The following is a 57,671-nucleotide window of genomic DNA, read 5'->3' as shown; positions in this document are numbered from 1 at the left end:
GATGCTTTGGCATACATGGAATGTGAAATACAGACCAGCATGGAATGCAGCGACCACTGGATTTTATACTGCACCGTCCAAGAAGGTCGTGTCTCCAAAAACGATGGATTGACAGCCGTTCGCCATCGCAAAGTAGGTAATTACTACTAAAGATTGGGCATGGGGAATGGGGCATGGGGCATGGGGCATGGGTTATTTTCGCTGTCTCCCTCATCCCCCTCATTCCCCTCATCTTCCCCAATGCCCAATGCCCAATGCCCAATTCCCAATGCCCAATGCCCAATGCCCAATTCCCCAACTTTTAACAGCTATGACCAATTCCAAGCCACGCGACGTACAAGTTCTACCAATTGCTACAAATACTAAGGCGATCAGAGCACGTAGTTGGTCACGTCTGCGGTTTGAAATTGAATACGCACTTGAAAGAGGTACTACCTCCAATTGCTATTTAATTGAAGCTGATAAAACCGCACTTATCGATCCACCGCCAGAAAGCTTTACCGAAATTTATTTAGAGGCATTGCGGCAGACTTTAGATTTACAACATTTGGATTATATAATCCTGGGCCATTTTAGTCCCAATCGAGTTGCAACCCTCAAAGCAATTTTAGAACTGGCACCACAGGTAACTTTTGTCTGTTCTCTTCCCGGTGCCAACAATTTGCGTGCTGCTTTTCTAGAGCATGATCTCAAAGTCTTGGTGATGCGGGGGAAAGAAACTCTGGATTTAGGTAAGGGTCATGTTTTGAAATTCTTGCCCACTCCCAGTCCGCGTTGGCCGGAAGGACTTTGTACCTACGATCAGCAAACCCAAATCCTCTACACAGATAAGTTATTTGCAACTCATCTCTGTGGTGATGAAGTGTTTGATGATAACTGGGAAGCGCTTAAAGAAGACCAGCGTTACTACTTTAATTGCCTGATGGCTCCCCAAACTCCTCATGTGCAAGCAGCTTTGGAGAAAATATCAGATTTGCAGGTGAGAATGTATGCTGTGGGTCATGGGCCCTTGGTACGCACCAGCTTAATCGAACTCACCAAAGCTTATGCAGAGTGGAGCCGTTCTCATAACGATCGCGAAATTTCCGTTGCCCTACTTTACGCTTCAGCTTACGGAAATACAGCGACTTTAGCACAAGCGATCGCTCTGGGACTAACTAAAGGTGGAGTTGCGGTCAAATCGATTAACTGCGAATTTGCTACTCCTGATGAAGTTCGCATCAACCTAGCACAGTCAGAGGGTTTTATCATTGGTTCTCCTACCATCGGTGGTCATGCCCCAACTCCCATTCATACTGCTTTAGGTATTGTGCTATCAAGCGGTGACAACAGCAAACTCGCTGGGGTTTTTGGTTCCTACGGCTGGAGTGGCGAAGCCTTTGACTTAATTGAAGGTAAACTCCGAGATGCTGGATATCGCTTCGGCTTTGACACCCTGAAGGTGAAGTTTAAACCTGATGATGTCACTCTCAAGTTCTGTGAAGAACTAGGTACAGACTTTGCCCAAGCACTGAAAAAGGCTAAAAAGGTACGCGTACCACAACAAGCAGCTACTCCAGTGGAACAGGCTGTTGGGCGGATCGTTGGTTCCGTCTGCGTGGTGACAGCTAAACAAGGAGAAGTGTCTACCGCAATGTTAGGCGCTTGGGTTTCTCAAGCCACCTTCAATCCACCCGGATTAACTGTGGCGATCGCCAAAGACCGAGCGATCGAATCTTTGATGTATCCGGGCGGTAAGTTTGCCTTAAATATTCTACCTGAAGGCAATCATCAAGACTACATGAAGCATTTCCGTAAATCTTTCGCGCCTGGGGAAGACCGATTTGCCAACTTTAGTACAGCAGTTGCAGATAACGGCTGTACCATCCTTACTGATTCCCTAGCATATTTGGAATGCTCAGTCAACCAACGTCTGGAATGTGGAGATCATTGGGTTGTGTATGCAACTGTGGACGAAGGGAAATTACTCAAGCCTGATGCTGTTACTGCCATTAATCATCGCAAAACCGGCACTCATTATTAGATAGTGAGAAATTTAACTTAACGGAACCGCTTTAGCTTAAATATGCCAAGGCGTTTTAATTAGAAAAATCTTCTTTTTCTTGTGGGATGGACATCTTGTTCGTCCCACTTTTTTTGTCAAGATATAGAGTCCGCCCAAGGAAATTTTAGTTATCTACTAAGTTATATCATGTCCGCCAAATCACCCATAATAAAAGAACCCCTCCCCGCAAGCGGGGAGGGGAGCTAAAGCGCAGCTTTTGCGGGGTGGGGTTCCGGTTATTATGGTTAATTACCCGGACATCATATTACCTATCTTTGGACGAGAAATTGCATCAGAAAAACGTTCAGCCTCGCTGTGGGTTACTAGTACAGGTCGGCGGAAATAAACTTACCATTTCATGACAGCCATAAAGCCCAAAATTAAACCCTTTTGACTTTTGATTTTTGACTTCCGCCTTGCGGTACTAGTGATTGACCTGAAAAGCGGCGATATTGTCCATTCCCTGCGAATAGAGGGGTGGTACTGGAATTGTACGACGTGGTAGCACTTCTGGGGGTACGTCGTCCAATGGCGATCGGGTTTCGCAGTGACGAAATTCGGCGGGTAGTAACGGTGGGATGAGAAACAATTCAAAATTTATGTCTAATTCAGCAATTTTTCACCTATTTTATCTCAACGGCAGCAACGGCTTTATATAACAGTTTGCCTCAAGCGAACCTTATTATGTACGTCCCTAGCGATGTCTTTGAAGCAAGAATTTCATGAAAAGTCATAAGATTTCACAGGATATGGAATCAGAAAAATGGTGCGTGCAATTCTCAGTATTAAAGCGGAAACAACATAAATTCACTTGCTGAAATTCCGCAATTGCCACAAAGACAATTGCAAAAACGCAGGGTAGCCTTTAACTAGAAAAACAGTATCAGGCAATTGCTAGACAAAACTTTTATATTATCTTTGTTGTTCTTATGACTCCAAAACACACCAAAATTAAATTTCCTCTTTGGCAGTATCTGAACCAGCCTTTATTTAGTCGCGATACTAAATTAGTATTGAATCCCCAACGCTTTGTATTGATCTGGCGTCTGCAACTTTTAGAACGTTGCTGGACTAAAGAATGTGATGCCAAAGGGCCTCAACAGCATTAGATATTTGAAAAGCTGCTGAACTCAACTAAAAGCTGGCAAACTAAGCCTCGTCTACAGAACGTGGCTTTTTGCCGTCAAGTAAAGCACTGACAGTCATATCTCCCATAACATTAATCGCGGTACGGCAGCGATCCAAAAACCAGTCTACAGTAACTAGCAAAGCGATGTATTGGGTAGGTAAACCGACAGAAGTGAACACTAGTGTCATCGTTACCAGTCCAGCATTGGGAATATTTGCCGCACCTACCGATGCAAAAATTGAGGTAAGGATGACAATTAACTGCTGTCCTAGACTCAGATGTTGTCCAATTAGTTGGGAAATATACAACGCAGACATTGCTTCATAGAGGGCAGTGCCATCATTATTGAAATTTGCCCCGACTAATGCCCCCAAGGCAGCAGAAGATTCCCTTAAACCGACTTTTGTTTGCAAAACCTCAAAGGTTACGGGCATTGCTGCCGCAGAGGAAGAAGTTGAGAAAGCTGTCAAAAAGGCATCAGAACCGCCAGCTAGGAATTTTAACGGGTGTACCCAAGAACCAAATTTTACTCTGATGAGATAGTAGCACGCTTGCAATACCAGTGCTAACAATACGGCGACGATAAATGCACCCAAAGATTTAAACGGTGCAAAGCCCTGCATCGCAATAGTTTTAGCTACAATCCCAAAGACTGCGAAGGGCACTAAGGCAATTACCCAGTTGAGGATGCGGACTACTGCTTCAAATAAAATTCCGATGACATCTTCTATCGGCTGGAATCCATTCTTGCCTTGGGCGATTTGTTCAGATTTTAATCCCCGCAGAACGATGCCAAAACTCAGGGCAATCACAATCAGCTGGATAACATTATTATCAACTAATGGCTTCAGGACAGCTTCCGGTACAGCATCTTTGAGTATTCCCCAAGGATCGAGACTTTGAGGAGTTATTGCCGTACTTGTTGAGGTGCTTACATTGCCCCAAGTCCCTGGACGCAGTACATTAGCTACCAAAAGTCCCACTAAAATAGCTACGGTTGTGTTGGTTAAAAGTAGTACTGCCAGCCGCCGTCCGGCTGTACCAGGGATATTGGTAGTCATCAAAGTATGTAGCACCGCTACCAGAATCAAGGGTGTAGCCAAGGCGCGGAGAGCCTTTAGCACCAATTCAGCTGGAATTGCTAAATTGTTGATTAAGGTGGCATTGCTGGGATTGGGATTCCCCGCACCAAGGGCAATTCCGACGCTGACTGCCGCTACTAAGGCGATGAGAATTTGCAACGTGAGAGGGATACGCTGCCACCAAGGGCTAGCTTTGGTTTCAGGCGAAGTAGTTCTCTCTGTTTGACTCATTGGCTAGATACTGCTTAACTGCTGTAACTATTAAAACAACACTAATGATAGTGATAATTCCCGAAAAAGAACAGCTTTAATTTTGGTTAAAAACTGTTAATCTAAGATTCCGTTGCTTTGCAAAATCTGGCTCGAAAGGGTATACCACAAGGTAGGCCCCTAGAGGTATCTTGGCTTGTGGTTGGAGATGCTTATGTCCTTTGTTCCTTTACATATTCACAGTGACTACAGTCTACTTGATGGGGCCAGTCAGCTTCCAGAGTTGGTGGATCGAGCGATCGCACTGGGAATGAAAGCGATCGCTCTTACCGATCATGGTGTCATGTATGGAGCTGTTGAACTGATCAAAATCTGCCGTAGTCAAAATATTAAGCCGATTATCGGCAATGAAATGTATGTAATTAATGGCGATATTGAAAAACAAGAACGCCGCCCAAAATATCATCAAGTCGTTTTAGCTAAAAATACCAAAGGTTACAAAAATTTAGTCAAATTAACCACAATTTCTCACCTCCAAGGTGTTCAAGGCAAAGGAATTTTTTCTCGTCCTTGTATTAATAAAGATTTATTAAAAGAATATCATGAAGGCTTGATTGTCACCAGCGCTTGTTTGGGTGGAGAAGTTCCCCAAGCGATTCTCAGTAATAGACCAGATGCCGCCCGGAAAGTTGCTCAGTGGTATAAAGATGTATTTGGTGATGATTATTATTTAGAAATTCAAGACCACGGTTCCCAAGAAGACCGGATTGTGAATGTGGAAATTGTCAAAATTGCGCGGGAGCTAGGGATTAAAATTGTTGCTACTAATGATTCACATTTTATATCTTGTTTTGACGTTGAAGCTCACGATGCTTTACTATGCATTCAAACTGGCAAGTTAATTATTGAAGATAAGCGGATGCGTTATAGCGGTACAGAGTATCTCAAGTCTGGTGAAGAGATGCGGCAGCTATTTCGTGACCATTTGCCGGATGATGTGATTGCCGAAGCGATCGCTACTACTGAAGAAGTCGCTGATAAAGTCGAGCCTTACCATATTATGGGTGAGCCTCAGATTCCTACACCTCCCATTCCTTCCGGTCATACTGCTGACACTTACGCCGAAGATGTTGCATGGCAAGGACTTTTAGAACGATTAAATCGCAAATCTCGCCAGGAAGTCGATTCCGTCTATAAAGAAAGATTGGAATACGAGCTGAAAATGATTCAGCAGATGGGTTTTTCCAAATACTTTTTAGTTGTATGGGACTACATCAAATTTGCTAGAGATAACAATATTCCTGTGGGGCCAGGTCGGGGTTCGGCGGCTGGTTCATTAGTTGCTTATGCAATGCGAATTACTAATATTGACCCTGTACATCATGGGTTACTATTCGAGCGTTTCTTGAACCCAGAACGGAAATCAATGCCTGATATTGATACGGATTTCTGTATTGAACAACGGGATAAAGTTATTGAATATGTAACTGAGAAATATGGTGCAGATAGAGTTGCCCAAATTATTACTTTTAACCGCCTAACTTCTAAAGCAGTTTTGAAAGATGTTGCCAGAGTATTAAATATTCCCTACGGGGAAGCTGACAAAATGGCGAAATTAATTCCTGTGGTTCGGGGGAAACCAACGAAACTCAAGGTGATGGTTTCCGATAAAACTCCAGAACCAGAGTTTAAAGAAAAATATGATAAAGAACCTCATGTTCGTCATTGGCTTGATATGGCAATGCGAATTGAAGGAACTAACAAAACATTTGGTGTTCATGCAGCAGGTGTGGTAATTTCCGCCGATCCACTTGATGAAATTGTCCCGCTACAGAAGAATAATGATGGTTCTGTGATTACCCAGTATTTCATGGAAGACCTGGAATCAATGGGTTTATTGAAAATGGATTTTCTGGGTTTACGGAACCTGACGCTGATTCAAAAGACTGTTGATTTGATTCAAGAAACGAGAGGATATCGGGTCGATCCTGATGAAATTCCTCGCCAGGAAAGAAAAGCCCAGAGGATATTAGCTAAAGGTGAACATAGCAGTCTACCTAAAGATGTACAAAAAACTTATGAGTTATTAGAAGCAGGTGAGTTAGAAGGAATATTTCAATTAGAATCTTCAGGGATGCGTCAGATTGTGCGAGATTTGAAACCTTCTAATATAGAAGATATTTCTTCAATTTTGGCACTTTATCGACCTGGGCCATTAGATGCAGGACTAATTCCTAAATTTATTAACCGCAAACATGGTCGAGAAAAGATTGATTATCAACACACCATTTTAGAACCAATATTAGACGAAACTTATGGAATTATGGTCTATCAAGAGCAAATCATGAAAATTGCTCAAGATATGGCGGGATATTCTTTAGGACAAGCTGACTTACTGCGTCGGGCGATGGGTAAAAAGAAAGTTTCTGAGATGCAAAAGCAGCGAGAAAAATTCGTGGATGGCGCAGCAAAAAATGGCGTTCAGAAAAAAGTTGCGGATGAATTATTTGAGCAAATGTTGAAGTTTGCTGAATATTGTTTAAGCTATGACACGGAAATATTGACCGTAGAATATGGATTAATGCCGATTGGAAAAATTGTAGAAAAAGGCATTGAATGTACTGTATATAGTGTTGATAATCATGGAAATATTTACACCCAACCTGTGGCACAGTGGCACGATCGCGGACAACAAGAGGTGTTTGAGTATTGTTTGGAAGATGGTTCATTGATTCGGGCAACAAAAGATCATAAATTTATGACTGTTGATGGTCAAATGTTGCCAATTGATGAAATATTTGAACGCGAATTGGATTTGATGCGGGTAGAGGGTTTGCCAGAATGAGGGCAATACGATTCGGTTGATGACAATTCTAGATCGCTAAAAATGCGATAAATCATCACAAAGACGCGATAAATCGCCGTCTCTTGCCTTAACCAAACAGTATTGGGAATGAGGAGAATAATTACAAATTACGTTAACGCAGCGTTAGCGACGTAGGAGCGTCATTACGAATTACGAATTATTTTAATTGCGGTTTTCCCCAAAGTATGGTTTCCTCCTTGTAAATAGCAATTCCCGGTTTGGCTCCTTTGGGTTTGTAGACGTGTTTTAGCTGAGTGTAAACTACTGGCACTTGCTCACTCTGACGGGCGCGACTGTAGTAAGCGGCAAGATTAGCTACAAATTGCAAATCAGCCTCTTCAGCAATAGCACCTGGTTCTAGACGTAGTAGCACATGGCTTCCTGGAATTTCTTGAGCGTGAAACCAGATGTCATAATCCCCTGCTACGCGAAAGGTCAATTGGTCATTTTGGCGATTGTTACGACCGATTAATACTTCAAAGCCGCCAGGAGTAAGGTAACGATGAAAGTTGGTGCTGGGGGGTTCATTGGCACTGCGGCTGCGGTATTCTGGATCTTCTAGATACTTTTGCCCAATCAACTCTTCGCGGATTTCTTCTAAAGCTCGTAAATCTTCTGCTGTTTGGTAGTTATCTATCTGAGCGATCGCAGCTTCTACTTGCTCTAAATACTCAATTTCTGTCTGCACTTCCAATAGTAGCGGTTCGACAGCAGCACGAGCGCGTTTCAGCTTTTGGTGCTGTTTGTAAAGACTTTGGGCATTTTGGACAGCATTTTTATCTGGCAACAGAGCGATCGCTATTGGCAAATTTGTCTCAAAATCAGCAAGGATAATTTCTTTCATCCCCGGTTCCCAGTTTTGCAGGTGAGCCATCAATAAATCAGCTTTTTGCCGATACTCATCGGCTCGATCTGATTGCTGCAAGCGCGTCTTAAAGGTTTGAGCTTTATTCCGTAATTTCGCCAGAATATTATTCAATTTCTGACTCAACTGATGACGCAATTGGGAAAATAACTGTTGATCAATCTGATTACTGTAATAGCGGTTGAGCAACTCCTGGATATTTTTGACCTTTTCAACTGCACCCCAACCCATTACGGTGTAACCATCTTTTGTCCAAGCGGGTTGAAATTTACTAGAATCCAAGGCTTGCAGCCATTCTTGCCAACGCTCAAACAGCCGTCGCCAGTCGTCGGGGTTGAGAGTATCGGTGGATGTTTCTGGTGCAATATTTGCTTCTAGCAGCATTAACTCTAGTAGTGCTGCACTCAAACCACTATAACTTTTGAGCAATTGCCGCTTGATTGCTCCTGGTACTAAACTTACCCTTTCTTGCCAACGTTCTTGGGATTCATTCAAGTAGGGGACAGTTCCAGTTAGTTTCGGTGGTGTTTCATAAGGTTGTCCGGTTTGGATGGGACGGACACTAGATTGTTGCTGACTGACTTGATGGGCGGCGGTGATAATTATATTGTTAGCGTCGGTGAGAATGACGTTGCTATACTTGCCCATGATTTCTGCATAGACATGATATAGAGCGCTTTCTCCAGGACGACGGGCAAATTGCAAATCAATAACACGCTCCCAAGGAGCGATCGCTTCAATCGCCACCAATGCTAAACCACCCAATTGGTGTATCAATTGTTGGCTAAAGGTAAAGGTATCTGGCGATCGCGGTGGTGGATCGCCGATACAAATATGTGCAGCTTGGGGATGCCAAGAAATCTGTAGCCAATCTCGCTGTTCTAGGGTGCGTAATGCCATCGCAATCGTGTAGCGATCGCGCTGATAAACCTGTTCTAAGCGTGATGGTAGCCAGTTAGCGCGGATTTCGCTACAAGCAGCTGTGAGAGTGGTAAAGTCAACTGGTTGCAAAGCGATTACTTGTTAACATTCAAATGGTAGCGATCGCCATGCCTTTATTTTTGTTTAGTTAAAGCATAAGAGACCTCAACTATCATAGCGGTTACTTGGTTTGGTGATAGCTGCGAATAAAAAAAACGCAGAAATTATCATCAGATAAGCTTCTGCGTTTAAGTCATAAGTTCGTTTTTTATACAGTTTGTTTTTGGTGTTGAGTTTTCTAAGCTCAGGCGATCGCTGCCAAAATTAAACCCAAAATATTATCCGAGTTACTCACTCACCATTATCTGTGATGCAAAAGAATTATTTAGCAACCAAAACTGGCTTTTTTGCTGTTGATTGCACTAGTTCGGCGGTTGAGTGTACTAGTTCTTTTGCTGTTGATTGCACTAGTTCGGCAGTTGAGTGTACTAGTTCTTTTGCTGTTGACGCTACTGTTTGTGGCTGCAACAGTTGGGTGTAAAGTTCACTCAGTTGATTTGCGACACCATCCCAGCTAAACTTACTTTCAACGCGCTTTCTACCGGCTTTACCCAATTCATCTCGCCATTCTGGATTTAGGAGAATTCGGTCAATAGCAGAAGCAAAAGCATCTACATCTTGCGCTGGAGCCAATAAACCAGTTTCTTCATTAACTACAGTAAACTGAAGTCCGCCGACATCACTTGCTACAACTGGTGTACCGCTTGCCATCGCTTCGATCGCCACTAGTCCAAAGGGTTCGTAGTGACTGGGAACAACGCAAACATCGGCAGCGGCGTAATAAGTTGGTAAAATATCTTGACTTAGACGACCAGCAAAGATGGTAAAGTCGCTCATTCCCAATTCGTTGACGATTTGCTCAATGCGATCGCGCTCAATTCCGTCGCTGTTACCTGGGGTACTACCACCACCAATAATTAGCTGGAGATTGTTGGAATCGCGTAATCCAGACTGGTTTAGTGCCCGCACCAAGGTTTCTATACCTTTGCGTTGGTCAAAACGCCCTACATACACTACAACTTTAGCTTCTTTGTCAATTCCCAATTCAGCCCTAGCTGCTTCTCGTGCAATGGAACCAAAGCGCTGAATATCTGTACCACAGGGAATGATGTCGATATTGCCTTTTGTGGAAACTAGCGATCGCATATGTTCCTGTTCTTGCGGACTTGTCGCCACAATTCGCTCTGCATTTTCCAACACCTGTTTTTCCACTGCTAATCGCTGACTAGCAATCATAGGAATATCTTCTATAGTGTTGTACTTGACTGCTCCTAAGGAGTGGTAGGTGTGAACCTGTTTACTCTTTTGGATTTTCTTTAACTGCATCCCCACCCAACTAGAGAGCCAATAGTTAGTATGAACTAACTCGTATGTAACATCATTTTTTACTTGAAATTTGAGGAAATTATCCACAAATTCTGGCAGATATTCAAAAATTTCATCTCGCGGCACAAACTCAAGGGGGCCAGCTTTTAAACGAATAGTTCGACAATTGTTGCTATGTTCAATAATCGAGTCTTGCTCCAGACTCACTTTGCGGGTAAACATATCAACTTGCCATCCCAGCTGCGCTAGTGCTTCACCCACGTGGCGCACATAAACATTTTGTCCCCCAGCTTCTTCTTTCCCTATTTCAATCGCTGGGTCTCCGTGGACGGAAATCAAGGCGATACGTTTTTCGGTGGTAGAGTTCATAGTTTGTGTGTTGCTGATTTTAACAAAGTTTTAGGCTGTTCCAAGCTCGTGTATAGCACACTTGTCTGAATTACTTAGGAACTTTGATTAATATTGATTTTAATTTACTATGTCTATTTTTGTTTTACATCCTCTGTCAGAAGTATACTTTTAGATTAAATATTTGTATTTAATTTCTTTAGATATAGGAAATTTTGATCCTTGTATCTCATCCTTTTGATAGATTAAAATTATATTTTTTAATTCGTACTTAGCTCTAATTTCATATATATAGCAATCCTATTTAATTTGCTCTCCACCGAGAGACTCAGCTCCCCGACTTCTGTGAGGAACATCTGGCGAATAAGGGGTCTTACCCCCTAACACGTCTCAAAGCAGCAAGTCAGAAGATATAAAAAGTAGAGGTATGACGCTGCATCCAAAGAATCAAGGGGAAATACCAAGAACGAACAGCACAAATAGCGCCTGCGTTATTCCCAAAAGGAAATTTGTACATGAAAATGTACGATGAATTGGGAGTGTTATATACATACAAAGATTTTGCTGTGCTATTCCCAGGCAGGTGCGGACAATCAGCAATATCTTTAGGTAAGCTGGGATTATAACTAAGTTTGACCTGTGACGGACGCTGTAACGCTACGTGATAACATTTCCTGCATATACTTAGATGTTTTCAAAAATCAAATCGGCTTGCTATAGGATAAAAATATATTTATCTAGCTTATATTCTCTAAAATAAATCTAAATTCTGTTTTTAAGCAATTCTACTGATTTTGCTTCAAACTAATAAATATAGTTACCACCAATTTTCAAACGGAGAAGATTAATATATGAGTTTGATAGATGGTATATTTCTGACGCTGTTAAATACTGTAGTCTGCCTAGCACTGCCTAAGCTGCTATCTGTAATTATGCCTGTAAAAAACCAAAACACTGAGCCTTCAAAGTCTGCTATTACATCACAAGATTCCAACTCGGAAATTCCCAGTTTTTCTTAATGTAAACTGATTATCTGTAGATATCGCCTTGATGAGGAGAAAACTTAGTTATTGGTGCAAGGCGATATCTGAACCATAAGTTATACACATCTTGTTTTGGGAAAAGAATGAGTGTGTTAACCTCGACCTTCTACTTTTTGTTATTTTAATCAAAAACGAGAGTTTGATTATTTATTTGTTCTTGCTGTAATTATTTTAGGTCTGACGATAATAAAAAATGCCAGCAAAGTAAAAACTAACATTTGCCAGGTTACTAAATTCCAGCCACCAAGATTCCAGCATAATAAGCCAATACTAGTACCTACAGCACCGCCGATAAAATAGGTAGTCATATAAACTGTGTTGATGCGACTATTCGATTGAGCATCAAGAGTGTATATCCTTGCAACATTGGTGACTTGGACTGCCTGTACACCTACATCTACTAACAATACAGCAACAGCGATCGCTAGTGCAGAATTAGAAGCAATTTTAGCAATTACTAAACTTGCAATCACCATCGATACAGCAATAGTCAAGGAACGTTGGGAGTTACCTCGATCGGCTAGTTTACCAAAAACTGGTGCCATCAATGCACCTGCGATCGCCACAAAGCCATACATCCCAATTGTGTCAGATTTAAAATAAAAAGGCGCTCCACTTAAATGGAAAGTTAGTGTTGTCCAAAATGAGCAAAAGACACCAAACAATAACCCGCTAATTAAAGACGCTTCTCTTAATAATGAAAAACGTTTTAATTGCTGAAGTGTTGAGCTTAATAATTCTAAATAATAACCATCAAATTCATTTTTGACATTAGGCAAGTATATTTTTAATAAAACAATAACAATTAAAATCATTACTGCCGAAAATCCATATACATAACGCCAACTCAACCATTCAGCAATATAGCCACTAAAAACCCTTGCTCCTAAAACTCCAATCAATATACCAGTAAAAATGTTGCCTACAGTTTGACCTGTAGTTACTCTATCTATACTTGCTGCTAAAGGTAGAATAATCTGAGCAGAGACTGTCGCAATCCCAATTGCTACGCTCAATATCCAAACTTGGACGATGTTTTGTGAAAACGTCATGGCTATCAACAAACAAAACAAACATATCAGTAAACAAAGAATTAATTTTTTCTTGTTGATTTTATCGCCCAAGGGAATTAAAAAGAAAAGCCCCAAACCGTAACCAACTTGCGTAAGCACAGAGATGCTACCCGCTTCGCCTTCACTGACTCGAAAAGATGATGCAATATCTTTGAGGATTGGCTGATTATAATAAACGTTAGCAACACAGACACCAGATGCGATCGCCATAATCAGTACCTGGACTTTAGTTAATCCGCTACTTGAGATTTGTTTTTCCATTCAACCTAAAATTTATACAGGAAAAAACTGGTTTACAGTACAGCTAAAACCAGGCAATAGCGGAGAAATTATATTATCATTACTAAATAAAGTTGCTACCAAGTTAAGTTGACTTTGTTCGCGCCGATAAGCCTCTAGTTTACGCGATCGCCAATCAGCAATCCAATATTCTTTTACTCCTCTGGAAGAATAAAGTTTAAGTTTAGCTTCTTTATCTCGTCTTAGGTCTTCGTTGCTAGCAGACAAAACTTCGACTACTAAATCTGGTGCGCCAGTTAAATGTCCTGCTTCATCCAATGTTAGCGCCAAGGTTTCTTTAGTAGCCCAAACTACATCAGGAATCACATTATCTGATTCTGAAAATAAAACACCAGGGTTGATAACAGCTTCTCCTAAACCAGTAGAATCTGACCAAATGTTAAGCTGTTGGAAAATTCTGCCACAAGTTTGCTGATGTTTAAAGTGAGGTGCCCTGGTCATAAATAATTCTCCATCAACTATCTCGTAGCGCGTGCCTTCATTTTCTGGTAACAGTTCCACATCCTGAGTTGTCCAGCGTACTCCTGTATTAAGCATCTGACTCATTGCCTAACTTTTTTAATCTTGCTCTTGTATTTTAATCATAAAATTTAAGTTTAGCTTCCTTATCTAGTCTTTCAAAAAACAAATATATGAGCAAATAGTAAGACTTAAACAAAATGCACCAAATAAAACGCAAAACCAGCCAACCAGTATAAGAGGGTTAGAGTTATCTTGAGTGAGTATCAGAAATTCCTGTTCAGAATCGTTTAGAAAGGCATTAATTTTGTCAGCAAGTTTTTGTGCAGATAGTTGCCAGTAGGAAGAGTTAGAAATACGATAGTTTTTTCCATCCTTAATAACAGGACTTTTTCTTGTCATTCATAACAAAACAATCATTATGTTTTTTATTACTTGTCCTAAGTAAATTTTATTTACGATTTTCGCGCCGCCACTTACACCGCACTAAGCGAATTTCATCAAAAGTGTAACTTTCACCTAGTTGTTCTTTGATGGGAGTGAGGGAAATGTCTCCGAGTACTTCTAAAACTTGCCAAATTTTTTGTTGATGTTCTAGAGGTATTAATTGATTTAAATCAACTGGCTGATTTTTTTCAATTAGTTTTTCTAGATGATTGCTAACTGTTGCCGGACTAAGGTTGCGTTTTTGGGCAATTTGAGCAATATTTAAACCTTGTTGATGTAATTGTAATGTCTGCAATTCGGTGTAAGAAGAAGATGAGTTGCGAGAGGATACGGAAGTAACAGATTTATTTTGCAAACCTTTTTCTTGGCGGTAGGCGCGAATTTCTGTAATAAACTTTTCGCCATATTGAGCGAGTTTATGACTACCTACACCAGAGAGTTTGGCAAATTCAGCTAAGTTTTGGGGTTGCACCTGTACCATCAATTTTAAAGTGGAATCGTGGAAAATAACGTAAGGTGGTACAGATTGCTCATCAGCTAATTGTTTACGTAGCGATCGCAACTTCTGTAATAATATTTCTGCAACTTCTGCTTTTTCACTCCCCTCTTCCCAGGTAATCTTTTGAACTGTGGTTACAGCTAGCGAAACTGTGCGTTGTTTTCGCATTACTTGCCAACTTAAAGCATTTAGTTTTAAAACTGAGTAACCATCGCTAGTTTGTTCTATTAACCCTTGATGTAAAAGCGATCGCCCTAACATTCGCCATTCATCTACAGTTCTATCTTTACCAATACCATAAGTAGAAAGTTTATCGTGTTCGTACTGGATAATTTTGTCTTTTTTTGCCCCCCGCAACACATCAATTATGTGTAGCATCCCAAACCTTTCTTTGCAACGCGCCACACAAGATAAAAACTTCATGGCTTCAACTGTCCAATCTTGCATGGGTTTGGGATGACGACAATTGTCACAGTTACCGCAATTCCCAGGAAACCTTTCGCCAAAATAACCTAGTTGAATCGTTCGCCGACAATCAGTACCTTCAGCGTAATCGATCATCTGTCGCAGTTGTTGTTTGGCAATCAACTGTTCTTGAGGATCAGTTTTTTGATCGATACTCCATTCAATTGTTTTAACATCACCAAAGCTGAAAAATATTGTACACCGAGATGGTTCTCCGTCTCTACCTGCTCTACCCGATTCTTGATAATAACTTTCTATATTTCTAGGCATATCAAAGTGAACTACCAACCGCACATCGGGTTTATTAATTCCCATCCCAAAGGCGACTGTTGCTACCATAACCCGGACATCATCTCGAATAAATCGCGTTTGATTACTACTACGTTCCTCATCAGTTAATCCGGCGTGATAAGGCAGAACAACAACCTTATCATTTTGCAGTTTAAAAGTGAGTTCATCAACTTTTTTACGAGTTAAAGAATAAATAATTGTTGAACCTTCAGTTTCTCGAATTAGTTCTAATAATTCAGTGTAAGCATATTTAGTTTTAGGACAAACTTCGTAATAAAGATTTTCACGATTAAAACTGGCAAGATGGATGCTTGGTTGCTTCAGCCCTAATTGTTGAATGATATCACTACGGACGCGATCGGTTGCTGTGGCGGTGAGAGCGACTGTAGGGACATCAGGATAGCGTTTCCGCAGAGATTTCAACTGGCGATATTCTGGGCGAAAATCGTGTCCCCATTCCGAAACGCAATGCGCTTCATCAATAGCAAAGCTAGAAATACCAATTTTTTCTTTAACTAAATCGAGAAACGGGAGAAACCTTTCACTAAGGAGACGTTCTGGGGCGACGTAGAGTAATTTTACTTTACCGTTGAGGATGGCTTCTTCCCGCAATCGCACTTTGTAAGCATTCAAACTGCTATTGAGAAATGTCGCATTAATATTATTATTTCGCAGCGCTTCTACTTGGTCTTGCATCAAAGCAATTAACGGCGACACCACCACCGTTAGTCCATTTTTTAACAATGCTGGTAACTGAAAACATAGAGATTTCCCGCCGCCAGTCGGCATCACAACCATTAAATCTCGATTTTGCAGCGCATCTTCGATAATTTGCCGTTGCCCGGGGCGGAATTGGTCATAACCGAAGTGATATTTTAGCGCTTGTTCGAGATGGGGATACTGAAGCATAGCGATCGCTTTTTCGGGTGCTGTCTGCGTGAGTAGTGATTGAAGATATCAGGATTTTAACTCACATCATCGCTAGCTTTGGTCAGACTTGCGTTTCTTGAGTCGAGGTTTTTGGTTCTGTTGAGATTGTTAGATAAGTGGTTAACGATGAACAAAAAGTTAGCCAATCTCAAGCTGAGTCCCTAACTAAGTTTTTTTAACGATTGTTATTTTGAGCTTTCTTTAGCAGCTCTTGACTTTGGACAGTGAGAAAATGGTAGGGGTATAGTAAGGCATTTTAGCTGTGATTCTAAAGCATCAATCTTTCGTAAAAGCGATACTCCCCACACTATAGAAATCACCAACTTGATAGTCATGCCCACGAGCAAAAGTGTCACTATTGTGGCATTTTTCTTTTGTTGAGCCAGCCTTTTTTGTTGTTCTGCAAGTCGTGCTTCGACTTCTTGAGCACGTTCAGCCTCTAATGCTTGCTGTAATTCTCGCCGATCTAATTCTTCACTAGCAGCTAAAAATCGATAATCTAAGTTGCTCAAGCTTTTACCATTTGCCCAAGTTTGAGCATCCATCAAAGCTTGTCCACGCAATAGGCGAGATTTATCCTTTTCCTCTGAGGCTACCCATGCATTAAAGCTTTCGTAGTAGGGGCGCAAGTAAGCTAATTTTTTTCCAACCCATTCTAAATTAAAAACTTCTTGATAAATTCGGTTTTTTACCTGGAGACAACCTTGTTTTTTGATTACCAAACCAGACAGCAACAGTTCTACCTGTTCTCGACTATCGTCGGCTGGTACTTTCATTCCTTGGAGGATTTGTTGATAAATTCCTAACAATCTGGCGGCAAATTTTTCGTTTCTGAGGATGCGATCGCGAATAGTTCTTAAATGTTCCGGTTCATCTTGTGATTCCCATTTCTCGATTATATGCGATCGCACCACATTTTCTATCCAAAATTCTTCTGTGCCAGGAGGAATTTTCAGCTTTCTACCCAGATCATCTTGAGATAAATTTACAAGCAGCCGACACAGCTTTTGAGTAAGAAATGGTTGCCCTTTTGTCCAAGCTAATATTTCTTGCAAAACTTTTTGGGGATGATTGTCTTTAATATCCAGTCCCAAAGATAGTGGTTGAGCTTCTTCAAAGGTGAAACCATTTACTTGTATGGCTTTACCAAAATTAAACGGTTTAGTATGATTTCGATTTAGAATTAATTCTGAAGGTGTCGCCACCCCAAAAATTACAAATGTAATCCGATGATACTCTGGATTAATTGCTCGTTGGTTATAACAGAACCGAATCAAGTTAAAAAAGTCATCAACACAGAAATCGAGGCTGAGTATACTATCAATTTCATCAATAAAAATAAATAGTCTTTCGTTAGGAAACTGAGTTAATAAAATTTCCGAAATAAACCGACTGATTTTCTGAACCAAAGAAAGATCATTTTGTTCTTGCCACCAGGTTTTTAAATTGATTTTTCCTAAAAGTTTAAAACCCAACCATAAGTCGCCGACAAGTCCTTTATACCACTGTTCTGGAGTTATATTTTCACAACCAATATTAGTCATATCAACGGTGGCACATCTAAAGCCGTCTTGTTGCAAGCGGTGCTTTGTTTTTACCATAAGTGAAGATTTACCCATTTGCCTACAGCTTAGGATGTAGCAAAATTCACCCTGTTTCAAAGCTTCGTAAAGTTCCACATCCGCTCTACGCTCAACATAGCTAGGAGCGTCACTAGTGAGAGTACCACCAACTTGGTATCGATAATTTTTCATTTAATTGATTTTTAATTTTAAATTACTTCTATATCTCAATCAAGAAATTTGGATTGTGACAGGTTATAAAACTCCTATAAGATCGATGAGTAATTAGGTTTGTAGTAAGAACTTTAGTGCTTACTATGAACCCTCAAAACTATCTAGAAAATTCACTAGAAGCATTAGCACTATTTTGCTTTCCAAATTGTTGACTAAAATAAAGACGATACAACTCACACATGGCACTAGCTTGATTGCCGTTTAGTTGAACTAAACCCATACTTTCTAGTTTGTAAGCAGCGATCGCATCTAACTCTACTTTTTGCTCTGTTGCAATTACCTGTTCCATAGCTGACATTAATTCTGGTTCTTCTTGCAGTAGTGTCAACAGTTCTCGTAAATGCTGACCATAAATTCCTACTGGTGTAGATGCAGTTTCTAATAACACCTCCAGCGTCATTTCTCCCTGACATAGATGATAAAATGCAAGGCTAACCAGATAGGGATGCCCTCCTACCATTGCTTGTAGGGGTGCAAGGCATTTTCCTCCTTCCGAGTCTGCTGCCCAATCTAGTCCATAACGTAATGCCAAATTCTGTATCTCCTTAAGGCTAAATGGTGGCAGCGTAATTGTTATCCCTACATTGAAAGGCGATTGGTTGAGCTTAAGCGGAATATAAATTTCTGTTGTGTGAACCACCACCATCCGCAGTTTTTGCCAAGTCTGATCTTGCTTTGCTTGTTCATGCCAAAATCGCAGCATTGGCAGAAAGTCTTGGGCAATATTGGGATGTTCAAAAATCCGATGGACTTCATTCAAAGCCAAAACTACAGGACTATCATTAATGTATTGCAACAGATAAGCTTCAAAATAGATTTTGCAGCTTACCTTGCTGCCCATTTCTATATCCCAAAAATCATCTACACAAGAAAGGAGATTTAACTGCCTACTGACATTTACACAAAACCAACGCAAAAATTTATCCAGGGAAGCAAAAACGTCTTGGTCAGCTTCTTGAAAGTCCAAATAGACAATTTGATAATCTTGCTCTCTAGCATAAGCAATCATCCGATTGAGCAGGGAACTTTTTCCCATCTTTTTAGGTGCTTTGATCCGGATTAAGCAACCAGGGTGTAAAATCTCATTACAAACAAGTTCTTCTAGGGAAGGGCGATTGATGTAAAGAGGAGAACCCAGCGTTACAGGCCCGCTAGGAAATTCTATCTTGCTTGCTAAAAAAAAGTCTGGAGAAACCATTTCTAAGCTAAATTCTTCACCGAACTTTTGTTGGATCTGATTTTCCTGATTATCTATCTCGTCTTGCAAGTGGTTACTCAAGGCTAAATGGAGATTTTTTTTCGTTATTCTTTTTCCAAGTGCTATAGAAAGGTCTTGCCACAACTCAGAACCAACTTCCTTGATGTAATTGTTGCCGTAGCCTGATACCTCTGCCATTTCACCGTAAGTTTTGCCCAACCACGATTGATAGAGCACAAACCATTGAATTGAATCGAGAGGCTTGTCTTGCAGAATTTTTTTTATAGATTCTAGAAGCTTATCCACAGAGTATAAATTGTTAAACAGCTAGGCAATTTACTTATACTTTCCAGCCTAGTAATAATATACATCTGAAATATCTCTGAAAAAAAAATACTTGAAAACAGAAAAAGTTAAGATTGCAATTAATTTAGTATACCAAAAATGTTATTATAATTATTTTTTTGAAGGTTTTTTATATAGAGGTTAAGTCGGTAAGCACGATAAAACCAATATATATTTAGTTTTGTAAAAACGGTGAAATAACGAATTTGTAAAGTATGTGCTGTATTTACATTTCGTAAAATACTTAGGGATTTTCTCGCCCACTTACTTAGTTCAACCTAATGCAGCCTTGAAAAAGCTGATGACAATCATGGCTCACTGGTATGAGATCCTAGAGACAGTCAATGTACGCTCAACAGAATGGAACAACATCAGAAACCAACGGTTATAATTACGGGTGCCTCTTCGGGGGTGGGTTTATATGCTGCAAAAGCTCTTGCTGATAAAGGATGGTATGTGGTACTGGCATGTCGGGATTTAGCAAAGGCACAAAAAGCTGCTCAAGCTGTGGAAATCCCCTACAACAGTTATACCAGCATACATATTGACCTTGGCTCCTTGGAAAGTGTCCGACAGTTTGTGAAGAACTTCCGAGCCACTGGAAAGTCTTTAGACGCTTTGGTGTGCAACGCTGCAATTTATATGCCCTTAATCAAAGAGCCTTTACGCAGTCCAGAAGGTTACGAGTTAACTGTCACTACCAATCATCTGGGTCATTTCCTATTGTGCAACCTGATGCTAGAGGATCTGAAGAAGTCATCTTTAGAGCCAAGGCTCGTAATTTTAGGAACAGTCACGCACAACCCAGACGAACTCGGTGGGAAGATTCCGCCACGTCCCGACTTGGGCGATTTGCAAGGCTTTGCAGAAGGGTTTAAAGAGCCAATATCGATGATTGATGGCAAGAAATTTGAACCAGTCAAAGCTTACAAAGACAGCAAAGTTTGCAACGTGCTGACTATGCGGGAACTGCACGATCGCTATCACGAGTCAACTGGTATCGTCTTCAATTCTCTCTATCCGGGATGTGTTGCAGAAACGCCGCTATTTAGAAACCACTATCCCCTGTTTCAGAAAATCTTCCCATTATTCCAGAAGTATGTGACTGGGGGATATGTATCTCAAGAGTTGGCGGGAGAACGGGTTGCTGCTGTGGTTGCCGATCCTGAGTATAATCAATCCGGTGTTTATTGGAGTTGGGGAAATCGCCAGAAGAAAGATGGCAAGTCTTTTGTGCAAAAAGTCTCTCCTCAAGCCCGTGATGACGACAAAGGCGATCGCGTCTGGGAACTAAGCGCCAAGTTGGTTGGACTTGCCTGATGATACAGGAGGTGGCGTTACCCTTGTGCATGATTCATAGATTCATTTTTTTGAATTAATTAGTATTATGTGCAGGTAAGTAAGTAATGGTTGAGGTGATTATTACGTCACCTCTGACTTTAGTAAAGTTGTAGACAAAGAAAATGATATGGCGCTTAACTATTTCAGAGCAAGTATTTCTTCCTTATTGCATTGAAAAACAACCTGACGAAAGATACATAGTGCTTAATAAGGAATACAAGCCAGTTGGTTTTAAGACCAGGGAACATATTAAGTATGAAGAGTATCCTATTTGCGTGAAATTGAAAAGTATAGGTTCAGCAACAGCAGCAAAACTGTCTTACAAAGGTGATTCAAATACAGACACAATTTATCTCTACAACGATGGTTGTGTTCCAACACACAGTGCTGAACACATGAAGAATTATCTGAAACGCCTAGAGATATTGGCAAAGCTTAAAGTTGATTAGTTAGACAATTGGCAATTACTTTAGTCCGTAGGGTGCATTAAGATGTGACGCACCGATGTTAATTGTAAAGATATGTGAGAATTATCTAAAGATTTCTGATGGAAACTGCTATGTCTTCCCTAAAGGCGCATTCCCAAACCCTATATGAGACTGATTACTTGCAATGGCTAGAAACGACTGTAGAAAAATTGCAAAATCAGGATTATGCAAACGTTGAGTGGGAGAACCTAATTGAAGAAATTGCCGATATAGGAAGGAGTGAGCGCCGGAGTCTCAAGAGTAATCTGATTGTAATTCTGATGCATTTGCTCAAATGGCAATTTCAGCCCGACAAAAGAAGTGGTAGCTGGGAAGCAAGCATCATTGAATATCGTAGACGCGTCAAAGAAGCTCTAGATGATTCACCTAGTCTCAAATCCTATCTTGAGATAGTTTTTGCTGAGTGTTATGCACAAGCAGTTAAACAAGCAAAAGCTGAAACTGGCTTGTCAATGGAATCCTTTCCTCTGAACTGTCCATACCAGCGAGCAGAAGTCACAGATGATGAGTTTTTACCTGAGTAAGCACTGAATCGTTCTATATGTGCTGTTTCACTCTAAAGTTATACCTCTCTATTCCCTACTCTTTACTTATACATGAAAAATATGTATAATTGCGATTGCATAGAAGGGGAGTAGCTGCTGGCAAAAAATATAAAAGCCAGTACATCTGAATCAACATACTGGCGATGAGCCTGGTTCAGATGGCAAATAATCAATATTTGAAAGCGAGACCTTCACTAAGTTCACACCGAAAAGTGTAAACTTGGTGAGGTCTTTTGGTTCTCATCAAGCTTCACATCGGTAAACGATTCTTCAGGAGCTTGAGAGAGTGCTAACAGCTTTTACCGCAGGTTTATTATTAATTACAGTTTCCGAACTAGGCGATAAAACATTTTTTATTGCTGTAATTTTGGCAATGCACCACCCGCGGCGACTAGTATTTATAGGTGTGACAGCTGCTTTAGCCGCGATGACAATCCTTTCGGTGCTATTTGGACAAGCAGTATCTTTGTTGCCAAAAGTTTATATTCATTACGCCGAAATAGCTTTATTTATTGCCTTCGGTATCAAGCTGTTATATGACGCGAGTAAGATGTCAGCTGCTTCTTGTGATACAGAAGTTGTAGAAGAGGCCCAAGCTGCGGTGAAACAAGCAGATTTGCAGTTATCAAAGCAAAAAACTTCCTTAGCAATTGTCGTAGAAGCCTTTGTGTTGACATTTATGGCAGAGTGGGGCGATCGCACTCAAATTGCTACCATTGCCCTAGCAGCAGGCAATAACCCCATTGGAGTGACAATAGGTGCAATTTTAGGACATGCCATTTGTGCTGCGATCGCAGTTATCGGCGGCAAAATGATTGCCGGACGCATTTCTGAGCGTCAACTCACTCTGATTGGCGGATGCCTCTTTTTAGTCTTTGGTATTGTTGCTGCCATTGAAGGAGCGTGAAGAGAAGAAGTAGGGGAGAAATCAATTCAAAATTTCAAAATTAAAGAACTTCTGCCTTCTGCCTCCTGCGTCCTCTTTCCCAATGCCCAATGCCCAATGCCCAATGCCCAATGCCCATTACTTAGGAGTATTTCCCAATGAAGGCGCGGGAGATGAAGCAGATTTAGGAATGGGGGAAACTGTTCCTGCCTTCTTAATTTCGTCTCTGTACTTAGCAGGTGCTAAAGCTGCGGCACTATCAAATAAAGGTTTTGCATCTGCGTCTTTGCCCTGTTGTTTCAGGAGCATCGCTTTTGCCACGACAGGGCGAAAATCTTTGGGATCTTTCTTAATTGCCTGATCATAAACAGAGCTAGCTTGAGCGTAGCGTTTCTGGGAAGCATGAACAGAACCTAACAGCACCTGCACTGCTACTATATCTACACTTCCAGGCTGAATTGTATTTGCTTGGGCTGCGTTAGAGAGGGTTTCTTGCAACAAACCAATGGCTGCTTCGGGGCGTTGCTGACTGATCAATAGAGCCACCATTCCTTGCAAAGCCTTCAAGTCGCCTGGTTTCGTGGACAAAATCGAGCGATAAGCTTGAGCAGCTCCTTCGCGATCGCCAATTTGCTGTTTGGCTTGAGCTAGTAACACTGAATATTCTGACTGTTCGGGATTCAGCTTGGCTAGCTTTTCTAAAGGTTCAATGACAACTTGGATATCAGCTGGTTTAACCTCGCTTTTATCTTTTTGACTCAGTAATTGCAGCCGTGCCTGTAACAGACCCTTAAGCGCAGTCTGATTTTCTGGTTCCCTTAGCAAAACCTGTTCATAACCCCGTACTTCGTCTTCCAGTTTTGATTTTTGGTCAGCGGAGGGCAAACTGCCTCTGGTGCTAGCGGTATTTTGACTTGAGGGTGGCGTATTATTAAATGCTCCAATTATGGGAATCACCGAAACACCCACAAAAGCAAGAATTGCCACCGCTAAGACGACTTGAACTATCCAACGATTGCGCGGTTGAGACACAGTTTTGTCTTTCTCCTGAACTCTAATGACATTATCATTTACACAAATCGTAAAGTTAAAAATTTCCAAAACTTTGCGGAATACCGCCAATTGCCTGTGAATTTTATAACAATTAACTATCCACACTGCTAAAGTAAGTGATGACTTTAGGAGGAGCCGTCAGAATTGTAGCTATGATATGCTTCCGAAACTAGTGTAAAGCCGCTAAATTAGACATTTAGTGTTTATACATTAAATTTAGCGCCTTTAGGATTGTATAGAGTACCCTAGTGTGATTTTGTGAAAAACCAATATACTTTCATCAGTCGCACAAATGCTCTTTCCAGCTGCCTTTGTAAAATCCCACAATGGGATGTGTCTCCGCCGCAAGGAGTTTTTATGAATTCCGACCTGATGCCGTTGCCTGAATCTTCCAATTCTTCTGCCTCTAACCAGGGCCCAACTAACGTAGAGGCAGCCGCTAATGTTCATATAGCAGCCCAGTCCTCTAAAGAAGTTGACAATTTGCCTGTCAACTCCACCGAGACTGACTCAAATGGGAACTTGATTAATCGCCAGCAACCGATTCCGCCTCCCAGTGAACCGATGCAGTATCGAGCGATCGGGTTAGTCCGGGGTCGCTATCATGCTAGCAGCGAACAATTTACTCAAGGTACGCTGCTGACCGCAGATGGTGTAGAACTCAATGCCGTCCTCCTAGGCCGGATTATGAGCTTAGTCAAAAATCATCTAGACTTAGAAAAAGAACACTTGTGGGTAGTATATCCACGTACCAGACAAGAAAATGATACCTTGCACATCCAAATCGTCGGAGTTTGGGAGCCAGAAAATCTGGCGAAAAACTCAACAGATGAGGACGAATCGGATTTTGAGTTGCAAGAGTTAGAGACACTCGATGATGGCTTATCCGAGAACTCTGAACTAAATACAACTGCCCCCAGACCTTCATCAGAAGTTGCAGATGGTGGTTTTTCTGTTCGTGGTGAAGTAGTATACCAATCTTTTGATGCTAAAAGCTTGGTAGTCAAAATTAGGCAGGCTCCACGCAAATCAACTGACAAACCCAAATATTTTAAGTTGAAATTGAGGGGTGTACTAACTACCAAAGCAGTGGGTAAATTCTGGGACTTCCAAGCCAAGCGGGAAGCAGACGTTTTAGTAGTAGAAAAAGCTGAAGCGATCGCTGATTTGCCCAAAAAACGCAAACCACCATTTAAAGGTGGGCCTCGTGCTGGCAGTGGTGGTGGTGCTGGTGGTAGAAAACCATTCCCCCCCAGACGCACTGGCGAAACTCCTCGTCCCATCAAGAAAACAAGTACAGGCGGCGACCCTTCAGTGGTGTCAAAACCTATACCAAAAACACCCGCTCCTAAACCCATCAAGCGACCGAAACCGACTCAAGAGTAGGGAATGAATGGGGCATTAGGTATTGGGCATTGGGCATGGGGCATGGGGCATGGGGTACAAGAGGCAGAGGTGTGGAGGGGCAGAGGGGAAAGACTTACTGCTACTTCACCTCTGCTCCTCTGCGCCCCTGCTCCCCTGCTCCAATCAAAAATCCGTCCGACGGTCTTGGGGTAGAAAAGATCGCTCCATCGGAATTGGAGAAACTGGTTCTGTAAGGGTAAACGTACCTGCTTCGATCCACTTTTTCAACTCTAGAGCGACTTGCCTAGAAAAAAACAAACTCGCTAAGGGGGCAGAGCGTACTGCTTTGCCCTCTATGGTGATCCGCCCAGATTTGAGTTGGGCGTAACTGACCAAACCAAAGGTGGGACGGACGCGTCGGGGAATGGAAAAATCTACTATTGGGGCTACTAAGTCTTGATCTTGGACGGCGCAGTGTTCAATTACTTGTTCATTTAATACAGGTAGTGGTACACCAACTCCTAACATTAATGAGGGACCATAACTTTTGAAATAACACCCCCGCACCCAATGAGCATCCATTTGCTTGGCATCACCAATTAAAGCTAAAGTGGCAGAAGGCCCAATCGGTGTACGATTAGCTAAACGCTTTTGTAAGGGGAAGTGCTGAGTGCCTTCCCAAGCGACATAGCCAATACCACCGCCTAAAAAAATTCGAGTACCTATACCAATGAGCTGCAAATCGGGGTCGTTGAGTAAGGGGGAAATCGCACCGGGATTAGAATAAACAGCATTCCCCAGACGCGGTTGTAAAGGACCGAGATAAGTGAAGAGGGGGCGATCGCCACCATTTACACCAACAATAAAATTTTGATAAAGATTGCGCGGATTGAATAAATAAAACTGATTAATTGTGTCATTGGTAATTGTAGTTTCAAAATTTGCTCTGGGGTAACAATCTGTTACTTGTCCTTGTGCTTTCACGTGTATAGATTTACCAGCGATCAAATCTTCTATTACATGACCGCCACCACGTTCTCGCAGTTCTTCCCCATCCGTCGTCTCTACAGCACAACTCGCACCCAAATATAAATCTACTGCACCAAAACCAGAGTATGCTGGCACGCCATCTAACCAACAACGGCGAATTTTTATCGGGGGATCAGTATGTCCCAGATTGATAATTGCACCACTTGATTCCATCGGCTCAAAAGTACCAGTGGTAATTACATCAACTTCTTTAGCAGCTTTAGTAACACCGATTTCTACAACTCGTGCTTTTAATTCTTCAGTTGTCAACACTACCGCACGTTGGCGCTTAATTTTCTCGTTAATTTCTGCAATTGTTCGCATCTTATCAGTGCTTACGCTTCCTGGTGAATGGGGAATGGATCTAATGAGTCAAACAAATCAGAAGCAGAGATAACAAACCAGAACAAACAATAGCTGATTAGCTAATTGTGTCCATGCTGGTGGTTATTCTTTCAAATAGGATTTCTTCAGACTGACTCAAAAGTATGAGATTCCCAACTTTTTTAAGAAGTTAGGAATCTTATTGTTTTTTCACTCCAGCACTCATTATCCAAATCGCTTCAAAATTTGCAATACTTCATATAACTCCGAGTGACTAATCTTATTTTTTCAAGATATCATCATCAATCGAGGGATTCTCATTTATATCTGGATTTTCAGCCGTCCAATTATTATCTGTTCCAGGAGATTCAGAAACTATCACAAACTCAGTCTCTTTTCTATTGTTATTCCCCCATTCATCCAAAACATCTTTAATTAACACTTCTTGCAACCAAATTTTAGCGACAACAGTTAGAGGTAGCGCTAGAAATAATCCTAAAAAGCCAAAGAAAGTCACAAAAAATAGCTGGGCAATTAAGGTTATGGCTGGCAGCAATGATACTTGATGCGCCATGACAACGGGCGTGATGAAATTACTCTCAACCTGTTGAATGATAAAGTAGAGAATCAAGACAGCGATCGCTTTCCAAGGTTCATCCAAGAAGGCGATCGCCATTGCTGGGATTACACTCATTGTTGGCCCCAAATTGGGAATCAAGTTAAAAAATCCCGCTAAAACCGCTAAAGCAAGTGCGGCCTTGACATGCAAAATTGATAAGCCAATCAGACTCATCAGACCCACTACAAAGATGGCAATGAAAGCGCCTGTAATCCATCCCTCCAAGGAGACTTCACATTTATCTAAAATCCCATCTACCCGCCGCCGATAAAATGAGGGGAAAAGCCGCACAAATACTTTGCGGTAAGCCACGGGGTCGGCTAACATCATTCCTGTTAAAACCAATACTAGCAAAATCTTGAGGACAACTTCCAAAGAGCCAGATACAAAGGCGAAGGAGTTTCCCAGTAGCCGATTGGCGAAGGGCTGTACTTGTTGAATGAGACTATTGATATCTGGGATGTAAGGAACTAACTGGTCAGGAATACGAGTTCTCAGGGCATCAAGCCAACTATTAAAGCGTCCAAACCCTTTAGGAACTTGATAGGTTAGCTCTTGAAACTGCTGGGCAAATGGCGGCACAATAAGCCAGAAAAAACCCACGACACCTGCGAAAAAGATAGCTACTGCTAGAAGGACGGCGAATCCACGCCTCATACCAAACCTTTGGAAGCGTTTCGCTAGCCGATTTAAGGTGGTGGCTAACACAACTGCGGCAAACATGAGCAAAAGCACTTCCCGAATTTGCCACAAGATGTATAAAGAAAGAACTATGGCGATTAAGCCGATCCATTGACCGAGGTTCACAGGCTAACTCCCAACGGTTGGCAAGATGCAATTTTCTTGTAATTAAGCTAGGTTAGCTGATTTTAGGAACTTGTGCGTAAATGGTTTGAGTTAATTTTGTTTTTGTGCTTGAAATCGCCACAGTAGAGCGATCGCTACGATCGCAATCGGTAACAATACTATAATCAGCGCGTTGGTTGCTGTCGCCGGAATTGGTAGACTTGGCCCTGCATACTTAATCAATACTGATAACAAAGCCGAGAGTAAAAGCAGTTTCAGAATTAATCCTAGTTGATTTTCCATAAAAGTACGGCAATACAGATTTTTGTGGTACGCACAAATTTGCGCTGTACCGTCTAGTTTCTACAATAAACCCACAGATACAATGCTTGTAGGTTTCACAAAAATATAATTTTGAGTACCTGTCAGAAGCTAAGAATGTGAGGCGCGATCGCTATTGCACTTTGTAAGTGCTGTCTGAACCACAGACAGCACATTATATACGAATAAAGCTATGCAGAAAGTAACCAAAGCAACCTTTGATTAATTTAAATTAAGCACAAAGGGATGCAGAGTTTTACCAAACTTTATTTGCTCCGAACTGGCTCAATTCTATATTTAGCTTTAATCAACTCAGGCAATTCTATCAAAAGTTTTTTCACTCTAGCTTGAATATATTTAGGATTTTTAGGTACACGTTTAGCTATATACCTTAAGAAAGCAATCTGATAGCCAAACTTATATTTAATTGCGGAAAATATATTAGGCTTGACCTGGTTAGCTGAACCTTTGTCTAGGTTTTTTAACTTTGATACTTCACGATAATATACAGGATGCTCTCCCCAAACGCAGGCAAAGTGTACAAGAGCAGGAGACACCACCTGATTGTATTTTTGAAAAGTAGATTTACCTGTAATCGCATCTATATCAAAAGAACCACGAAGACCGATAGGTGTTCGCATCATCTGACCATGATCTTCAAACATATATTGATTGTGTAGCATCATAGCTAGACCAAAAATACGTTCATCATTAGGGCCATCTCCACGAAATTCACTAATACCTAACTTTCTCCAGTCTCTTGAAAATTCTACTGCTGTTTCAAAAAATGCCTTTGTAGTATCGTTTTTCTCAAAATAATAGAGACCTCCATTAAATCTAGGTAGTTTTGTGAGATTAAATAGTTTGAGTGTATTATCTACATCAATGAACTTATCTTTATCACCTGCTTGAAGATATGTATTACCTGCCACACTAAAACTTCTGCCTTTAAAATCATCAAAAATAAAGTTAATATCCCTTACTGCTATGCAATCACTATCAATACACAGTGTATATTTAAATGGAGAATAATCATAGACATGAAGCTTTTGTTTTACGTTAGAACCATATTCATCTCTAATATTTATAACGTAATTATAAAGCTCTAGTAAATCTTTATCATTTTCATTATCAGTAACAATAGCACGCGGAACATTTGGTGAATGAAGACGTAGAGAACGTGCTAATGACTTTGCCATTTCTAGATAATAAGATGCTCCGTAAGCATAGGTGATAATGCCACGTTGTGAAATAACCATTATTTTTTAATAATTAATAGGATACAAGCTTTAGTTGTCTAATCGCATTCTAACTTAGACGCCAAAGGATGGATATCTAGTAATATCAACTAAGCTTAAATTCTATATAAATTATCCGTAAAGTATAGTCTAAATTTTATTTTAATCTGTAGAAACAGACCTGTTTGATTGCCTTTGAAACAACATTTTAAAGCTATAGACAGGTTAAAAGAAAAAGGGATATGTACAGCAATAAACAACACAGATATAAGATTTTATATTCATCCGATCCTAAAATTAAATGTAGAAAATGGATTTCCATTACATCTATTAACTTGATATGAATTTCCATTACATCTATTAACTTGATATTGAAGTCAGTGCCAGAACCTAGCGCGATCGCTGGTATTCTTCTTCTGTCACTTTCCGGGAGGCTAATCTCTAGAAGCTCTATCAGTCAATCAATACAAGCTATCCTATTAGAAAAACTTGGTTATTGTATTTGTATATTAGGAAAAAATCTTGCGATGCCTGCGGCGGGCGGAGCCATCGCTGCCAGCTTGAAGTACCTAAATTCGGTCAGCGTTTTGAATAGTACTGAGGCGATGAGCGATCGCAATTCTTATCACTTTTAACTGCTCTAAGCTTTGACTGACAATTGCTTGGGTTCTATTATCTAAGGCACTAGTCGCTTCATCAAATAGCAAAATCCGCGGTTTCAATGCTAACACTCTCGCAATCAACAGCCGTTGTCGTTGTCCGCCAGAGAGATTACTACCTCCCTCACTCACGACTGTATGCATTTGCATTGGCATCGCCGCAACGTCATCCGCGAAACCTGCCATCTAGGCTGCTTGCCAAGCTTCATCCATCGTCAGAGACTTTGAATTTTTCCCTTCCTGCAACGGGAAGGGGGTTAGGTTTTTCGTGGGTCTTTCCAGATGACCTGAAAAGTCAGAATCCAGCAACTTTACGGAACGCTTTTTTACGTCAAACTCAACCAGCCAAAAACTTGTTCAACAGTCAGTTCCAATTCGATACCCTCAAGAATGGGTAATTTATCAGCACCTTCGTATAATTCCAATCGCTGTCCAGGAAAAATTCCCAGCACACTTTCGTCTTCTGGGTTAATTAACCAGCCTAGTTCAGTACCATTGCGTGAACAATGCAATAACTTACTCAATACTTTTTTTAACCTTTGCTCTGAGGAAAGAATTTCAATTGCCCAGTCGGGATGAATTTCAAAGCGATTAACAATTCTGCCAGATGGAGTTTTAGGAATTCTATCCCAGCGAAACACAGACACGGCTGAGGTTGGCACGGCTGAGGTTGGCACGGCTGAGGTCGGCATCGCTGAGGTTGGCATCGCTGAGGTTGGCACGGCTGAGGTTGGCACCGTTGAGGATAGCACGGCTGAGATCAGCACGGCTGAGGTTGGCACGGCTGAGGTTGGCACCGTTGAGGATAGCACGGCTGAGATCAGCACGGCTGAGGTTGGCACGGCTGAGGTTGGCACCGTTGAGGATAGCACGGCTGAGATCAGCACCTCTGAGGTAGGCAAGGGTAAGGTTAGCAAGGGTGAGATTGGTACGGCTGAGATAGGCAAGGGTGAGGTATGCATTGCTGAAATCGATACCTCTGAGGTCGGCACTGTTGAGGTCAGCATAGCTGAGGTCGGCACCCTTGAAGTTAGCACCCCTGATAAATAGCCCTAAATTGTCCCTAAAGGCAGAAATACCAAGGCAATGGCTATAGCCTATAATACGGAGCAAGCGTTGTGAGTCAAATTGACCACTATCTAATTGATGCAAAAATTCTTCATACTCACTCTTGTTAACTTGAGCTGCAACTGCCCATTTCTCCAGCCATTTTTGCCGAAGTGAGTCATCCATTGGCTGAAGTTCGACGCGCTTCAAGCTTTTGGTTTGTGAAAGCAGGCGCTCAATTCCTTGCAGCGCTAGGGGACGACCGGTAATCAAAAACTGATGACGGCAAAAGGGGTCTTTTTGAAACTGCTCCACCTGTTCTAAAAATTCCTTCAAGCCGCCGCTGGCTCGTCCTTCTAACAACAACTCGTCAAACCCATCCAGTAAAAATAAAAAGCGAGTATTTTTATCGGTCAGCCAGCCTGAATCACTGGTGACAAAATCAAGGTGTTGTAAATAGTTCTCTAGAGTATCAGTTAAGTTATCTTTTAGTACACGCAAATCTCGCAACCGAATCAGAATTGGGGTAAAGCTTGGATGTAATTCGCGCTGTACCCAATCGGCAAACATTCGACAAAAGACACTTTTCCCCCGTCCGGCTTCGCCCTGAATAAACAAAACTTGTTTGTGTTTTGCATTTGGGTCATTCAATATTGCCTTAACCCACGCTTCCAGTTCCAGATTTGCATCGTCCTTGGCATCCAGTTCTTTGACTTGCAAAGGTACATACAAGTCCCGAAAGGTAATATCGGTTTCATCAAAAATATTTTCTTCTGGCTTTGGTTTAATTACCTCTTCCAAATAATCTTCAATATTCAGATTTTTCTCTAGCTTTTCTTTTCCTCCGGTGCTATACCATTTCCAAAGTTTGTCGGCTTTCTCTCCGACTTCTACCAATGCGTCTTGCATATATTCATCAGTGTGACGCGCCACCCGTTCAGTGAAAGTTTTTGCTTCTGCCTCGGATAATCCGGCTTCTTGCAAGCGTTGTTGTAAAATCTGATTAAATGATTCTGCTAGCTGAGATTCGTGGAAATAGAGGATGCCTTTTTTCACTTTCCGCGCATCAAATTCTTGCTCACCTAATTTCTGAATTTGTAAGGCTAAAGCATGAGAAGCTGGAAGGTTTTGATCAATTTTATTGAGTAATTCCGAATCTTGTTTAAGAATATCCTGAAAGCTATCTATGTAAGCACCCTGACTAACTAGTAGCACACAGTTTTCTAAACTTGGCTCTTTGTTGGTTGCATCAATAATGAACTTTAGTATAGTAATGGCGATGGGTGCAAAGGGAATTACTTCTTTAGTAATTTGACCGAGAGGAGAATTAAATACATCTAATAGCGACGAAATCTGTTCTAGATATGGTTTGAAATTTTGAACATTGGGTTTTTGCTCCTTAATTGCTTTTGCCAAATCAAGCACGGCTTTAGCAGCTTCGGCTCCAGTCTTTGTTACCTCTACGCCTTGTCCCCAATTCAAATCCTGAATGTTTCGCAAAAACTTCCAGAGCTTCGTCATCGCCATAGACTATTCTCCAACAGCATCAATTTGGTAAAAATGCACCTGTTTAGCGCTTTTCGTTTATATGCAATAGACTTTGACCTCTCTCCAAACCTCTCTCCTAAAAGGAGAGAGGCTTTGAAATTTACTCCCAACGCTAGTAGGGAAGGGGTTGGGGGTTAAGTTTATATTGCACTTAACTGAGAACCGCTATATTACTTAACTCATAGTTAACCAGCTAAAAACTTGTTTAACTGTCAGCTTTAACTCGGTATCTGTGAATGTAGGCAACTAATAAGCTATTGTATATAATTTAACTCGCTACTTGGAAACGCTGTTAGTACAGTTTTAAGTTTCCCGCAGAGGCGTAGAGACGCAGAGAGTAGTATCAAAGACTCGTTAACGAGTATCAAAGGTGGATAAATCTAGTTCAAACACTCATTAATGAAGCTCAAAGACTCATTAAAGGAGTTCAAACACTCATTAATGAAGCTCAAAGACTCATTAAAGGAGTTCAAACACTCATTAATGAAGCTCAAAGACTCATTAAAGGAGTTCAAACACTCATTAAAGGAGTTCAAAGATTCATTAAAGGAGTTCAAACACTCATTAATGAAGCTCGAAGACTCATTAAAGGAGTTCAAACACTCATTAATGAACTTCTGAGCTTCATCCACAAGTTTCAAAGACTCGACAATCACGAATTACGAATTACGTAGCTTGCTTCTCGCCGTTCGCATAGCGTCTCGTAGAGAAGACGAGTATTACGAATTACGAATTAGTTTTAACTCCGTTGCCAAATTTTAATTGTCTTATCCAAACTACCACTTACCAACATCTCGCCGGAAGCTGTGAAGGCTAATGCTGTAACTATATGAGTATGACCTGTAAACGTACCCAGCAATTCCCCGGTTTGTAGATGCCACAACTTAATGGTTTTATCAGCACTACCGCTAGCAATAATTTGCCCATCGGGACTTAAAGCGATCGCATATACTCTATCTCTATGCCCTTTAAGGGTATGAAGTAATTCCCCAGTCTCCAATTGCCAAACTTTAATCGTTTGATCCCAGCTACCACTCACAAGTAGTTTACCATCTGCACTGATTCCTAAGGAACAAACGATGTGAGAATGACCCATAAAAGTATGCAGTGGTTGTGTATCTTTTAAACTTTTGATTCCCGTTTGGGGTGAGGTGCGCCAAACTTTGATTTTGCGGTAGCTACCTGTAACTAGAGTTTCGCCGTCTCGACTTAAAACTAGGGAATGAGCAGCTGTATCATCTAAAGAAAGTGCGATCGCTACTTGACGTTGCATCAAATCCCAAAAGAGAATTTTTCTGTCATCTCCGCCTGTCGCTAACATTCTCCCATCTGGGGTGAAAGCAGCACACCGCACTACTCCATTATGTTTGTGCAAAATATCTATCAAGTCTAAAGCGCCTACGTGCCAAAGCTTAATTGTCGAATCTGCACCGCAACTCACTAAAGTCTGTCCATCTGAACTAAAAGCTAGGGAATTCACTTCATCCACTAGCCCAGATATTACCCAAGGATACTCTGATAATGTCTCTATTAATTCACCCTTGCTTAAATCCCAGAGTTTCGTCTCTCCACGACTACCACTTGCCAATATGGGTAAGGCTTTGCCATTGTTACACCCGGAACTGAAAGCTAGACAATTAATGCCTCTGGTGTGTCCTTGCAAAGTCTGCCAGCATTCCCAGTCACCGACTATACCCTTGAGACAATGTTCTGATGGTAAAGTCTGTATTGTATCTGCGATCGCTCTCTCATTAATTACTGGCGACGTGTCTTTTTTACCCATAAGTGATTCTAAATACCAACTCAACCCTCCCGCATATAACAAATTACTCGGAGTTACATACAGTTTTGGCTCAGAAAATTCAAGTTCATTTGTAGGTAAAAACCCTGTCATTATACTTTGTTTCTCGTAACCTAAATTACCTGTAGATGGATAAAACAAACAGAGAAAAATTAATACTTGGTGATTTTTTAAATCTTCTTGAGTAACTGACCACCTAATTTTGTCTTTCTTAATACCATTAAAACTTTCTCCATCAGCAACGTAAACTTGAACGCTTAGCTGAGGATGATCTTTGAGCGTATAAGGAAATTTACTTTCGCCACCCAAATTTCCCTCATCATCTAAAATCATGTTTTGCAAAGTATCTTGTGACACCTTTTTTACTAACTTGCCCAAGCGTTCAGTTATTACCTTGTCAACAATATGCTCGCGCAAAAGATAATCTTGGGCTTGTTGTTGGAAGTATTTGGGAAAGGGTATCGTCCAGTCAGGAGGCTCAGGATATTCCGGCGGTGTCGGCGGCGGATTTTTGGCGAGAACTTCTGCTTGTTGGCGAGAAAGTTCCTGGAGTCTAGCCAAAGGCTCGCCCCAAAGGGCCATAACTTCAGTGTGACAACCTTTAACTTGACTTTCCAGCAAAGATAAGTCATAAGTTTTAGGTTTTTTCACACGTTGAAGGAAGTCAATTTGTTGAGCTTTGAGTAAGCTAATCCAATCCATCTGCATTCCTGCGGCAAACTATTGCATACCTACGGTAAGCTATACAAATGCAATTACTCAAGTTTATAACCTTACTTAATTAAAAATTCAGTAATATTAACAGTCTAATAAAACACAGCCATTGACAAATGTTTCCGGGAAAGAGATAGATGGATAGCACTTAGACATTTCATGAACTGATGCAGTTGAAGTATATAGAATTAGATGAGATCAGTCAATTCTAACGGAGATAGAGATCGAGATACTGTTTCTCTAGAAACACTTCTAGCTGTAAAGGAAAGTTGAATTTGAGACGGATTTAAAGATTACAGTAACGTTAAGTCAGCAAATAGCTACATAAAAATAACCTAGTGACGATAATTCTCGGAAATATCATCTGAAATCAAAATAAATGGTGAAGATTGGCTAATTTTAACCTTTGCGTTTTGGTTGTCTGGGTGTAGTACTTACATCAGAAGAGTCACCAAAAGTATCCCTTGCTTCAATCTGTTTAATTTTCATTTGCAAATTCAAGTCATCGCTACTAACAATTGTTTCTAAATTCGCTAATCTCCGTTCTAGCAGTTCTATTTGCTGCTGGTGCAAATAGTTAGTTTTTGATTTTTGCTCATCAGAACGCCAAACAGCAACTGTACCAACAGCTGCGCCACCAATAGCAACTAAAGGAAGAATAGCACCGCTTCTAGTAACGGCTGATAATGGGACGCAAACTCCCAGAATAGCTACTGTAATTACCCAAATTCTTGTGGTGGCAGATAATCTGACATCTTGGTATTGTTCTAGATTGGGTTGAGATTTTTTAGCCATAAGTAAATCCATTGAAAAGTTATTTGCTACATTTGCACAAATATTTACTAAAATACTTCCTACAATTGGGTTAGGTATAATTGCTATTTCAATATTTTTGTAATTATAGTTACCCCGTTATTTGCGATCGCTAGATTGGGATTGTTAGGAGCAGTTGTACCTGGGGATAGAAAAATTTTCTGAAAATGATATTAGGAAGAACCAGATGACAGTTCGTGCTTTTTTCCAAGCTGCTAAAATTGAGGGTTTCCAGTCTCCTTACGATACCATTCACCTGAAAATTTTCTATCCAGCACAGATATCGAGGCGTAACGTAGAACGAAATAGGGGAATTTTGCCAGTTGATTTAGAAAAAGCACCTTTTCCAGTAGTGATTTTCTTCAACGGGTTTAACTGTGATGCTCAACAATATCAATGGTTGGCGGTTAAACTCGCTGAACGTGGACTAGTGGTGATTCTCTTTAACTGGATTGCGGAAATTATACCAGGAGTAATTAGTCTGAATCCAGGGGTTGATTTTGAAAAGATGAAACCAACAATTTATCGTACTGTTCCCACTGCTTTGGCTTTGCCAACACTGCTAGCGAAAGTGGAACAGTTACAGTTTGAGGGTATTTTAGCTGGAATGCTTGATCTGCAACGCATAATTTTAGGTGGACACTCCGCAGGTGGTAGAGTAGCGCTCGAAAATGCTGATCCTCATTTTTTCCCTCAAGTTGCAGCATCTTTTGGTTATGGTTTACACACTATGGGAACGTTATTATTGGGGTATGAAGCAGGTACTATCTTACCCTTACCAGACTCCCTACCACTTCTACTGATGGGAGGAACCTGCGATGGAGTGATTGCTTACAGCAGCGATCGCTATGGTGTAAGTCCTGGAAATACTACCACCTCAGTCATCCGTACATTCCAAGAAGCAATCACTGGAGGACGAAATGACAGCTATCTAGTACTTTTGGAAGGAGCAAATCACTTTTCGATAGTTGATCGGCCAGACTCCACCTTAGATACACTCTTGTTGGACTTTCCCGCCACCCAACCTCAAGAAAGCTTCCGTTTGCTGATGGGTGAAATCATTAGTTTGTTTATTGACACTCATGTTCGCCATCAACCAGAAGCATCGCAGTCGCTTGAGCAACTATTAAATACTGCCAATCCTCTGATAAAATCCTTTGAGCGTAAATAGTTAAGTTTATTATGACAAGTGCATCTTATATTTTTCTAGCTGGAGCAAGTCGCGGTGTTGGTCGAGAAATTGCTCAATATTTGAGGGCGCAACAGCTAAAAGTCAAAGCACTCCTGAGAACAGCAGCAGTTGCTACTGAACTAGAAGCAATGGGTATTGAAGTAGTTCTGGGTGATGCCTTGAATGTTGGCGATGTAGAACGCGCCATCCAGACAGATCAACCTATTCACACCGTTATCAGTACAATTGGCGGTTTACCATCAGATGTAGAAAGACCGGATTACCCTGGTAATAGAAATCTGATCGATGCAGCAGTTAAAGCTGGAGTACAAAAGTTTATTCTTGTATCTTCCATCGGTGCTGGCAATAGTGTTGTTGCTGCGTCACCCCAAGTTTTAGAGGTACTGGGAAAAGTTTTAGCTGAGAAAGACAAAGCCGAACAACACTTAATTGCCAGTGGACTTACCTACACAATCATCCGTCCTGGTGGACTAAAGTCAGAACCAGCAACGGGTAATGGCGTTTTGACTGAAGATCCGCACATTATTGGTAGCATTAATCGTGCAGATGTCGCGCAGTTAGTTGGTCGCAGTTTAAATAGCGATCGCGCCAATAATAAAATATTGTCTGCTGTAGACCGAAATATGCTATTCGGACAAAGAGAATTTGCAGAATTTTCTTTGGAGTAATTTAAGCACGCCAGCGGAGTATTTGACCCTTGACAGGATTGACAAATTCTCGTCCTTCAGCGACAGATCGAGCATACTCCCGCTTCAACTGGTAATACCACTGCGCCTGCATATCTGAGTCCTTAATCAGCCGCAGCACAGGGTTATATTTCAAACCAATCTGCTGCTTTTTTACTACCGTTCGGTCTTGGCCAATGAAAGTCCGCGCCAGCACATGTAACAGAGGCTTGAAAAATCCCACCCAAGGAAGTGTCCAGTAAAGAGCAAAAGTTACCTCCGTTTCTGTGTCTGAAATTGGTGTAACTGCCGTCAAATTAACGACTCGATGATTACCAATGGTGGTTTCTTCAATTCTGACTCCAGGTAAACGAAAAGAAATCTCCGTTTCCGGGACACCACCGCCAATCAGCCAGTATAATCGACCCCCATTCGCAGGTAATCGGTGTCGTCGCATCGTAAAGCCGTAGGGCGAAGCATCAAATTGCTTTACTTCCTCGTGCAATTGCTCATTTCGCCACCACCAAGCGCGATGAACATAAGGTGAATGAGCCGGGTCCATCAGACCTACCACTGCATGATCTATAAAACAAGGGAATTTTACCACCTCGACAAACTGGTGAGAGCGATCGTCAAATCCTGGAATTACCGGAATTTCCATCTCAGAAGCAGGTTGAGGGTTATCGGGATCGGGCATATATATCCAGATATTTCCTTGGGCTTCCCGAACACTATATGAATGCACGTCAAAGCGACTCAAATCCATTTGCTGCTCCTCCACAAGAGAAGGTATCGCAGTACAGCGCCCAGCGGAGTTAAAGCGCCAACCGTGGTAACAGCATTCAACTTCCTGCCCATTGAATCTCCCACAACTCAAGGGCACACCACGATGGGGACAAATGTCGGTCATTGCGGACACTTTGCCATCCTGGCTGCGAACTAACAGCACCGGTTCTCCTAAGAAAATGCGGCTGATCATCATACCTGGCTTGATTTGATCGCTAGGCAAAGCATAGTACCAAGTATTACGTAATACAAAATTATCGTTATTTTTCATAACTAATGGGGTCTGCCTTTGACACAATGAAAGTCCTGGTTTGTGGAAAGGAAGGTAATGCTGGAAAACATTCTTTCAAGTTTTTAATTGCTGTAGGTAAATTCAACTGATACAGTTGTTGGTCGTGTTCGTAATTTTCTCAGATTTAGGTTGTTCTAGGAAGATTGCAGTTTGAAATTGCATTATTCGCCATAAATTTGTACAAATACCGTTCTTTTTCGCGGGCCATCTAACTCAAAAAACAACACAGATTGCCAGGTTCCCAGAGCTAATTTACCATCCACAATGGGAATTATCTCACTCGTGGTCAGCATCATTGCCATTAAATGAGAGTGAGCATTAATCGGCTCATCTTCTGGAACATCTCTTAAATGTAAATCATTATGCAAATAGCTATCTGACTCTGGTGCTAATTTTTGTAAGAATATTTTTATATCTTCTAATAATCTGACTTCATTTTCGTTGATAGCTAATGCGGTTGTAGTGTGTCGAGAAAATACTAAAGCTTGTCCATTTTTAATTGATGTTGAGGCAATAAAATCTTGAATTTGTGGGGTGATATTATGAATATTAATTTTTGACTCAGTTTCAATTTCAATTAACTTATTAATAATTGGCATCTGTTGAATTTTATATTTGGGATTACAAACGAGGTACGCTAACACAGCTTAACGCCCTGATAAATTTAAGGAAAAATCTAAAATCCAAAATTGAATGACTCCTAACTCCTAACTATAGTTTCCAAACCTTGCACTAATCTCTCTATACCTTCTTTTACCGTCTCTTTTTGCAGCGCCCCATAAGCAACACGTAGGTAGCATCCGTCATCCATGCCAAAGGTTGTACCTGGAATAACTGCTACTTTATGTTCCTGAATCAGTCTTTTGACTAACTCAAAAGCATCCATCTGGGTATGAACTTTGAGTAAAAAATAGAAAGCGCCATTGGCTGGGATAATGCTACATAAGCCTTGTAGACGGTTAAGGGAGTCTAATACTAGTTGGCGTACTTGAGCGATCGCTCCTATATTACTCTTCAAATACTCCTCTTTTGCCTGCAATGCCCCTAAAGCTGCATATTGAGAAATGACTGGCGGACAAATCAAAATTGTATCCTGAACTTTTTTAACAGCGACAAGTAAATGTTTGGGAATCACCATGTAGCCAATGCGCCAACTGGCAAAACCGTATGCTTTGGAAAGGCTATAGAGAGAAATGGTGTACTCGCTACTATTACCAAATGCACCAGGTGAAATGTGTTTTATCCCGTTATAGGTAAAGTATTCATAAGCTTCATCGCTGATGTGATAAATACTGCGATTAGCACAAATTTGATTTACTTGGCGCAATACGGCTTCAGAATAGACAACTCCAGTCGGATTATTTGGTGAAATTGTCACCACAGCCCGTGTTTTCGGAGTAATTGCTTGAGCGATCGCTTCTTTTCGCAGTTGGTAATTTTCATCTGTCGCCACTAATACCGAACGACAACCAGCCATTGCGATCGCCATTTCGTGGTTGAAATAGTAGGGTGTATTTAGAATAATTTCGTCACCTGGGTTAGTGATAGCAAGAATGGCATTCATAAATCCCATATTGCTTCCTGCTGTCACAACGATGCAGTTTTCCTGGTTGATTTCAATTCCGTTGAAGGCTTGCAATTTTCCCACAAGTGCTGTCAGTAAAGGCGGAATTCCTTCGACTGATTTGTATAAATTATTAGCTGGTTCGGCTAAGAATTTGGCTAAAAATTCTATGGCTTCATGTGGTGGGTTGTAAAAAACAACACCTTGTCCTAGAGAGATTGTTCCAGGAGAGTTTTTAATCAGTTCCCCAACCACAGGAATAATTGGCGACTGTACCGCCTGCATACGAGAGGTTAGGGATTCCATATTACCTTGCCTATGTACCTGCCTTTAGTATCTCTTAATAGGGGAACAACCAACTAGTACAGCACGGTGGAAGTTTACCTACCTTTAACAATTGATCAAGCCTAAACCTTGTTAATTGAGATAGTACTTAAATTTACGTAGTACTGTATTAGTATTTTCCCTGTTTAATATGATAATATTGTACTATACACTACGCGAATATACTCTTATAGCAGATAGAAAATGAATTCTTACCTCTGCCATATACCCTAAGCCTTTGCTGGGTAAAAGTTCCATCCGTAATGCGGAGTTGCTGATATCGTTTCTTTGTGAAGTTGTATATATTTACTCCCAGCTACGTCGGTTACCCAAGTTATTGGGGAGACTACAAGAGGGTCTTGTTATATGTATCTTCACCCAGGATTGGTATGAGTTAGGAACAATACAAAACCAAAGGAGTAAGAGAGAGAATGCGTCTTAAAAAGCTAGTCAGCTATGGAATTTTTGTGGTGTTGCTCGTGATCGGGTTTAGTTTCACTTCAATTGCCCGTGCTTTTGACTATCCACCCCCAACTCAGAAGGTTGCGATCGCTCAACAGACGAGCGATCTTATGTTCAACACATTGTTCGCAGCGCTAACACAGGAGTTCGACGAGACGACGGCAGAAAACGTGGAGCAGGGTAAGCAGTCCATCTCACTGATATTTAACGATCAGAACAAGGATATGCGGTTAGTCGGCACTGTTGGCCCGCTTCGGGAAAACGATCGCCCCAGCGACAACTTTGAGCGTCAGGCAAACGCGCTGGCGCTGGCAGGGCAGGCGTACACATCCGTCCAGCGTGTGGACAATAAATGGTACTATCGACGCTCAATTCCTCTCAGCAACTTCAGGGCGGAGTGTGCATTGTGCCACATCAATTTCAAGCCCGGCCCTACATCAGACCAAGTGGGTGCGCTCATGCTCAGAGTGCCAATCAAGTAGTAAGTGACTTCCAGAAAATAAAATAATTATTGTAAAAAATAGGGAGTCAGTGCTACCGTCGGCAGCACTGACTCCGTGTTTTGTAGTAAATTCAACTATGTATGGCTAGAGTTTTTAATCAATCGAAATCTGCTGAGGACCAGTGGCTTTGCCGTTATGTGCATCCGTTGTGGTGCTGCTGGTGTAACTATTTGAGCGGATCTGTTTATCTAGCCAGCTTTTAACTGGATCATCTGCAAGATTGAGTCGAAGCACACCAGAGAAAAACCCACCCACAAATGAGACTGGATACCGAGTAAATTCTCTGAATATAGGTGACAATTCATCAATGAACATAAAAAGACTCCTGGCACTGCCGTAAAAAATTATTACTTCTTAATTGATCGTAACGTGTTACGGCATTGGGTATGGGGCATTGGGCATGGGGCATGGGACATTGGGTTTAGTAGTTCCCTTGTCTTCTTCATCTCCCCTACTCCCTACTCCCCATTCCCTACTCCCTTATCATTTCGTGTTATGAGCTTGGTTGCTGATCGGGAAACATACACTTATCAGAATCACAACCACTAGGGCCAGCCTCTGTCATTTCGCCTAAATCGTAGCGGCTTAGTACTGCACAGAAATCATCTGTTTTGCGCCGCGCTTTCACCTCTTGAGTTAAGCGCTCGTAGGTTGATTTATTTATTGGTTCAAATGGCAAACGTGGGAATGATTGCAAATCGTCAAAACGCGCTAAAAGAGCCGCTGAAATATATCCTTCATCATTCTGGATGGTTTCGTAAATGCGCTGTCCCAAAGGCTCGATTTCATCAGAGCGAAGTTCCAAAGTAGCTGATGTGTTGTGAGTCACGTACCAACGTTGAACCTGGAGGACAAAATCAAATTGGGCTAAGACTGAAAATTTAGAAACATCAATTTCATCAGCCCCTGGTAAATCAGCCCAAGTCACAGAAACAGGTATTTCCACTAGCCATTCACTCACCCGTGAATCAAAGGGATCGTTAAGCAAATTGCCCTGTTCATCTTTGTCTGATTGAGAGGGAATGATGTTGTAACCATAGTCAATACAAGCTAAGGCTACTGGGTCATTTTTACCGAAGGTGATTCGACGAATAAATCTTTGGGCTTTGGGAGGATGCCACCCTGAACTAGCATTAGTTAATAAAGCTTTAGTGCCACTGGGTTGCACTGTGGTGCAACGATTTGGGCGCTTGAGATTGTGGCGATCGCAATAATCCCAAACCACCCGATGTACAATATCTCTCCAATAAGTTAGGTATTTCTCTTCCTTACGCTTGAAAGCTAATCCTTGTGCAGTTGCTGGTCTTCCTGCTTCCCACCAGCGTAGCCAATCAATGCCAAAAGCATGGACAAAGAAATCAAATAAACCTGTAAAAGAAACTCCGACAATCGGGTCTAATTCACGGCTGTATTGATAGCGTGGTTCTAGGAATTTGTGATTTAAAAGTGCTGCTACAGATAGCGCCCCAGCAGTGAAAGCTTCCTCCTGTTCTTTGTAGTTATGTGGGTCAATTTGATTGAGGTGAACCTCAGACAAATTGCAGTGGAAGTTACTACCGATGATTTCCAGATTTGTTACCCTAGAGGCTTTTTATCCTCTAGTTCTACTGCTTGATTATTTGCAGTAGCTCCGCGTACATTTTGCAGATGTGACTTCAGATAATAAAAGTGTTTTTCACATCCGCCCCCGCACTCTTGGAGAGATTATATTCTAGACACCAATTTTCGATGTAGTCTAGTTTCACTCTCTACGCTGTACGGTGTCAAAGGCTTTTTACTTCCTTTGATTACCACGGGATTAGCATCTCAGCTTTCCCCGTTTTTGCGAGGTTTTTAACGTGAGGCAAAATCAATTACCACACGGATTTAAACCGTAACGAGCTAAACGATGTTCTAGCTCATTAGCATCAAGATTTCGATAACGTTCTTTTAACCACTGTTTTGCTGTTCCTTGTTCATAAGCTTGCAAAAAATTAACTTTCAAAGCTTGTGTTGGCAGCAAATCAATGTTTGATCGCGCTACAGCTTCACCAGCCCATTGAATTGCTCCCTCTCCGCTGTAATATTGTTTGCGGACAGCACCAACACATTCTTCTAAGGTCGGCTTACTGTGAAAAACTCTTGTATGGTTTGCCATTCTGAGTGCATCACGCTCTGGATCGATTCGCCAGTTGCCATTTTCATCTTGCTGCCATAAGTTATCTTTGGCATCGGCAAACAAACTATCTTTGCTAGAACCTTGCCTCATGCCAGCTGATCGCCTAATATTACCGGCAACAATTGTGACAGCAGCTTGATCGATTAATAGACAGCATTCAACTGAATTTAATTGTCGTCCTACAGCTTTATTCAAAATAGAAGCACAACGCTGATAAAGTCCGGGCAATTTTACAGGATTAGCAACTCCTCCAAAGCCGTTGAGAGTTTCTCCTGATTTGCGGACATCACTGATATCAACTAGTACTTCGACTTCTAGTGAAAACTGTTCATCAGTAGAGAGTTCTAATAGGGTTTGATATGATTCAACCCAACCTTCACGGCTATCTCCAACGTGAATAGTGACGTTATTGCCTTCTATATGAGTTTCAGTATATTCACGCCGCTGTTGGACAGGAGTGCTGCCAATTTCACCTTTTACAGTGACATTCAGTTGATTACGAATGGGAGGCAACTGGTTAATAAATTGTGGTTCTAGGACGGCTCCAGTGCCACAACCCATCATTGCCAAATCCATCATTAATCCAAAGGCACTCCAGTCTTCGAGATTGGTAGAAGTGCAATTATAAGCCCCGGAAAAGTTCTTTGGCTTGGTTATCCAGTCTGTACCACCAACCCAGAGCCAGCGCCCACTAGGCATAGCTTTCAAGTTGCGCTGCATCTTATCCAAGATGACAGCTTCTTCTTGAGTTAGCTTTCCCAACTCGACTAAGCCGAGTAGAGTGCGATCGCATACCTCATCCCATGTTTCCCTAAGTCCCGCCTTTGTACGGCGGCTATAGGTTCTAAAAAATACGGGATTAGCAGCCGGTGCAGTTTCTGGAAACCTTGCACTCTGGCGTGTTCTTTCGAGATTCTGAACCATATATTAAGTGTCTTGCGTTCTTCTTGCGTGCGGACAGATTATGACTATACGCCAAGTAGTTTTAGTATTAAAGATTGTCAAATTGTCCACTTTACGCTAGCTATACCCTGCACTAATTACAACAGAAATTTATGATGTATAATATCCCTCACCCTTAAATAGGAGATAGATACTCAGTTTTAATTAGCACTATTAATTTTAAGTAAATTATCTCTATCGCCTCATCTTCAGGCTCTCCCCTTGACGACCTTCGGCAGCAACTAAAGGAAGGTAAAAACTAATACCCCAATTGATATACACAGATATAATAGAAAATTATCTGTGTCCATGTGCGCTGAAAAAAAATTAAAATGATATGGACTCCCCTACATGCAAAAATCCATCGCACAATTCGATCGCGCCACTTATTTGAACGCAATCAACGGCTATTAATCGCTGTCTCCGGCGGACAAGATTCTCTATGTTTAATAAAATTACTTTTAGATTTACAATCCAAATGGGGATGGGATTTAGGTATTGCTCACTGCGATCATCGCTGGCGTTCTGACTCCGAGGCTAATGCTGATCACGTCGAAAACTTAGCTAAAACTTGGGGTATATCTTTTTATTTAGAAACAGCGAACAAGCCTATAAATAGTGAAGCTGCTGCACGCGATTGGCGCTATCAAGCTTTAAATGCGATCGCTCAGGCAAATAATTATCAATATATAGTTACAGGACACACCGCAAGCGATCGCGCCGAAACTCTCCTCTACAATTTAATTCGCGGTACTGGTGCTGATGGTTTACAAGCCCTGACTTGGCAACGCCTTTTAAGTACAGGCATTATGCTAGTGCGTCCACTTTTAGAAATCACTCGTTCACAAACAGAGCAATTTTGTCAAGAATTTAAATTACCAATTTGGGAAGATTCCACCAATCAAGATTTGCAATATGCCCGTAACCGCATTCGCCAAGAATTAATACCATATTTGCGAGATAATTTCAACCCCCAAGTAGAATCAGCCTTAGCCCAAACAGCAGAACTTCTCCAAGCTGAAGTGGAATATTTAGAAGAAGCTGCCCAGGAGTTGCGGGATGAGGCATTGGGCATGGGGCATTGGGCATTGGGCATTGGGGATGAAGGAGATTCGCTTATTCTTCTTCCCTTAAGGTTAAATCGTCGAGTATTGCAGAAGGCACCACTGGCGTTGCAACGTCGGGTGATGCGTCAGGTATTGCAGCAAATACTGACTGATGCCCCTAGTTTTGAACACATCGAAAAATTAAGGGCTTTAATTATAGCGCCTAACCGATCGCAAACCGATCCATTTCCTGGTGGTGCGATCGCTCAAGTAGAAGGCGACTGGATCTGTTTTAAATAGTTATTTAAAGGCTTTTTGTTATCAGAGACGATGCACATTATTAGTTTTAGAATATTAAGAGAATATGCAGAGAACCATTCAGATTGCCAAGAAGCATTAAGCAATTGGTATAAACTTACTACTAAAGCGAAATGGTCAAATTTAGTTGAAGTACAGCAGGTTTTTCCTAAAGATGAAGCTGTTGGTAATTTGACAGTTTTCAATATTAAAGGAAATAAATATCACTTGATTGTTAGTATAGATTATGAATGGCAGTTAATTTATATTAAATATATCCTCAACCATGCAGAATATGATAAGGAGAACTGGAAAAATGACCCTTACTTTTAATCCAGATAAATACAAGGAATTATTAACAGCTTATCTTCCCAAACTTCTAAAGAGTGAAGCTGAAAATGAGCAAGCTTTAGGGATAGTGGAAGATTTAATGCACCGGGAACGCACCCCAGAAGAAGACGAACTTTATCAGTTATTAATTACTTTAATTGAAAAGTTTGAACAAGAATATTATCAGCCAAGCCAGCAGAATAATCCTGCATCTATGTTGTTATTTATTTTAGAAGAATCTGAGAGAAGTAGAGATGATTTAGTATCAGTTTTAGGGACAGAAGATTTGGTTGATAATATTTTAAATGGACAAGAGAAGATAAATACAGAACAAGCTCGTAAGCTGGGAGAGTTTTTTCATGTAGAACCTAGTTTATTTATAGAGTAATAATTAAGCTCGTAGTTCGTACTTGGACTTTAGCTAGGCTAAAGCCCAAATACTTGTTAAGATGCTAGTAATTCTGGCTGAGGCATTAAACTTTGGAGAGTATGACGCAACTGAGCGATCGCTTGGACTTGATAATCACCAGTTTCCTGGAATTGATCTAAAGATTCTCCAATTCCTTGCAGCTTTTGCCGTAATCCATCTAGAGAATCCTGAATTGGTTGTAGTGCTTCTTGATAAAGATTTACTCGACCATAGTATTCAACAGTTGTTCTTCGTAAGGATAGCAAATTTTCCTCAATCGTTTTCAGTTCTTGGCGCTTTTCATCTAGATCGTGAGTTTGATTGTCAATCATTCCCTGATTTAGCTCAAGACCAGAACGAATCTGCTCAATTTCACGTTCCAGCTTTTGGATTTCCTGTGAATATTGTTGTCGCTGGGTTTCAATTTGTAAGAGAATCGGTTCTAAATTAATTTTGTTGTTACTTTCTTCTTCAGTAACAGTATGTCCTTGCCGCCGTAGCAGTACAGCTTGATGTTGCTTAAGAAACTTCTGATGCTGTAGCATATTGCGGCGTTGTCCCACCAAACTGGAATTTAGCATCTGATAAAGGTCTTTTTCATCCGTTAGTTCCAGTTCCAAATTGATGTGGTCATGGTCAGATGCGTGATTTAATTTAGTTTGGAGTTGTTCTATAGCTTCTTGTTTATATTTCAGTTCTTGTTCTTGATCGTGAACAAAGCTAGCGTCGATTTCTAACTTATGCTGCAAGTCTTGCACTATCTTTTGTAGTTCTTCTAAAGGCATTTTATCCAAAGCCCCCACATCAGCTTGCTTGCCGAGAACTACGTCACCAGATGTTGCAGCTAAAGAGTGAATCTGTTGATATAACTCTTCGGCGTTTCGTAACTGCTCTTTGACGATCCGAGCATACTCTTGCTTACTGGTAAGGTCTGCTGTATTTATTTGCAATTGTGCTGTTTGCTGAACTAGAGAATTTTGCGCTTCTTGCAATGCATTTTGGCGATCGCTAAAAGTTTGTGATAAACGCTCAACTTCTTCTTGCTGTTGTACGATCGCAATTTTTTGCTCCTCCAGTTTTTGCCAGTGTGGGGTAAGAGTCGCTTGCTGCTTTTCGACCAATTCAAAGGCTAGATGCAGGTGTTCTCTAACTGTTTCCGTAGGAGTAACACGACTAGACAAGCGATCGAGTAACTCACTCATTACTCGACTTTGCTCCTCATCCAAAACCGTCCCTTGTTGAAAATCCGCTTGGCGTTCTTCCAGGCGACGCTGCTCACCCCGTAAATGCTCCCAAGCGCCTTCCAACTCTTGGCGGTTGCGCTCAATTTCTGCTTGTAATCGTTCAATTTCCTGGCGGGAGGTGTCAACTTCCTGTTTTTGCTCCTCTAGGTGTTGTACCTCATCCTCCAATTGCTGCAACTGTTCTGCTCGTACCTCCATGTCCATTTCACGGCGATTCAACTCTTGCGCCTGAAATGTTAGTGACTGTTTCCACTGATCGATCTCATCTTCCTTGAGTTTAAATTTCTCCAACTGGCGGGAAAAATTCTGCAAAATGTTGACGAGTGGACGCCCTGCTTCTTGAATCCGCTGCACTTGACGATTCGGATTCAGTTCAACCAATACCAAAGCACCATCATTTAATTTGCTTGCGTCCTCAGCGGCAATCACTTCTTCCGACACAGTACTCCAATTCTGGTCAGTTCGCTGACAAGCTAGCAGTTTCAGTTCGGTTTTGCCACCGCCACTGAGTAAACCACCTTTCTGTTTTTGTACTTCTGCTAAATACAGCACACCGTTAGTCCTTTATTGATGCACTTAAAGTTCATGTTTTGAGATATACCTTAAATAATTCTGTTAACTTGTCTTACTGAACCAAGGTTAAGGAGAACAAGACAGACAAAACTATAGACGCAAGATGTTACGTCTTGATACTTATAGAAGCGACCTGGTCGCGCCTTTATATTTTGTACTGATGACAGTGATGATGACTTCCGTGTTAACACTAGCTTTGTCAAAGTGTATTACGAAAGATGAAGGTTTATAGTTTAATGTATTCCCTAATGAAAATCAGAACAGAGTAAAAATCTTTTCAATACTCCATAATCAGTACTTAAAGAAGAAGTCATAATTCACGATTCAGAATTCAGCAATACTAAGGAGTACTTTTTAGCTAAATGCAGGGAAATTTAAATGAAATTGATATTTGCAGTATTCTGCAATTGATTGAATTGGGACAGCGAACTGGGCAACTATGGGTGGAAGCTTATAGCTCTCACCAAAACAATAAACTGGGTGGAGATGGAGCAAACATTTATCGCCCTAAACAACAGTCTTGGTTCGTTTTTTTCCTTAATGGTCAAATTATCTATTGCCAAGAAGGCGAGAGTAGTTTATCCAGAATTAGCGATTATTTACGTCATTATCGAGTTGAGATGCGACTCACCGACAAACAAATTGTCTCACTACCACCAACCGACGCGCCAGAGTATGCCTATCTTTGGGCACTCTTGGAGCGGAATATCATCAACCCAAAGATAGCTGGTAGTATCATTTACGGTTTAGTGCATGAAACTCTCTTTGACCTGCTGAGTTTACGTCAAGGTAACTTCATTTTCCATCAAGGTGCGGCACTTGCCCCGCAATTAAACACTTTTGAGATTGCTCCATTTGTGACAAAAATTACCAAGCAGCTGCAAGAGTGGAAGCAACTCTATCCACACATTCAGTCTCCAGAACAATTGCCAGTGCTCTCTGACAAAGTTCAGCTACAATCTTCTTTACCAGAAGCAACCGTCAGTAAGCTACAACATTGGGCTGATGGTAAAACATCCTTGCGACAACTGGCTCGCCATCTCAACCGAGACATTTTGACAGTCGCTAAGGCAATATATCCTTATGTGCAACAAAGTTGGCTACAACTAGTATATTCAGAGACTAATCAACCCGATACACACACGGATAGCTGGGAATTGAAGGGAAAACCGATGGGGCGGATAGTATGTATTGACGATGCGATCGCCATCGGTGAGACTATAAATTCCATCTTACAACCACAAGGTTATGAAGCGATCGCTCTTACCAATCCCTTAGAGGCACTGAGTCTGGTTTTTCAACTAAAACCGGATTTAATTTTATGCGACATTGCTATGTCGGAATTGGAAGGATACGAGGTTTGCGCCATGCTGCGACATTCAACAGCATTTCGGCTCACACCGATTATCATGCTTACTGGGAAAGATGGGTTTATGGATAGAGTCAAAGCTAGGATGGTCGGGGCAACAGATTATTTGACAAAACCGTTTACAGACAATGAGTTACTGATGCTCGTAGAGAAATATATCAACAACCAATGAAAATTGGGCATGGGACATGGGGCATTAGGAAAGAGGAGGCAGAAGGCAGAAGGCAGAAGTTCTTTAATTTTGAATTTTGAATTGATTTCTCCCTCATCTCCCTCATCTATGGGGCATATAAAGAGATCAAAGATTTGTTGATCTACTAAAAGATGAGTTAAAAGATGTTATCACAGAGTCAGTTAACTGAGTGAAACGTCAATCTACGGGAAAATAGTGAAGACATAAAATTAATTTATACAGTTAATACTTGCGGAGGAATCAGGGAATGTTCCAATTAGGAACGTCTAAATCAGGAGGTAAATAGACACTTATGAGCACAGTTCTGATTGTAGAAGACAGTATCGCGCAAAGGGAGATGATTACAGACCTCCTGAAAGCAACTGGCCTAACAGTTACCCATGCTAGTGATGGATTAGAAGCATTAGAGGCAATTCAAATAGCACCTCCAGATTTAGTGGTATTAGATATTGTCATGCCCCGAATGAACGGCTACGAAGTTTGTCGGCGGTTAAAATCCGATCCAAAAACCCAAAATGTCCCAGTGGTTATGTGTTCTTCCAAAGGCGAAGAATTTGATCGCTATTGGGGCATGAAGCAGGGTGCAGACGCTTACATAGCCAAACCGTTTCAACCAACCGAGTTGGTAGGAACAGTCAAACAACTGCTGCGAGGATAAGGATAAAAACAACATGGTCAGCAAACCGGACTTTTTAAGTGGCAGCGGTCAAGACCACTTTCGACCAGAATTACAAGTAGAAAGTCCTGAAGGTGAGTTACATTTGAGGTTTTACATTCCCTCGCATCAGGAGTTTGCACTACAAGCAACTGGCATCCGAGAGGTAATTGAACTAAGTCCTGATAGAATCACCCCGATTCCTAATGCTTCTCCTTTACTTTTGGGTACTCTAAATTTACGAGGTCGAGTTATTTGGGTGGCCGATTTGGGTCAATTTCTGGGGGAAGCAAGTGCATTAAACACGGATAGAGCTGAAATTTCGGTGATTGCCATTGAAGAGCAAGACACAATAGTAGGTTTAGCAGTAGAGGAAATCGGTGGTATGGACTGGTTGGATGTCCAGAATCTTATGCCACCAACTAGTGTTCCAGATACGATGGCTCCCTTTTTACGTGGAGAGTGGTCATTAGGTGCTAAAAATAACCAGTGTCTACGACTGCTCGATCAAATGGCAATTGTACGAAGTGCTAGGTGGGCAGGATGAAATTGGAGGAGGAAATGGCAGCAAGTATTGATAATTACGAGCCAACATATCAACAGGCGATGACCGCCTATGTTCAAAGAAATTATGAGGTTGCGGCCACTTTAGTCGATCAAGTGGTGCAAAATTTACCAGATGACCCCAATACCCATTTGTTGCGGGGTCACATCTACTATGTTTTACAGCAGTACGATGTAGCAAAAGAAGAATATCAACAGGTATTAGGCTTGACTAACGATCAAGAAATTATTGGTTTTGCCAAGAATGGAATTGACAATATCAATCAATATTTAGAGTCATTTAGTGGGCAGATCGATCCATTAGAAAATCAAGAGGAAATAAATTCCTCAGAGATATCTGATCCACTGGCATATAGCAAACCAGAATTAGAAGATTTAAGCGCTAATCAGGAGTTTGACAGCGAGAACCTTGATTTTAACTTTTTTGGAGAGCATCAAGAAAGTATGAATGGCGTTGAAGATACATCTTCAAAAAGCCCATTTGATATACCCACAGAAGATAGTATTGGAACAGAAAAAATCTCAGATTCTTCTATAGCTTTTGGTGACGACCCTTTTGCCATCAATGAAGAATCACAGGAAGAAGAGTCAAATAAAAACTGGGAGGAAAACACAGAATTAGAGTTGCCTGCTTTTTGGCAGGAAGGTATCTCAGAAGAAATTCTCGAAGAATCATTAGCAAATAGTCAATTCTCAGATAATGGGATAAATTATCCTCACGAAAATTCAACTATTGACAATAATAACTCTTCATCTAATTTCCAACCTGTCCAACCTGGTAATAGCGAGAATAATTACCCTGATTTGTTGAGTGAGGCAAAGTCTCCAGAGGAGAGTATTGGAAAATTAGAATACAAAAAATCTCGTTTTGGAGACGAAACTTTACTGATTGTTTCAGAAGATCTAAGAAATGATTCGCCAACAACAAATAAGTCGGAATACGGCAGTCAATATAACTTGTCTGAAACCGAATCGCATAACTGGTTAACACCAAAGGAAGTAGAGATAGAATCAGATTTTCAGCCGAATATACCTGATAATGAATCATCTTTTAATAGTAACTTTTATCAGAAGGAAAAGCAGTTTAAATCAGGTGAATTAATCGGGAAAAATAGCTTTGATGACGATGAAAATTTTGATATGGAAGCGTTTGAGTCTGCCTTTGGCTCAGAGAGTTTAAACTCTTATGAAGATTCAAGCAATATACTGAATGGAGAAAATTCTAAGAGTAATATCGAGTTTTTAGATGACTTTGAGGAATTTGACGATTTAGGCAATATTCCAGGGTTTGACCTGATCGAAGGAGATTCTAACTTCGGTAATGCAGCAATGCATTCTGCTCCAGCAGAAACTAGTGACACTGGACGCCCTCAAGTAGCGGAGGCTTTTCCAAGTAATTCAGCCGATCGCGAAGAGGAACTGTTCTCAATGACTGGTTCCCATGAAGCCGTTCCAGTCTTTAGCCAAACAGATATCTCGAAACTAGAACCCAACGTCAGCATCGAGCAGGGATGGTTAGCACCATTAGAAAATGCCTCCATCGAACGGAAACAATGGCTAATTGCTGGAAGTGTGGGCATTGTCTCAGCGTTGGTTGTAGCCACAGTTAGCTTTGTCGCCACCACATTTTCGCCACCCCAACAACGAGAATCAGTACGAAACACAGGTTGGGCAATGTCACTAGCCGCGGGGATTGCAGGTTTTGCTACCGCAGGCTTCATGGGGAATCTCGCGCTTAAACAAATTCGGCGCACAACTGATGATCTCCAAGCTCAGTTTGAGGCTGTACGTCAAGGAAATCTGAATGCTCAAGCCACAGTGTTTTCCGAAGATGAATTGGGGCATTTAGCCACTGGCTTTAATGAAATGGCGCGGGTAATTTTCACAACCACAAGTGAAGCCCAACGCAAAGCCGATGAACAAGAGGAAGCCAAAGAAAACCTGCAACGTCAGGTGATTCGTTTGTTGGATGATGTGGAAGGAGCGGCTAGAGGCGATTTAACAGTTCAAGCGGAAGTGACAGCTGACGTACTGGGAGCCGTAGCTGACGCCTTTAACCTAACAATTCAAAACCTGCGGGATATCGTTCAACAGGTAAAAGTGGCGGCGAAGGATGTGACAAAAGGTGCAACCAACTCCGAAACCTTTGCAAGAGCCTTATCTAGTGATGCTTTGCGGCAAGCAGAAGAGTTGGCAGTAACGCTGAATTCTGTACAGGTAATGACTGATTCGATTCAGCGGGTAGCAGAGGCGGCGCGGGAAGCTGAAACCGTTGCTCGTGATGCTAGTACGATCGCTCTCAAAGGTGGCGAAGCAGTAGAAAATACCGTAGCAGGCATTTTAGAAATTCGAGAAACCGTTGCCGAAACCACTCGCAAAGTGAAGCGGTTGGCGGAATCTTCCCAAGAAATTTCTAAAATTGTGGCGTTGATTTCTCAAATTGCTTCGAGAACAAACTTGCTGGCACTCAATGCTAGTATTGAGGCGGCAAGAGCCGGAGAAGCAGGACGCGGGTTTGCGATCGTTGCAGATGAAGTGCGCCAGCTAGCAGATAAATCTGCTAAATCCCTGAAGGAAATTGAACAAATTGTGATGCAAATCCAAAGCGAAACAGGCTCAGTAATGACTGCGATGGAAGAAGGCACACAACAAGTAATTAAAGGGACAAAATTGGCAGAAGATGCGAAGCGATCGCTCGAAAACATTATTCAAGTAGCGAATCGCATCGATATTCTTGTGCGATCTATTACTAGCGACACTGTGGAACAAACGGAAACCTCCCGCGCCGTCGCTCATGTAATGCAATCAGTAGAACTGACCGCCCAAGAAACTTCCCAAGAAGCACAGCGAGTTTCAGGTGCTCTACAACACTTAGTAGGTGTATCCCGTGACTTGATCGCCTCCGTTGAACGTTTCCGAGTGGAAACTATGGAAACCAGATAAAAAAGTTAGGAGTTAGGAGTGAGGAGTTAGAAATAAAAATCACAACTCACATCTTACAACTCATAACTCATAATTCATAACTCATAACTCATAACTCATAACTCATAACTTTTGCTATGCTGCCGGAACAACAACAGCGGATTTTGGGTTACTTTATCGAAGAAGCCAGGGATCACCTGAATACCATTGAGCAGGGCTTGCTGAATTTAGAGGGTACCCTGAACGACCCGGAAATGATCAGTGAGGTCTTCCGGGCGGCTCACTCCATCAAAGGAGGAGCGGCGATGCTTGGATTGACTAGCATCCAGCATACCTCCCACCGTCTGGAAGATTGTTTCAAAATTCTCAAAGATAATCCGGTTCAGATTGACCAAAAGTTAGAGTCTTTATTTCTTGGTGTCTCTGATACCCTAAAATCGCTGTTAGAGCATTTGAGTGGGCCTTATGGTCTTTCTGAAGATGCAGCTAATACTTTGATGTCAGAAACTGAGCCAGTCTTTCAATGGCTGTATCAGCATCTGGAACTACTTGTAGAACAAGCAAAGAGTGGAGTAGCCAGCAGTTCTGACACAACAGAACTTACAACCTCTATAGAGAATGTCTCCACACTTACAGAAATTTTCATGCGGCGAGATATTCCCGATCTGGCAGAAGACACCCCTCAGGAATCTCCAGACTCGGTAGTACCCCACGAGGCGCTAGACGCTCGCGGACTCGCTAACACTGGGCTAGACGCTCGTGGACTCGCTAACGCTGGGCTAGACGCTCGTGGACTCGCTAACGCTGGGCTAGACGCTCGTGGACTCGCTAACGCTGGGCTATCGCCAGTCGCCGCTAAAGAAAATAATAACTGGAGCGAGTTTCAAGCCCAAGTGCTGCAAACACTGCGGGAAATGTTGCAATTATTTAAGCAAACTACAACACCTTCAACTCGGCAAAACCTCCAGCAATGCTGTCACCAGTTAGTCAAACTTGGTGAAACTTGGAATTTGCCCAAATGGTGTGGTTTATGTCAAGCAGCAGCCAGTGCGATCGGCAATCCTGAAAATACTTATCTGACTTTAGCTAAAATCGTCATTACCGAAATCAAACAAGCTCAAGAATTAGTCCTGCAAGGTAGAGAAGCCGAAATTGCAATTAGTCAGCAACTAGAAGCACTTTTGAGCTTTGCAGAAATTGAGTTATTAGAAATTACCCCTGATTTGTTTGATGAACAATCTGCGGCTTTCACAGAATCAGAGCCAATTCTATCTGGTAACACCAAGGCGTTAGCCCAGACAACTGAAGAACTAAATCTAGACAAAGATAGTAGCGATCACCCCTCCCTTCAGTTACAAGGAATACCACTAAACGAAAGTAGAAACACTAGTCTTACTTTCACCACACATGACGAAGCACATCCAATCAGTAACAATCTTGATCCCAATGGGCCAGAGGTAGGAATAGCTGAGTTAAATACCCTTGCCGATTTATTTGACGGTGAGACTCCCGAACTAGATGAAAGTTGGCATCAAGAAGAAACCTTAGATATTGTTGCTATCGATGACTTTGGAATTGATTTGAGCAGCACTGAGGCTGAAGACGCTCATAACGATTTATCTGACTTACTCTCTTTTAATGAAGATATAAGCAACGGGCTACACCCAATAACCACAGGCACAACAGAAGATTTATCCCTGTTATTTGGCGATCATTTCCTAGAAAAAGATAATTCAGAACCTCAAAATCAACAAACATCTGCTACGCCTCTAGAGTTGAGCGATATTAACGAATTTGAGCTAAATTTAGACTCATCTTCTTCCGAAATTTTACAAGAATTTATTGATATTTCTAGTGATACAAACCAGACTACTAGCGAGATTGTCCAAAATAGTGTAGTCGAAGATTTATTGACACTGGGGTTAGATGATGATGAACTATTGCCAACAAGCAAAGTCACTCAATCAGAAACTGAGCCGTTCACCAGTGTGGAACTATCTACTAACCAACAAAACAATTTTGATAACTTATTCTTAGAAACTAAAAATGCAAATTGGGTAGAACAAATTATCCCTAGTGACTACATAGAATTACCTCAGCCAACAGACTTGTCTTTGGACAACTTGTTTGCTGAAATGGAAGAACAGCCACAACTATCGACAAGTAACCCAGAAATCAGTGATTTATTTGATACACCTCCAGTAACAGAACCTGAGTTTTCTCAATCAGAAAACGATCTGAGCAACTTCTGGAACCAGGAAACCACAGAGGAAAAGGACGAATTCGATTCCTTAATTGAGCAGAATGTGGAAAGGGCGTTAGATGAAAGTTTGTTTACTGCGGGGGCTGATGACATTTTTGCTGATAATCAGCAGTCCATACCTTCTCCTATAGCCAATTTTGATATAGAAGAAGATTTTGATATCAATTTCCAGCATCAAGAACAGCTAGATTTGATATTATCATCAGATTATGGAGATAATTTATTTGATGAATTAACATCAAGTAGCTTAACTATTTCTCCTATAATCAACGATACCTCCACGCCGGAAACGCCTTTATTCTCGCAGCATCCGGGGGAAGAAATTCTCAGACCGCAACAACCAGAATCTTTAGATTTTGTTCCAGAATTTACTAATCAGACCCCAGATATATCTGCTGTTGATCTGGAAGTTAATTCATTAGGCTCTTTTGATGAGAATCCGCAACTTCTGTTTGAAGATGTTGCTACAAATGAATTGACCTATATTCAGATGGAAACCACAGAAAATACTGTGGATGAACTATCAGAAACTATCAGTTTTGGGGAAAATTCAGATTCAGCGCCACCCGAAGCACAGCCAAGTGAATTGTTCGGTTTTTTCGATGAGAATCCACAACTGCTGTTTGAAGATGTCGCTACAAATGAATTGACCTATATTCAGA

The 57,671-nt window shown here is 41.4% G+C and carries 42 protein-coding genes and 4 pseudogenes (1 of these 46 cut by a window edge); 21 read left to right on the top strand and 25 right to left on the bottom strand.

The window, feature by feature from the left end; translation table 11 throughout:
* The 3 genes from HWQ40_RS31435 to HWQ40_RS31425 form a co-directional block, all read left to right on the top strand.
* Positions 1-150, top strand: the 3' end of a protein-coding gene (locus tag HWQ40_RS31435) for a diflavin flavoprotein (protein WP_292785778.1). 1,569 nt of this gene lie to the left of the window's left edge; 150 of the gene's 1,719 nt are visible here — the last part of the coding sequence; the start codon falls outside the window, past its left edge; the stop codon is at positions 148-150.
* Positions 151-310: 160 nt separating this feature from the next.
* Entirely contained in the window at positions 311-2,023 is a 1,713-nt protein-coding gene (locus tag HWQ40_RS31430; RefSeq protein ID WP_292785793.1) for a diflavin flavoprotein, read from the top strand.
* A 950-nt stretch (positions 2,024-2,973) separates the two neighbouring features.
* Positions 2,974-3,153 (top strand): hypothetical protein, encoded by a 180-nt coding sequence (locus HWQ40_RS31425; protein WP_292785777.1) that lies wholly within the window; start codon positions 2,974-2,976, stop codon positions 3,151-3,153.
* A 40-nt stretch (positions 3,154-3,193) separates the two neighbouring features.
* On the opposite strand, the gene HWQ40_RS31420 is transcribed toward HWQ40_RS31425, so the two are convergent.
* Positions 3,194-4,486, bottom strand: coding sequence for a dicarboxylate/amino acid:cation symporter (locus HWQ40_RS31420; protein ID WP_292785776.1), 1,293 nt, complete (start codon positions 4,484-4,486; stop codon positions 3,194-3,196).
* Between the two features lie 193 nt (positions 4,487-4,679).
* On the opposite strand from HWQ40_RS31420, the gene HWQ40_RS31415 reads away from it, so the two are divergent.
* On the top strand, positions 4,680-7,310 hold the full coding sequence (locus HWQ40_RS31415; RefSeq protein WP_292785775.1) for a DNA polymerase III subunit alpha: 2,631 nt from the start codon (positions 4,680-4,682) through the stop codon (positions 7,308-7,310).
* A 178-nt stretch (positions 7,311-7,488) separates the two neighbouring features.
* Here the strand turns inward: HWQ40_RS31415 and HWQ40_RS31410 are convergent, their stop codons facing one another.
* Both HWQ40_RS31410 and HWQ40_RS31405 read right to left on the bottom strand, forming a co-directional pair.
* A complete protein-coding gene (locus HWQ40_RS31410) occupies positions 7,489-9,207 on the bottom strand; it encodes an NFACT family protein (protein WP_292785774.1) in 1,719 nt (572 codons plus the stop codon).
* Positions 9,208-9,639: 432 nt separating this feature from the next.
* A pseudogene (locus tag HWQ40_RS31405) lies at positions 9,640-10,872 on the bottom strand (glycosyltransferase family 1 protein); the annotation flags it as partial.
* Positions 10,873-11,702: 830 nt separating this feature from the next.
* On the opposite strand from HWQ40_RS31405, the gene HWQ40_RS31400 reads away from it, so the two are divergent.
* Positions 11,703-11,870 carry a hypothetical protein gene (locus HWQ40_RS31400; protein WP_292785772.1) on the top strand — a complete coding sequence of 56 codons (168 nt, stop codon included), beginning with the start codon at positions 11,703-11,705 and terminating at the stop codon, positions 11,868-11,870.
* Between the two features lie 167 nt (positions 11,871-12,037).
* On the opposite strand, the gene HWQ40_RS31395 is transcribed toward HWQ40_RS31400, so the two are convergent.
* From HWQ40_RS31395 to HWQ40_RS31375, 5 genes are all read right to left on the bottom strand, one after another.
* Entirely contained in the window at positions 12,038-13,228 is a 1,191-nt protein-coding gene (locus HWQ40_RS31395) for an MFS transporter (protein WP_292785771.1), read from the bottom strand.
* Between the two features lie 12 nt (positions 13,229-13,240).
* A complete protein-coding gene (locus tag HWQ40_RS31390) occupies positions 13,241-13,813 on the bottom strand; it encodes a Uma2 family endonuclease (RefSeq protein WP_292785770.1) in 573 nt (190 codons plus the stop codon).
* Between the two features lie 364 nt (positions 13,814-14,177).
* Positions 14,178-16,337: a DNA helicase RecQ gene (gene recQ / locus HWQ40_RS31385; protein ID WP_292785769.1), complete on the bottom strand. Its 2,160-nt coding sequence runs from the start codon at positions 16,335-16,337 to the stop codon at positions 14,178-14,180.
* A gap of 206 nt (positions 16,338-16,543) precedes the next feature.
* A complete protein-coding gene (locus tag HWQ40_RS31380) occupies positions 16,544-18,112 on the bottom strand; it encodes an AAA-like domain-containing protein (protein WP_292785768.1) in 1,569 nt (522 codons plus the stop codon).
* A gap of 139 nt (positions 18,113-18,251) precedes the next feature.
* Positions 18,252-19,658: an AAA-like domain-containing protein gene (locus HWQ40_RS31375; protein ID WP_292785767.1), complete on the bottom strand. Its 1,407-nt coding sequence runs from the start codon at positions 19,656-19,658 to the stop codon at positions 18,252-18,254.
* A gap of 399 nt (positions 19,659-20,057) precedes the next feature.
* Between HWQ40_RS31375 and HWQ40_RS31370 the strand changes: the two genes are divergently transcribed.
* The 4 genes from HWQ40_RS31370 to HWQ40_RS31355 all read left to right on the top strand — a co-directional run bounded on the left by HWQ40_RS31370 (position 20,058) and on the right by HWQ40_RS31355 (position 22,978).
* Positions 20,058-21,017 carry a protochlorophyllide reductase gene (locus HWQ40_RS31370; RefSeq protein ID WP_292785766.1) on the top strand — a complete coding sequence of 320 codons (960 nt, stop codon included), beginning with the start codon at positions 20,058-20,060 and terminating at the stop codon, positions 21,015-21,017.
* Positions 21,018-21,160: 143 nt separating this feature from the next.
* Positions 21,161-21,487: a hypothetical protein gene (locus HWQ40_RS31365; protein WP_292785765.1), complete on the top strand. Its 327-nt coding sequence runs from the start codon at positions 21,161-21,163 to the stop codon at positions 21,485-21,487.
* A 98-nt stretch (positions 21,488-21,585) separates the two neighbouring features.
* Positions 21,586-22,050: a DUF29 domain-containing protein gene (locus tag HWQ40_RS31360; RefSeq protein ID WP_292785764.1), complete on the top strand. Its 465-nt coding sequence runs from the start codon at positions 21,586-21,588 to the stop codon at positions 22,048-22,050.
* A gap of 307 nt (positions 22,051-22,357) precedes the next feature.
* On the top strand, positions 22,358-22,978 hold the full coding sequence (locus HWQ40_RS31355) for a TMEM165/GDT1 family protein (protein ID WP_292785763.1): 621 nt from the start codon (positions 22,358-22,360) through the stop codon (positions 22,976-22,978).
* Between the two features lie 117 nt (positions 22,979-23,095).
* On the opposite strand, the gene HWQ40_RS31350 is transcribed toward HWQ40_RS31355, so the two are convergent.
* A complete protein-coding gene (locus HWQ40_RS31350) occupies positions 23,096-23,989 on the bottom strand; it encodes a tetratricopeptide repeat protein (RefSeq protein ID WP_292785762.1) in 894 nt (297 codons plus the stop codon).
* A gap of 378 nt (positions 23,990-24,367) precedes the next feature.
* Here HWQ40_RS31350 and HWQ40_RS31345 point away from each other — a divergent pair, with 378 nt between their 5' ends.
* The gene (locus tag HWQ40_RS31345) at positions 24,368-25,396 is read left to right on the top strand and encodes a hypothetical protein (protein WP_292785761.1); all 1,029 of its coding nucleotides are present in this window, start codon (positions 24,368-24,370) and stop codon (positions 25,394-25,396) included.
* A 144-nt stretch (positions 25,397-25,540) separates the two neighbouring features.
* On the opposite strand, the gene HWQ40_RS31340 is transcribed toward HWQ40_RS31345, so the two are convergent.
* The 9 genes and pseudogenes from HWQ40_RS31340 to HWQ40_RS31300 all read right to left on the bottom strand — a co-directional run bounded on the left by HWQ40_RS31340 (position 25,541) and on the right by HWQ40_RS31300 (position 36,238).
* Positions 25,541-26,710, bottom strand: coding sequence for a homocysteine biosynthesis protein (locus tag HWQ40_RS31340; RefSeq protein WP_292785760.1), 1,170 nt, complete (start codon positions 26,708-26,710; stop codon positions 25,541-25,543).
* 280 nt (positions 26,711-26,990) lie between these two features.
* Positions 26,991-28,136, bottom strand: a complete 1,146-nt coding sequence (locus HWQ40_RS31335; protein ID WP_292785759.1) for an AI-2E family transporter — start codon at positions 28,134-28,136, stop codon at positions 26,991-26,993.
* A 90-nt stretch (positions 28,137-28,226) separates the two neighbouring features.
* Positions 28,227-28,418 (bottom strand): hypothetical protein, encoded by a 192-nt coding sequence (locus HWQ40_RS31330; RefSeq protein WP_292785757.1) that lies wholly within the window; start codon positions 28,416-28,418, stop codon positions 28,227-28,229.
* A 284-nt stretch (positions 28,419-28,702) separates the two neighbouring features.
* Complete coding sequence (locus HWQ40_RS31325) at positions 28,703-29,695, bottom strand: hypothetical protein (RefSeq protein ID WP_292785756.1); 993 nt, start codon at positions 29,693-29,695, stop codon at positions 28,703-28,705.
* A 551-nt stretch (positions 29,696-30,246) separates the two neighbouring features.
* Positions 30,247-30,552: pseudogene (locus HWQ40_RS31320) on the bottom strand (ATP-binding cassette domain-containing protein); the annotation flags it as partial.
* A gap of 107 nt (positions 30,553-30,659) precedes the next feature.
* Positions 30,660-31,010, bottom strand: coding sequence for a Uma2 family endonuclease (locus tag HWQ40_RS31315; protein WP_292785755.1), 351 nt, complete (start codon positions 31,008-31,010; stop codon positions 30,660-30,662).
* Positions 30,958-32,907 (bottom strand): pentapeptide repeat-containing protein, encoded by a 1,950-nt coding sequence (locus tag HWQ40_RS31310; protein WP_292785754.1) that lies wholly within the window; start codon positions 32,905-32,907, stop codon positions 30,958-30,960. The genes HWQ40_RS31315 and HWQ40_RS31310 overlap by 53 nt, the downstream gene beginning before the upstream one ends.
* Before the next feature lie 760 nt (positions 32,908-33,667).
* Complete coding sequence (locus HWQ40_RS31305) at positions 33,668-35,437, bottom strand: WD40 repeat domain-containing protein (RefSeq protein ID WP_292785753.1); 1,770 nt, start codon at positions 35,435-35,437, stop codon at positions 33,668-33,670.
* Positions 35,438-35,842: 405 nt separating this feature from the next.
* Positions 35,843-36,238, bottom strand: a complete 396-nt coding sequence (locus HWQ40_RS31300) for a hypothetical protein (protein ID WP_292785752.1) — start codon at positions 36,236-36,238, stop codon at positions 35,843-35,845.
* A 205-nt stretch (positions 36,239-36,443) separates the two neighbouring features.
* On the opposite strand from HWQ40_RS31300, the gene HWQ40_RS31295 reads away from it, so the two are divergent.
* Complete coding sequence (locus HWQ40_RS31295; RefSeq protein ID WP_292785750.1) at positions 36,444-37,427, top strand: dienelactone hydrolase; 984 nt, start codon at positions 36,444-36,446, stop codon at positions 37,425-37,427.
* 11 nt (positions 37,428-37,438) lie between these two features.
* A complete protein-coding gene (locus tag HWQ40_RS31290; RefSeq protein ID WP_292785748.1) occupies positions 37,439-38,116 on the top strand; it encodes an SDR family oxidoreductase in 678 nt (225 codons plus the stop codon).
* Between the two features lies 1 nt (position 38,117).
* Here HWQ40_RS31290 and HWQ40_RS31285 read toward each other — a convergent pair whose 3' ends face one another.
* The 3 genes from HWQ40_RS31285 to HWQ40_RS31275 all read right to left on the bottom strand — a co-directional run bounded on the left by HWQ40_RS31285 (position 38,118) and on the right by HWQ40_RS31275 (position 41,061).
* Positions 38,118-39,170: an aromatic ring-hydroxylating dioxygenase subunit alpha gene (locus HWQ40_RS31285; RefSeq protein WP_292785746.1), complete on the bottom strand. Its 1,053-nt coding sequence runs from the start codon at positions 39,168-39,170 to the stop codon at positions 38,118-38,120.
* 182 nt (positions 39,171-39,352) lie between these two features.
* Positions 39,353-39,790 (bottom strand): secondary thiamine-phosphate synthase enzyme YjbQ, encoded by a 438-nt coding sequence (locus HWQ40_RS31280; RefSeq protein WP_292785744.1) that lies wholly within the window; start codon positions 39,788-39,790, stop codon positions 39,353-39,355.
* Between the two features lie 101 nt (positions 39,791-39,891).
* Positions 39,892-41,061: a pyridoxal phosphate-dependent aminotransferase gene (locus HWQ40_RS31275; protein WP_292785743.1), complete on the bottom strand. Its 1,170-nt coding sequence runs from the start codon at positions 41,059-41,061 to the stop codon at positions 39,892-39,894.
* A 449-nt stretch (positions 41,062-41,510) separates the two neighbouring features.
* On the opposite strand from HWQ40_RS31275, the gene HWQ40_RS31270 reads away from it, so the two are divergent.
* Positions 41,511-42,023: a hypothetical protein gene (locus HWQ40_RS31270; protein ID WP_292785741.1), complete on the top strand. Its 513-nt coding sequence runs from the start codon at positions 41,511-41,513 to the stop codon at positions 42,021-42,023.
* Positions 42,024-42,137: 114 nt separating this feature from the next.
* Here HWQ40_RS31270 and HWQ40_RS31265 read toward each other — a convergent pair whose 3' ends face one another.
* The 3 genes and pseudogenes from HWQ40_RS31265 to nrdJ (HWQ40_RS31255) form a co-directional block, all read right to left on the bottom strand.
* A complete protein-coding gene (locus HWQ40_RS31265) occupies positions 42,138-42,359 on the bottom strand; it encodes a hypothetical protein (RefSeq protein WP_292785740.1) in 222 nt (73 codons plus the stop codon).
* 178 nt (positions 42,360-42,537) lie between these two features.
* A pseudogene (gene nrdJ, locus HWQ40_RS31260) lies at positions 42,538-43,611 on the bottom strand (ribonucleoside-triphosphate reductase, adenosylcobalamin-dependent); the annotation flags it as partial.
* Between the two features lie 288 nt (positions 43,612-43,899).
* A pseudogene (gene nrdJ, locus HWQ40_RS31255) lies at positions 43,900-45,126 on the bottom strand (ribonucleoside-triphosphate reductase, adenosylcobalamin-dependent); the annotation flags it as partial.
* Positions 45,127-45,476: 350 nt separating this feature from the next.
* Here nrdJ (HWQ40_RS31255) and tilS point away from each other — a divergent pair.
* The 3 genes from tilS to HWQ40_RS31240 are packed head-to-tail and all read left to right on the top strand — an operon-like array spanning position 45,477 to position 47,205.
* Positions 45,477-46,490, top strand: coding sequence for a tRNA lysidine(34) synthetase TilS (tilS, locus tag HWQ40_RS31250; protein WP_292785738.1), 1,014 nt, complete (start codon positions 45,477-45,479; stop codon positions 46,488-46,490).
* A gap of 30 nt (positions 46,491-46,520) precedes the next feature.
* Positions 46,521-46,820 (top strand): type II toxin-antitoxin system HigB family toxin, encoded by a 300-nt coding sequence (locus HWQ40_RS31245; RefSeq protein WP_292785737.1) that lies wholly within the window; start codon positions 46,521-46,523, stop codon positions 46,818-46,820.
* A complete protein-coding gene (locus tag HWQ40_RS31240) occupies positions 46,804-47,205 on the top strand; it encodes a hypothetical protein (protein ID WP_292785736.1) in 402 nt (133 codons plus the stop codon). The genes HWQ40_RS31245 and HWQ40_RS31240 overlap by 17 nt, the downstream gene beginning before the upstream one ends.
* A 56-nt stretch (positions 47,206-47,261) precedes the next feature.
* Here HWQ40_RS31240 and hmpF read toward each other — a convergent pair whose 3' ends face one another.
* Positions 47,262-49,022: a pilus motility taxis protein HmpF gene (gene hmpF / locus HWQ40_RS31235; protein ID WP_292785735.1), complete on the bottom strand. Its 1,761-nt coding sequence runs from the start codon at positions 49,020-49,022 to the stop codon at positions 47,262-47,264.
* Between the two features lie 383 nt (positions 49,023-49,405).
* Here hmpF and HWQ40_RS31230 point away from each other — a divergent pair, with 383 nt between their 5' ends.
* From HWQ40_RS31230 to HWQ40_RS31210, 5 genes are all read left to right on the top strand, one after another.
* Complete coding sequence (locus HWQ40_RS31230) at positions 49,406-50,584, top strand: response regulator (RefSeq protein WP_292785734.1); 1,179 nt, start codon at positions 49,406-49,408, stop codon at positions 50,582-50,584.
* A 313-nt stretch (positions 50,585-50,897) separates the two neighbouring features.
* On the top strand, positions 50,898-51,263 hold the full coding sequence (locus HWQ40_RS31225; protein WP_069073698.1) for a response regulator: 366 nt from the start codon (positions 50,898-50,900) through the stop codon (positions 51,261-51,263).
* A gap of 13 nt (positions 51,264-51,276) precedes the next feature.
* Positions 51,277-51,807: a chemotaxis protein CheW gene (locus HWQ40_RS31220; protein WP_194045023.1), complete on the top strand. Its 531-nt coding sequence runs from the start codon at positions 51,277-51,279 to the stop codon at positions 51,805-51,807.
* A 14-nt stretch (positions 51,808-51,821) separates the two neighbouring features.
* On the top strand, positions 51,822-54,767 hold the full coding sequence (locus HWQ40_RS31215) for a methyl-accepting chemotaxis protein (RefSeq protein ID WP_292785732.1): 2,946 nt from the start codon (positions 51,822-51,824) through the stop codon (positions 54,765-54,767).
* Positions 54,768-54,883: 116 nt separating this feature from the next.
* On the top strand, positions 54,884-57,671 hold a 2,788-nt coding region (locus HWQ40_RS31210), incomplete at its 3' end, for an Hpt domain-containing protein (RefSeq protein WP_292785731.1).

Origin of the sequence: Nostoc sp. NMS9, from assembly GCF_017114995.1 — a bacterium.
Classification (GTDB): Bacteria; Cyanobacteriota; Cyanobacteriia; order Cyanobacteriales; family Nostocaceae; genus Nostoc.
Note: the sequence above shows the minus strand (reverse complement) of the source record. Positions and strands in the feature narration are given on the sequence as shown.

Excerpts from the sequence above, each read along its gene's own strand:
- HWQ40_RS31340 (WP_292785760.1), bottom strand. The coding sequence starts at position 26,710 with ATGCGAACAATTGCAGAAATTAACGAGAAAATTAAGCGCCAACGTGCG.
- HWQ40_RS31305 (WP_292785753.1), bottom strand. The coding sequence starts at position 35,437 with ATGCAGATGGATTGGATTAGCTTACTCAAAGCTCAACAAATTGACTTC.
- HWQ40_RS31265 (WP_292785740.1), bottom strand. The coding sequence starts at position 42,359 with ATGTTCATTGATGAATTGTCACCTATATTCAGAGAATTTACTCGGTAT.
- HWQ40_RS31230 (WP_292785734.1), top strand. The coding sequence starts at position 49,406 with ATGCAGGGAAATTTAAATGAAATTGATATTTGCAGTATTCTGCAATTG.
- HWQ40_RS31245 (WP_292785737.1), top strand. The coding sequence starts at position 46,521 with ATGCACATTATTAGTTTTAGAATATTAAGAGAATATGCAGAGAACCAT.
- HWQ40_RS31390 (WP_292785770.1), bottom strand. The coding sequence starts at position 13,813 with ATGAGTCAGATGCTTAATACAGGAGTACGCTGGACAACTCAGGATGTG.
- HWQ40_RS31270 (WP_292785741.1), top strand. The coding sequence starts at position 41,511 with ATGCGTCTTAAAAAGCTAGTCAGCTATGGAATTTTTGTGGTGTTGCTC.
- HWQ40_RS31420 (WP_292785776.1), bottom strand. The coding sequence starts at position 4,486 with ATGAGTCAAACAGAGAGAACTACTTCGCCTGAAACCAAAGCTAGCCCT.
- HWQ40_RS31380 (WP_292785768.1), bottom strand. The coding sequence starts at position 18,112 with ATGAAAAATTATCGATACCAAGTTGGTGGTACTCTCACTAGTGACGCT.
- HWQ40_RS31430 (WP_292785793.1), top strand. The coding sequence starts at position 311 with ATGACCAATTCCAAGCCACGCGACGTACAAGTTCTACCAATTGCTACA.
- HWQ40_RS31325 (WP_292785756.1), bottom strand. The coding sequence starts at position 29,695 with ATGGTTATTTCACAACGTGGCATTATCACCTATGCTTACGGAGCATCT.
- HWQ40_RS31365 (WP_292785765.1), top strand. The coding sequence starts at position 21,161 with ATGATATGGCGCTTAACTATTTCAGAGCAAGTATTTCTTCCTTATTGC.
- HWQ40_RS31415 (WP_292785775.1), top strand. The coding sequence starts at position 4,680 with ATGTCCTTTGTTCCTTTACATATTCACAGTGACTACAGTCTACTTGAT.
- HWQ40_RS31425 (WP_292785777.1), top strand. The coding sequence starts at position 2,974 with ATGACTCCAAAACACACCAAAATTAAATTTCCTCTTTGGCAGTATCTG.
- HWQ40_RS31295 (WP_292785750.1), top strand. The coding sequence starts at position 36,444 with ATGACAGTTCGTGCTTTTTTCCAAGCTGCTAAAATTGAGGGTTTCCAG.
- HWQ40_RS31300 (WP_292785752.1), bottom strand. The coding sequence starts at position 36,238 with ATGGCTAAAAAATCTCAACCCAATCTAGAACAATACCAAGATGTCAGA.
- HWQ40_RS31285 (WP_292785746.1), bottom strand. The coding sequence starts at position 39,170 with ATGAAAAATAACGATAATTTTGTATTACGTAATACTTGGTACTATGCT.
- HWQ40_RS31290 (WP_292785748.1), top strand. The coding sequence starts at position 37,439 with ATGACAAGTGCATCTTATATTTTTCTAGCTGGAGCAAGTCGCGGTGTT.
- HWQ40_RS31330 (WP_292785757.1), bottom strand. The coding sequence starts at position 28,418 with ATGGAAAATCAACTAGGATTAATTCTGAAACTGCTTTTACTCTCGGCT.
- HWQ40_RS31370 (WP_292785766.1), top strand. The coding sequence starts at position 20,058 with ATGGAACAACATCAGAAACCAACGGTTATAATTACGGGTGCCTCTTCG.
- recQ (WP_292785769.1), bottom strand. The coding sequence starts at position 16,337 with ATGCTTCAGTATCCCCATCTCGAACAAGCGCTAAAATATCACTTCGGT.
- HWQ40_RS31215 (WP_292785732.1), top strand. The coding sequence starts at position 51,822 with ATGGCAGCAAGTATTGATAATTACGAGCCAACATATCAACAGGCGATG.
- tilS (WP_292785738.1), top strand. The coding sequence starts at position 45,477 with ATGATATGGACTCCCCTACATGCAAAAATCCATCGCACAATTCGATCG.
- HWQ40_RS31280 (WP_292785744.1), bottom strand. The coding sequence starts at position 39,790 with ATGCCAATTATTAATAAGTTAATTGAAATTGAAACTGAGTCAAAAATT.
- HWQ40_RS31360 (WP_292785764.1), top strand. The coding sequence starts at position 21,586 with ATGGAAACTGCTATGTCTTCCCTAAAGGCGCATTCCCAAACCCTATAT.
- HWQ40_RS31220 (WP_194045023.1), top strand. The coding sequence starts at position 51,277 with ATGGTCAGCAAACCGGACTTTTTAAGTGGCAGCGGTCAAGACCACTTT.
- HWQ40_RS31345 (WP_292785761.1), top strand. The coding sequence starts at position 24,368 with ATGAATTCCGACCTGATGCCGTTGCCTGAATCTTCCAATTCTTCTGCC.
- HWQ40_RS31240 (WP_292785736.1), top strand. The coding sequence starts at position 46,804 with ATGACCCTTACTTTTAATCCAGATAAATACAAGGAATTATTAACAGCT.
- HWQ40_RS31275 (WP_292785743.1), bottom strand. The coding sequence starts at position 41,061 with ATGGAATCCCTAACCTCTCGTATGCAGGCGGTACAGTCGCCAATTATT.
- HWQ40_RS31225 (WP_069073698.1), top strand. The coding sequence starts at position 50,898 with ATGAGCACAGTTCTGATTGTAGAAGACAGTATCGCGCAAAGGGAGATG.
- HWQ40_RS31400 (WP_292785772.1), top strand. The coding sequence starts at position 11,703 with ATGAGTTTGATAGATGGTATATTTCTGACGCTGTTAAATACTGTAGTC.
- HWQ40_RS31395 (WP_292785771.1), bottom strand. The coding sequence starts at position 13,228 with ATGGAAAAACAAATCTCAAGTAGCGGATTAACTAAAGTCCAGGTACTG.
- HWQ40_RS31310 (WP_292785754.1), bottom strand. The coding sequence starts at position 32,907 with ATGGCGATGACGAAGCTCTGGAAGTTTTTGCGAAACATTCAGGATTTG.